At 66.0% G+C, this 57,671-nt stretch carries 41 protein-coding genes (2 of these 41 cut by a window edge); 21 read left to right on the top strand and 20 right to left on the bottom strand.

The window, feature by feature from the left end; genetic code table 11:
• From rsxC to AC1ZV1_RS07715, 6 genes are all read left to right on the top strand, one after another.
• On the top strand, positions 1–1,959 hold the 3' portion of the coding sequence (gene rsxC / locus AC1ZV1_RS07740) for an electron transport complex subunit RsxC (protein WP_484296189.1). It extends 351 nt beyond the left edge of the window; only the last 1,959 of its 2,310 coding nucleotides appear in the window; its start codon lies off the left edge, out of view; it ends in the stop codon at positions 1,957–1,959.
• Positions 1,959–2,999, top strand: coding sequence for an RnfABCDGE type electron transport complex subunit D (locus AC1ZV1_RS07735; RefSeq protein ID WP_484296188.1), 1,041 nt, complete (start codon positions 1,959–1,961; stop codon positions 2,997–2,999). The genes rsxC and AC1ZV1_RS07735 overlap by 1 nt, the downstream gene beginning before the upstream one ends.
• Positions 2,996–3,631, top strand: coding sequence for an electron transport complex subunit RsxG (rsxG, locus tag AC1ZV1_RS07730; RefSeq protein ID WP_484296187.1), 636 nt, complete (start codon positions 2,996–2,998; stop codon positions 3,629–3,631). Before AC1ZV1_RS07735 ends, rsxG begins: the two co-directional genes overlap by 4 nt.
• Positions 3,624–4,337, top strand: a complete 714-nt coding sequence (locus tag AC1ZV1_RS07725) for an electron transport complex subunit E (RefSeq protein WP_484296186.1) — start codon at positions 3,624–3,626, stop codon at positions 4,335–4,337. The genes rsxG and AC1ZV1_RS07725 overlap by 8 nt, the downstream gene beginning before the upstream one ends.
• The gene (nth, locus tag AC1ZV1_RS07720; RefSeq protein ID WP_484296185.1) at positions 4,334–4,972 is read left to right on the top strand and encodes an endonuclease III; all 639 of its coding nucleotides are present in this window, start codon (positions 4,334–4,336) and stop codon (positions 4,970–4,972) included. The genes AC1ZV1_RS07725 and nth overlap by 4 nt, the downstream gene beginning before the upstream one ends.
• A 107-nt stretch (positions 4,973–5,079) precedes the next feature.
• A complete protein-coding gene (locus AC1ZV1_RS07715; protein WP_484296184.1) occupies positions 5,080–5,262 on the top strand; it encodes a PA3496 family putative envelope integrity protein in 183 nt (60 codons plus the stop codon).
• A 76-nt stretch (positions 5,263–5,338) separates the two neighbouring features.
• Here AC1ZV1_RS07715 and ppnN read toward each other — a convergent pair whose 3' ends face one another.
• From ppnN to AC1ZV1_RS07675, 8 genes are all read right to left on the bottom strand, one after another.
• Positions 5,339–6,730 (bottom strand): nucleotide 5'-monophosphate nucleosidase PpnN, encoded by a 1,392-nt coding sequence (gene ppnN / locus AC1ZV1_RS07710; protein ID WP_484296183.1) that lies wholly within the window; start codon positions 6,728–6,730, stop codon positions 5,339–5,341.
• 306 nt (positions 6,731–7,036) lie between these two features.
• The gene (locus AC1ZV1_RS07705; protein WP_484296182.1) at positions 7,037–8,278 is read right to left on the bottom strand and encodes an HlyD family type I secretion periplasmic adaptor subunit; all 1,242 of its coding nucleotides are present in this window, start codon (positions 8,276–8,278) and stop codon (positions 7,037–7,039) included.
• Positions 8,275–10,383, bottom strand: coding sequence for a type I secretion system permease/ATPase (locus AC1ZV1_RS07700; protein WP_484296181.1), 2,109 nt, complete (start codon positions 10,381–10,383; stop codon positions 8,275–8,277). The genes AC1ZV1_RS07705 and AC1ZV1_RS07700 overlap by 4 nt, the downstream gene beginning before the upstream one ends.
• On the bottom strand, positions 10,380–11,801 hold the full coding sequence (locus AC1ZV1_RS07695) for a TolC family outer membrane protein (protein ID WP_138520727.1): 1,422 nt from the start codon (positions 11,799–11,801) through the stop codon (positions 10,380–10,382). Before AC1ZV1_RS07695 ends, AC1ZV1_RS07700 begins: the two co-directional genes overlap by 4 nt.
• A gap of 388 nt (positions 11,802–12,189) precedes the next feature.
• Entirely contained in the window at positions 12,190–26,754 is a 14,565-nt protein-coding gene (locus AC1ZV1_RS07690) for an Ig-like domain-containing protein (RefSeq protein WP_484296180.1), read from the bottom strand.
• A gap of 535 nt (positions 26,755–27,289) precedes the next feature.
• A complete protein-coding gene (gene gloA / locus AC1ZV1_RS07685) occupies positions 27,290–27,682 on the bottom strand; it encodes a lactoylglutathione lyase (protein ID WP_045209838.1) in 393 nt (130 codons plus the stop codon).
• Positions 27,683–27,777: 95 nt separating this feature from the next.
• Positions 27,778–28,995 (bottom strand): argininosuccinate synthase, encoded by a 1,218-nt coding sequence (locus AC1ZV1_RS07680; protein ID WP_484297523.1) that lies wholly within the window; start codon positions 28,993–28,995, stop codon positions 27,778–27,780.
• A gap of 132 nt (positions 28,996–29,127) precedes the next feature.
• The gene (locus AC1ZV1_RS07675; protein ID WP_484296179.1) at positions 29,128–30,138 is read right to left on the bottom strand and encodes a flagellar protein MotY; all 1,011 of its coding nucleotides are present in this window, start codon (positions 30,136–30,138) and stop codon (positions 29,128–29,130) included.
• Positions 30,139–30,276: 138 nt separating this feature from the next.
• Between AC1ZV1_RS07675 and pyrC the strand changes: the two genes are divergently transcribed.
• Both pyrC and rnt read left to right on the top strand, forming a co-directional pair.
• A complete protein-coding gene (gene pyrC / locus AC1ZV1_RS07670) occupies positions 30,277–31,323 on the top strand; it encodes a dihydroorotase (RefSeq protein ID WP_484296178.1) in 1,047 nt (348 codons plus the stop codon).
• Complete coding sequence (gene rnt, locus AC1ZV1_RS07665) at positions 31,320–32,000, top strand: ribonuclease T (protein WP_015476175.1); 681 nt, start codon at positions 31,320–31,322, stop codon at positions 31,998–32,000. Before pyrC ends, rnt begins: the two co-directional genes overlap by 4 nt.
• A 60-nt stretch (positions 32,001–32,060) precedes the next feature.
• Here rnt and AC1ZV1_RS07660 read toward each other — a convergent pair whose 3' ends face one another.
• A complete protein-coding gene (locus AC1ZV1_RS07660) occupies positions 32,061–32,663 on the bottom strand; it encodes a peroxiredoxin (RefSeq protein ID WP_484296177.1) in 603 nt (200 codons plus the stop codon).
• Positions 32,664–32,929: 266 nt separating this feature from the next.
• Between AC1ZV1_RS07660 and AC1ZV1_RS07655 the strand changes: the two genes are divergently transcribed.
• A complete protein-coding gene (locus AC1ZV1_RS07655; protein ID WP_484296176.1) occupies positions 32,930–33,145 on the top strand; it encodes a bacterioferritin-associated ferredoxin in 216 nt (71 codons plus the stop codon).
• 220 nt (positions 33,146–33,365) lie between these two features.
• Positions 33,366–33,842, top strand: a complete 477-nt coding sequence (gene bfrB / locus AC1ZV1_RS07650; RefSeq protein ID WP_017521012.1) for a bacterioferritin BfrB — start codon at positions 33,366–33,368, stop codon at positions 33,840–33,842.
• Positions 33,843–33,890: 48 nt separating this feature from the next.
• On the opposite strand, the gene AC1ZV1_RS07645 is transcribed toward bfrB, so the two are convergent.
• The 3 genes from AC1ZV1_RS07645 to AC1ZV1_RS07635 form a co-directional block, all read right to left on the bottom strand.
• A complete protein-coding gene (locus tag AC1ZV1_RS07645; RefSeq protein WP_484296175.1) occupies positions 33,891–35,054 on the bottom strand; it encodes an MFS transporter in 1,164 nt (387 codons plus the stop codon).
• Positions 35,055–35,116: 62 nt separating this feature from the next.
• On the bottom strand, positions 35,117–35,443 hold the full coding sequence (gene grxD, locus AC1ZV1_RS07640) for a Grx4 family monothiol glutaredoxin (protein ID WP_205339489.1): 327 nt from the start codon (positions 35,441–35,443) through the stop codon (positions 35,117–35,119).
• Between the two features lie 135 nt (positions 35,444–35,578).
• A complete protein-coding gene (locus tag AC1ZV1_RS07635; RefSeq protein ID WP_484296174.1) occupies positions 35,579–37,672 on the bottom strand; it encodes a molybdopterin oxidoreductase family protein in 2,094 nt (697 codons plus the stop codon).
• Between the two features lie 314 nt (positions 37,673–37,986).
• Here AC1ZV1_RS07635 and argF point away from each other — a divergent pair, with 314 nt between their 5' ends.
• A complete protein-coding gene (gene argF / locus AC1ZV1_RS07630; RefSeq protein WP_484296173.1) occupies positions 37,987–38,904 on the top strand; it encodes an ornithine carbamoyltransferase in 918 nt (305 codons plus the stop codon).
• 16 nt (positions 38,905–38,920) lie between these two features.
• Positions 38,921–39,982, top strand: coding sequence for an ABC transporter ATP-binding protein (locus tag AC1ZV1_RS07625; RefSeq protein WP_484296172.1), 1,062 nt, complete (start codon positions 38,921–38,923; stop codon positions 39,980–39,982).
• Here the strand turns inward: AC1ZV1_RS07625 and AC1ZV1_RS07620 are convergent.
• The 3 genes from AC1ZV1_RS07620 to ybaK all read right to left on the bottom strand — a co-directional run bounded on the left by AC1ZV1_RS07620 (position 39,979) and on the right by ybaK (position 42,368).
• Positions 39,979–40,923, bottom strand: a complete 945-nt coding sequence (locus tag AC1ZV1_RS07620; protein ID WP_484296171.1) for an electron transfer flavoprotein subunit alpha/FixB family protein — start codon at positions 40,921–40,923, stop codon at positions 39,979–39,981. The genes AC1ZV1_RS07625 and AC1ZV1_RS07620 overlap by 4 nt on opposite strands.
• 95 nt (positions 40,924–41,018) lie before the next feature.
• Entirely contained in the window at positions 41,019–41,804 is a 786-nt protein-coding gene (locus AC1ZV1_RS07615) for a PhzF family phenazine biosynthesis protein (protein WP_484296170.1), read from the bottom strand.
• A gap of 93 nt (positions 41,805–41,897) precedes the next feature.
• Complete coding sequence (ybaK, locus tag AC1ZV1_RS07610; protein WP_484296169.1) at positions 41,898–42,368, bottom strand: Cys-tRNA(Pro) deacylase; 471 nt, start codon at positions 42,366–42,368, stop codon at positions 41,898–41,900.
• Positions 42,369–42,539: 171 nt separating this feature from the next.
• On the opposite strand from ybaK, the gene glpK reads away from it, so the two are divergent.
• The 4 genes from glpK to AC1ZV1_RS07590 all read left to right on the top strand — a co-directional run bounded on the left by glpK (position 42,540) and on the right by AC1ZV1_RS07590 (position 47,017).
• A complete protein-coding gene (gene glpK / locus AC1ZV1_RS07605) occupies positions 42,540–44,054 on the top strand; it encodes a glycerol kinase GlpK (RefSeq protein WP_484296168.1) in 1,515 nt (504 codons plus the stop codon).
• 89 nt (positions 44,055–44,143) lie between these two features.
• Positions 44,144–44,899 (top strand): DeoR/GlpR family transcriptional regulator, encoded by a 756-nt coding sequence (locus AC1ZV1_RS07600; protein WP_484296167.1) that lies wholly within the window; start codon positions 44,144–44,146, stop codon positions 44,897–44,899.
• Positions 44,900–45,044: 145 nt separating this feature from the next.
• Positions 45,045–46,586, top strand: coding sequence for a glycerol-3-phosphate dehydrogenase (gene glpD / locus AC1ZV1_RS07595; RefSeq protein ID WP_484296166.1), 1,542 nt, complete (start codon positions 45,045–45,047; stop codon positions 46,584–46,586).
• Between the two features lie 104 nt (positions 46,587–46,690).
• Entirely contained in the window at positions 46,691–47,017 is a 327-nt protein-coding gene (locus tag AC1ZV1_RS07590; protein WP_484297522.1) for a GlpM family protein, read from the top strand.
• Between the two features lie 23 nt (positions 47,018–47,040).
• Here the strand turns inward: AC1ZV1_RS07590 and AC1ZV1_RS07585 are convergent, their stop codons facing one another.
• Positions 47,041–48,051, bottom strand: a complete 1,011-nt coding sequence (locus AC1ZV1_RS07585) for an alpha/beta fold hydrolase (RefSeq protein WP_484296165.1) — start codon at positions 48,049–48,051, stop codon at positions 47,041–47,043.
• A gap of 194 nt (positions 48,052–48,245) precedes the next feature.
• Here AC1ZV1_RS07585 and AC1ZV1_RS07580 point away from each other — a divergent pair, with 194 nt between their 5' ends.
• Together AC1ZV1_RS07580 and metR are read left to right on the top strand one after the other, a co-directional pair.
• Complete coding sequence (locus AC1ZV1_RS07580; protein WP_484296164.1) at positions 48,246–48,689, top strand: CopD family copper resistance protein; 444 nt, start codon at positions 48,246–48,248, stop codon at positions 48,687–48,689.
• A 100-nt stretch (positions 48,690–48,789) separates the two neighbouring features.
• A complete protein-coding gene (gene metR / locus AC1ZV1_RS07575; protein ID WP_484296163.1) occupies positions 48,790–49,710 on the top strand; it encodes a transcriptional regulator MetR in 921 nt (306 codons plus the stop codon).
• 137 nt (positions 49,711–49,847) lie between these two features.
• Here metR and AC1ZV1_RS07570 read toward each other — a convergent pair whose 3' ends face one another.
• From AC1ZV1_RS07570 to AC1ZV1_RS07560, 3 genes are all read right to left on the bottom strand, one after another.
• On the bottom strand, positions 49,848–50,492 hold the full coding sequence (locus tag AC1ZV1_RS07570) for a glutathione S-transferase family protein (protein ID WP_484296162.1): 645 nt from the start codon (positions 50,490–50,492) through the stop codon (positions 49,848–49,850).
• A 57-nt stretch (positions 50,493–50,549) separates the two neighbouring features.
• The gene (locus AC1ZV1_RS07565; RefSeq protein ID WP_484296161.1) at positions 50,550–51,872 is read right to left on the bottom strand and encodes an APC family permease; all 1,323 of its coding nucleotides are present in this window, start codon (positions 51,870–51,872) and stop codon (positions 50,550–50,552) included.
• 175 nt (positions 51,873–52,047) lie between these two features.
• Positions 52,048–52,869, bottom strand: coding sequence for a carbon-nitrogen hydrolase family protein (locus tag AC1ZV1_RS07560; RefSeq protein ID WP_484296160.1), 822 nt, complete (start codon positions 52,867–52,869; stop codon positions 52,048–52,050).
• 147 nt (positions 52,870–53,016) lie between these two features.
• Between AC1ZV1_RS07560 and AC1ZV1_RS07555 the strand changes: the two genes are divergently transcribed.
• From AC1ZV1_RS07555 to AC1ZV1_RS07545, 3 genes are all read left to right on the top strand, one after another.
• The gene (locus tag AC1ZV1_RS07555) at positions 53,017–53,796 is read left to right on the top strand and encodes a helix-turn-helix transcriptional regulator (RefSeq protein WP_484296159.1); all 780 of its coding nucleotides are present in this window, start codon (positions 53,017–53,019) and stop codon (positions 53,794–53,796) included.
• Between the two features lie 169 nt (positions 53,797–53,965).
• Complete coding sequence (locus AC1ZV1_RS07550; RefSeq protein ID WP_484296158.1) at positions 53,966–55,345, top strand: L-serine ammonia-lyase; 1,380 nt, start codon at positions 53,966–53,968, stop codon at positions 55,343–55,345.
• A gap of 298 nt (positions 55,346–55,643) precedes the next feature.
• Entirely contained in the window at positions 55,644–57,254 is a 1,611-nt protein-coding gene (locus tag AC1ZV1_RS07545; RefSeq protein ID WP_484296157.1) for an FMN-binding glutamate synthase family protein, read from the top strand.
• Positions 57,255–57,315: 61 nt separating this feature from the next.
• Here the strand turns inward: AC1ZV1_RS07545 and AC1ZV1_RS07540 are convergent, their stop codons facing one another.
• Positions 57,316–57,671, bottom strand: partial view of a hypothetical protein gene (locus AC1ZV1_RS07540; RefSeq protein WP_484297521.1) — the 3' portion only. Its footprint extends 49 nt past the window's final position; 356 of the gene's 405 nt are visible here — the last part of the coding sequence; its start codon lies beyond the right edge, outside the window; the stop codon is at positions 57,316–57,318.

The raw sequence follows: 57,671 nt of genomic DNA, 5'->3' as shown, positions 1-57,671 counted from the left end.
CCCGAGTATGCGTCCCTTTCCGGGGTCGAACTGCTGCAGCGCATTCGCCAGGCGGGCATCGCCGGGCTCGGCGGCGCCGGCTTCCCGACCGCCGCCAAGCTGGCCTCCCGCGCCCAGGACGATCTGCACACCCTGATCATCAATGGCGCCGAGTGCGAGCCCTATATCAGCGCCGACGACCTGCTGATGCGCGAGCGCGCGGTCGCGCTGGTGGACGGCATCGACGTGCTGATGCACATCCTCCAGCCAAAGCAGGTGCTGCTCGGCATCGAGGACGACAAGCCCGAGGCCATCGCCGCCGTGCAGATTGCCATCGGCGAACGGCCGATCCGCCTGCAACCGGTCCCGACCCGCTATCCCTCCGGCGGCGAGCGCCAGCTCATCCAGCTGCTCACCGGCCGCGAGGTGCCTGCCGGCGGGCTGCCGGCGGATATCGGCATGCTCTGTGTGAACGTCGGCACCGTCGTCGCCGTCGCCGACGCCGTGCTGCGCGGGCGGCCGCTGATCTCGCGCATCACCACCCTGACCGGCGCCGCCCTGGCGCATCCGTGCAACGTCGATGCACTGGTCGGCACGCCCGTGGCCGAGCTACTGGCGTTCGCTGGTCTCGACCACGCGAAGCTGGACCGACTGCTCCTCGGCGGCCCGCTGATGGGCGACAGCCTGGCCTCGCTGGACGTGCCGCTGATCAAGACGACCAACTGTCTGCTGGCTGCCACCGGCGAGGAACTTCCGCCCCCGCCGCCGGAGATGCCCTGCATTCGCTGTGGCGACTGCGCCCAGGCCTGCCCCGCCAGCCTGCTGCCTCAGCAGCTGTACTTCTTTGCCGAAGACCACGACCAGTTGATGGCGCACCACCTGTTCGACTGCATCGAATGTGGTGCCTGCGCCTACGTCTGCCCGTCGAGCATCCCGCTGGTGCAGTACTACCGGGCGTCCAAGGGCGAGATTCGCCAGCGGGAACAGCGCCAGCTGAAGGCCGAGCAGTCACGCCTGCGCTTCGAGCACCGCCAGGACCGCCTGCGCCGCGAAGAAGAGCAGCGCGCCGCCGACCGCCTGGCTCGCCAGGAGCGCGTCGCGCGCGCACAGGAAGAGCAACCCGACGCCGACGTGCCCGCCGCACCGGACGCGCACTCGGTGATCGAGCGAGTGAAGGCCGAGAAGGCCGTGGGCAACGCGTCGGACCGGCTCAAGCGCCTGAAGATCGAGGCAAGCATGGCCCAGGTCGCGCTGAAGAAGGCCGAGAAGCAACTGGCCGCTCACGACACTGACCAACTGCGCGCGCAGGTGGCCGAACTGCGCAGCGCCGCCGACGAGGCGAAAGCCGCGCTGGCGGCTGCCGACGCGCAAGGCGCCAGCCCGGCCTCGGCTCCCGTCTCGGACGAGGCGGCGCTGAAGAAAGCCCGGATCGACGCCGCCATGGCCCGCGCGCAGTTGAAGAAATCGGAGAAAGCCTTCGGCGAGTCCCCCACTGACGAGCAACACGCCACCCTCGCCTCCTTGCGTACAGACGTCGAACGCATCGAGCGCCAACTCAACGAACAGCAGGGGATCGCCATGCCGATCGAACCTAAAACCGAGCAGACCGTCGATGGCGTTCTGGCGCTGCGCCAGGCCAAGCTGGTCTATATCGCCCAGCGCGATGCCCTGCGTGCCGCCGAGCGCAAAGGCGCACCCGCCGAGGAGCTGAACGCGATCCGCCAGACGCTCGCCGCCGCGGAAGCCGCCCTGCACGCCGCCGAAGACGCCAGCGGCAAGGCGCCGCCGGACCTGGTGCGCACCGACAAACGTCCGATTACCAATGCCTTGCGCGCTGCCAAGACCGAATTGGCCTACGCCCGTGCCGACCTGAAAAAGCTCGAACGCGAGAGCGCCAGCGACGCTGCACTGAATGCCGCTCGCGAGCGCCTGCAAGCAGCCGAACGTGCTGTCGACGATGCCAGCGGTGAGGCGCCTTGATGAAGCTGCCACGCATCAGCTCGCCCCACGCCACAGGCGCCAACCGCACGCAGCGAGTCATGCTGACGCTGCTGGCCGCTTGCGCTCCGGGGGCGCTGGTACTGATCGGTCTGTACGGCATCGGCACGCTGTTCAACCTGCTCTGGTGCAGCCTGCTCGCCCTCTCCACCGAAGCGCTGATGCTCATGCTGCGCGACCGGCCAGTGACGTTCTTCCTCAAGGACGGCAGTGCACTGGTCACCGCCGTATTGCTCGCCCTGGCCCTGCCGCCCTACGCGCCCTGGTGGCTGAGCGCGGTGGCCACGGTGTTCGCACTGATCTTCGGCAAGCACCTGTACGGCGGTCTCGGACAGAACCCGTTCAACCCGGCAATGGTCGGCTACGCGGTGGTACTGGTGTCCTTCCCGCAGCAGATGAGCCAGTGGCCCGCGCCGGACAGCGCGCTCGGAATCGGCAACGGCCTGCGACAGATATTCGGCCTTGCCAGCCAGGGGCCGGACGCCTGGGTCGGCGCCACGGCGCTGGACGTAGTGCGCAACAACCACAGCCTGACCATGGAAGAATTGCTGGCGCAGTCACCTGCCTTCGGCAGTGTCGGCGGGCGCGGTGTCGAGTGGGTCAACCTGGCTTTCCTCGCCGGCGGGCTGTTCCTGCTCTGGCGCAAGCTGTTCACCTGGCACGCGCCGGTGGGCATGCTCGGTGGCCTGTTCGTCATCAGCCTGCTGTTCTGGAACGGCACCGGCTCGGACTCCCACGGCTCGCCGCTGCTGCACCTGTTCAGCGGCGCAACCATGCTCGGCGCCTTCTTCATCGTCACCGACCCGGTCTCCGGCGCCACCAGCAACCGCGGCCGGCTGCTGTTCGGCATCGGCGTCGGCATGCTCACCTACGTGATCCGCGCCTGGGGCGGCTACCCGGACGGCCTGGCCTTCGCCGTGTTGCTGATGAACCTCGCCGCGCCGACCCTCGACTACTTCACTCGTCCGCGTACCTATGGACACAAGAAGCCCGAACGCGGCTTCAAGGCTGGGGATCGATGAACCGCGAACTGCTCAAGAGCACCCTGGCGCTGGGCCTGGTCGCCCTGATCGTCTCGGGCGTGGTGGCGACGGTCCACCAGTTCACTGCCCAGCGCATCGACACGGCGCAACGCGAGGCGCACGGCCGCACGCTGCTGGAACTGCTTCCCAGGGACAGCTACGACAACCACCCGCTGGAGACCAGCGTCAGCACCTTCGATCCCAAACTGCTCGGCCGTGACGAGCCAGCACCCGCCTACGTTGCCCGGCTGCAGAGCCAAGCCACGGCGGTCGTGCTCCAGCCCGTGGCACGGGACGGCTATGGCGGTTCGATCCAGCTGCTGGTGGGCGTGACCGCGCAAGGCCGTCTGCTCGGCGTGCGGGTTGTGGCGCACCACGAGACACCCGGCCAGGGCGACCGCATCGAACTGGGCAAGAGCGACTGGCTGCACGGCTTCGACGGTCGCTCACTGAATGATCCAGCCGAGCCCGGCTGGAAGGTGAAGAAGGACGGCGGCCAGTTCGACCAGTTCGCCGGCGCCACCGTGACCCCGCGTGCGGTGGTCAAGGCCACGCACCTGGCGCTGCAGTACTTCGACGCGCACAAGGCGGAGCTGCTCGCCCCTGCGGCATCGGGAGACGAGCATGAGTAAACCCGGCTACCGCGAAATCGCCCTGCAGGGCCTATGGAAGAACAATCCCGGACTGGTCCAACTGCTCGGCCTGTGCCCGCTGCTGGGCACCAGCAGTTCCATGGTCAATGCGCTCGGCCTGGGGCTGGCAACGATCTTCGTGCTGGTCTGCTCCAGCATCAGCGTGGCGCTGATCCGCGGCACGCTGAGCGAGGCCGTGCGCCTGCCGGCCTTCCTGCTGATCATCGCGACGCTGACCACTTGCGTCGAACTGCTGATGCAGGCCTGGCGCTACGAGCTGTACGAGGTGCTGGGCATCTTCGTGCCACTGATCACCACCAACTGCGTGATCCTCGGCCGTGCGGAATCCTTCGCCGTGAACAACGGCGTGGCGCGCTCGGCGTTCGACGGGCTGATGATGGGGCTGGGTTTCGCCCTCGTCCTGCTGGCCATCGGCACCCTGCGCGAACTGCTCGGCCATGGCACCCTGCTGGCCGGCATGGACCTGTTGTTCGGCCCCGGCGCAGCCGGCTGGAAACTGCAGATTCCCGGCTACCAGGGCCTGCTGCTGGCGGTGTTGCCGCCCGGCGCCTTCCTGGTGCTGGGCCTTTTGCTTGCACTGAAGAACCGTATTGATGAAAGCCTGGCGGACCGCGCCAAGGCGCCAGCGGGCGACGCACCCGCTACCGAGCGCCAACGCGTCCGCGTGACCGGAGTGATCGAATGAATGCCGCCAAGCGCGCGGAGATATTCCGCCGACTCAAGGAAGACAATCCCAACCCCGAAACCGAGCTGGCCTACAGCACCCCCTTCGAGCTGCTGATCGCCGTGCTGCTTTCCGCCCAGGCCACCGACGTCGGGGTGAACAAGGCCACCGCCAAGCTCTACCCGATGGCCAATACCCCGGAGGCGATCTACGCGCTGGGGGTGGAAGGCCTGTCGGAGTACATCAAGACCATCGGCCTGTACAACAGCAAGGCGAAGAACACCATCGAAACCTGCCGCATCCTCATCGAGAAACACGGCGGCCAGGTGCCGGAGAACCGTGAAGACCTCGAAGCCTTGCCAGGCGTGGGCCGCAAGACCGCCAACGTGGTCCTCAACACGGCTTTCCGACAGCCGGCGATGGCGGTGGACACGCATATATTCCGAGTCTCCAACCGCACCAACATTGCGCCGGGACGTAATGTGCTGGAGGTGGAGCGCAAACTGCTCAAGTTCGTGCCCAAGGAATACCTGCTGGATGCGCACCACTGGCTGATCCTGCATGGCCGCTACGTCTGCAAGGCGCGCAAGCCACAGTGCGGCAGCTGCCGAATCGAAGACCTCTGCGAGTACAAGCACAAGACTTCGGACGATTGAGCGTTATGGGAAATTTCCTTCAGGCTGATTGAAAAAATCTTTTTTACCGCTTACGTCTTTGTCGCTATAAGGGGCGCCAACACACCCCGTGTTGTGGAGTGCACCGAATGGCAAACGACAAAGAAGACCTCGAACTCGAGGACGATGTCAGCACAGACGACAGCGATGAAGGCGCCGAATCGACGGCAGAGGTCGCCAAGACCAACCTGACCAAGCGCCGCATCATCGACAACTATCTGGAAGAGCGTCGCCTGCAACGCCAACTGTCCGACTACGATTTCGATCTGTAAGCCTTCTCCTAAGCAAAGTACCTGAATGAAAAAGCCCCGCAGACTGGCGGGGCTTTTGTTTTCTGCTTTTACGGGGTCACACCGCGATGCCGGTGCGCTGCACCACCCGATAGCACGGCTCGTACGCCGCACCACCCGGCAGCTTCATGCGGTGCTGCTCGACGAAGGACTGCAGCAGTGCATCCAGCGGCCGCATGATTGCCGCATCGCCGTGGATCTCGTACGGCCCGAACTCCTCGATCATGCGGATACCGCGGTCCTTCACGTTGCCGGCGACGATGCCGGAGAACGCCCGGCGCAGGTTCGCCGCCAGTTCGTGGGGCGGCACGTCGCGGCCCAGGTCCAGGCTGGCCATGTTCTCGTGGGTCGGCTCGAACGGGCGCTGGAAGCCCTCGTCGATCTTCAGCAGCCAGTTGAAGTGGTAGGCGTCGTTGCGCTCGCGGCGGAACTGCTTGACCCGCTTCAGGCCGGCGCTCATTTCCCGCGCCACTTCCGCCGGGTCGTCGATGATGATCCGGTAGCGCTGCTGCGCGGCCTCGCCCAGCGTCGCGCCGACGAAGGCGTGCAGCTGTTCGATGTAGGCCGCCGCGCTGCGCGGGCCGGTGAGCACCAGGGGGAACGGCATGTCCTGGTTTTCCGGGTGCATGAGGATGCCCAGCAGGTAGAGGAATTCCTCCGCCGTGCCGACCCCACCGGGGAACACGATGATGCCGTGGCCGACACGAACGAAGGCCTCCAGGCGCTTTTCGATGTCCGGCAGGATCACCAGTTCGTTGACGATGGGGTTCGGCGCCTCGGCAGCGATGATCCCCGGTTCGGTCAGGCCCAGGTAGCGGCCGTCGGTGATGCGCTGCTTGGCATGCCCGATGGTGGCGCCCTTCATCGGGCCCTTCATCACGCCCGGGCCGCAGCCGGTGCAGACGTCGAGGCTGCGCAGGCCCAGCTCGTGGCCGACCTTCTTGGTGTACTTGTACTCGTTGGTGCTGATGGAGTGGCCGCCCCAGCACACGACGATCTTCGGCTCCACGCCGGCGTGCAGGGCGCGGGCGTTGCGCAGCAGGTGGAAGACGTAGTCGGTGATGCCGGCCGAGCTGTCCAGGCCGAAGCGCCGGCTGTTCAGCGCGTTCTGGGTGTAGACGATGTCGCGCAGGGCGCTGAAGAGCATCTCGCGGGTGCTGGCGATCATCTCGCCATCGACGAAGGCGTCGGCCGGGGCGTTGAACAGTTCCAGGCGCACGCCGCGGTCCTGCTGGTGGATTTCCAGTTCGAAGTCGCGGTAGGCGTCGAGGATGTGCTTGGCGTTGTCGATCTGCGTGCCGGTGTTGAGGATGGCCAGGGCACACTGGCGGAAGAGTTTGTAGGTGCTGCCCGAGCCCGCTTCGCTGAGCTGGTGCACTTCACGCTGGGAGAGAGTTTCGAGGCTGCCCTTGGGGCTGACCGAGGCATTGTTTACCGGTCTTGGGGACATGCTGTATTCCTTGACGATGGAAGCCGGGCGCCGTGGCGCGGGGCGTTCCGATAAATCGATGCGGCCGTCCATTCGGCCGTCATTGCCGGGGGCGTCACGGCGGGGATTCTCCAGCCCGCAGCGCGCTCCTTCTGACTCTGACAAGCGAATGGCGGAAACTGCTTCCGCAATCGACGCGTCCGACGTCGATGCCCCTTGAGTATGAACGCTGTGGTGACTTTCTGATGACAGCCTGAAAAGAAAAACCCCGCCAGGTTGGCGGGGCTTCCGGGCCATCAATGATGGCTTATTGATGGCACCGGAGACTCAGCGCTCGCGCAGTGCCTCGCGCGCCTTGTTCAGCGGCTTCAACAGGTAGTCCAGGATGGTCTTGTTACCGGTGTGGATATCCACCGTGGCGATCATCCCCGGGACGATGTCGAAGCGCTTGCCGTCCTTGTTGGTCAGGTGATCGACGTCGGTGCGGATGAATACCCGGTAATAGAAGACCTCACGCTTTACCTCGTCCTGGATGGTGTCGGGAGAGATGGTAGTGACCTTGCCGTGCAGGCCACCGTAGATCGAATAGTCGTAGGCGGTGATTTTCACCGTGGCGTCCAGTCCGGGACGGATGAAGGCGACGTCGCGCGGTGAGATATGCGCCTCGACCAGCAGCTTCTCATCGACCGGGACGATCTCCATCAGCTTGCCGTCTTGCGGCACGACGCCGCCGACCGTGGTGACCGCGATGTCCTTGACAATGCCGCGCACCGGGGAGGTGAAAGTGGTGCGGTGCAGAGCGTCCGAGCGGCCCCGGGTGACCGAACTTTGTGCCTCGATCTCGGCATTGGCCCTGGCCAGGTCCTCACGGGCCTTGACCACGTACTGGGTCTGCAGCTCGGTGGCCTTGCGCTCGAGCTCGTTGGCCTGGCGCCGCAGGCGCAGCACTTCCACGTCGCTGGCGGCACCACGTGCGACCAGCGGCTGGGTCATCGCCAACTCACGGCGTACCAGGCCGAGAGCGTCATTAATACCCGCCAGGTTCTTCGCCAGGCTGTCCTTGCGCGAGTGGTAAAGCGCCGTCTCGCTGCTGACCAGGTCGGGGAAGGCCTGGACATCGTCGGGGAAACTCAGCGGTGAGCCGTTGACCTCGGCGTACAGCCGCGCGGCCTCGGCCTTGGCGGCGCGCATGCGCGAGGCGCTCTCCTCCACTGCCGATTCGCTGCGGGTGCGGTCGAGCTGGGCAAGGACCTGGCCGGCTTCGACCAGATCGCCCTCGTGGACATTGAGCGAGACGAGGATGCCGCCCTCGAGGGACTGGATGATCTGTTCGCGCGAGGATGGGACCACCTTCCCGCTGCCGGTGGAGACTTCGTCCAGGGAGAACAGGCTGGCCCACGCGGCGAAGGCGGCGAGCATGGCTGCGATCAGCCACACCACCAGACTGGAGCGCGGCAGTGGCGGCTCTGCCGGGGCGCCGCGCTGGTGCGCGCGAGGGGTGGAAACCGTGCTCTGCGGGACAGCCGGCGGAATATCCGCCCTGGCTACAGGGAGCTTGAGATCGGTCATTGGGTCAGCTCCTTGAGGACTTTGTCCTTGGGCCCGTCGAGCACGATGCGACCGTTATCGATGAGGATGATCCGATCGACCCATTTCAGGACAGGCATGCGGTGGGTGGCGACGATCAGAGTGCGCGGCGCCATCCATGGGCCCATGGCGTCGATCACCTGGCGCTCGGTCATCTCGTCGAAGTTGGCGGTCGGTTCATCAAGCAGCACGATGGACGGATTGCGGATCAGCGTGCGGGCCAGCAGTAGCGTCTGACGCTGGCCGCCTGACAGGCCCTGACCGCCTTCAAGGATCACCTCGTCGAGGCCGTCGGGCAGCGCCTGCACGAAGGACAGCGCCCCGGACAGGGACAGCGCCTGGGTGACCATGGCGTCGCTGGCCATCGGCGCGCCGAGCAGGATGTTCTCGCGGATGGTGCCGTAGAACAGCCTCGAGCTCTGCGGCAGCATGGCCATGTCGCGGCGGACGTCGGCAGTGTCGATCATCGCCAGGTCCAGGCCATCCAGCGAGACGCGACCTTCCTGCGGGCTGTGCATGCCCGAAAGCAGGTTGAGCAGGGTCGACTTGCCGGAGCCGATGCGGCCGAGGATGGCGATCTTCTCACCGGCGCGGATCTGCAGCTGCGGCACCATTAGCGCCGGGCGCTTGTCGTTGTCGCCGTAGCGGAAGCTCACACCGTCGAGCTGGTAATTGCCGTTGAGTGCCGCGCGGTGAACCCGGCGGGCACGTTCGGGTTGGTCCACCGGGCGGCTCATCAGTTCGTCCAGGCCCTTGCGGGCGACCTTGGCCGTCTGCCAGCGGGAGAACACCGAGGCCATCTGCGCCAGCGGCGAAATCATCCGCGAGGCGAGGATCGACGAGGCAACCAGGGCGCCGGTGGTCATATCGCCCTGCATCACCAGGTAGCTGCCCAGGGCCAGCACCAGGGCATAGACGATGCCCTGGACTTCCTGGGTCCAGCTCATCAGCAGGCTGGTGAGGAAGCGCTGGCGCATGCTGATGCCGGCGGACACATCGTTGACGTTGTTCCACTGGTTCTGGAAGCGCGCCTCGGCGCGCAGCAGCTTGATGTCCTCGATACCCTGAACCGCCTCCACCAGCATGGCGTTGCGCAGCGCCGATTCGCGCATGCCTTCGTTGGACAGGCGCTCCAGCGGCTTCTGAATCAGCAGCCCGGGGATCACCAGCAGTGGAATGGTGCCCAGGGCGACGAACATCAGCGGCCCACCGACCATCCACAGCACCACCAGGAACAGCAGGAAGAACGGCAGGTCGGCCAGTGCCCCGACGGTGGTCGAGGTGAACAGGTCGCGTACCTGATCGATCTCGCGCAACTGAGAGATGAAGGTACCGGTGGAGCGCGCGCGTGCCGAGTTGCGCAGGCGCAGCGCGCGGCCGAAGACCACGTCGGAGATGCGCAGGTCGGCGCGCTTGCCGACTGTGTCGGAGATATGGGTGCGCGAGACGCGCAGGCAGAACTCGAAGAAGATCGCCAGCATCACCCCGCCGAACAGCACCCAGAGGGTTGCCTCAGAGTTGGCCGGGACCACCCGGTCGTATACCTGCATGGAGAAGATCACCCCGGCCAGGGCCAGGACGTTGGCCACCAGCGAGGCGAGCATGACGTCGCCGTAGCGCTTCCAGTCGCGCAGGGCGATGCTCCAGAACCAGTTGCGCCGGTACGGGCGGATGTACTGGTCGACGCGCGCGTCGGGCACCGCCACCTGCGGCCGGAGGATCGCCACACGGCGCACCCGCTGGCGGAACTCGTCCACGCCGATGCGGGTTTCCAGGCCCTTGTCGCCACTGAACAATACGCCGAGGTTGCCCTCGCCGTCGATGGTCTGCACGACGCAGACGCTGCCGTCGTCGAACTCCGCTACCAGTGGCAGGCGCCAGGCGTCGAGCAGCTCGACCGAGAGTTTGCCGAAGCGCAGGGCGAGCCCCAGGCTCTTGGCCATGTGCAACAGCATCAGGTCGGCGGAAGCGCCCTGCTCCCAGGCCAGGGCGACGCGCGCGCCCTCCTCGGAGACACCGATGCCGTAGTGGCGGGCGACGGCGAGCATCGCATCCAGCCAGCGTGCGGATTGCGGAGCGAGGCTCATGGCAGCACCTCCATACCCTGAACGGTGGTGTAGTTCAGGCCATAGAACTCACGACCACGGCCCTGGGCGTCGACCAGGCCGACCTGGCCCAGCCAGAGGTCATGGCGCACCATTTCCTCGTCGGAGAGTGCCTGGTAGTACTCCTGCTCGGTGTTGAGCAGGTCAAGAATCGAGCGGGTGCCGAGCTTGTACTGCTCGCGGTACAGCTCGCGGGATTCGTCGAGGTTGCGCTTGCGGCTGCCGAGCACACCCAGGCGCGCGCGGTTGCCGATGATCTGTTCGCGCATGTTGCGCATCTGGTCGCTGGCCGACAGGCGCGCGTCTTCAATGCGTTGCCGCGCCGCTTCCAGGGCATTGGTGGCGGCGCGCACCTGGGCACGCAGGCCGCCGCCCTGGTAAAGCGTCGAGGTGAAGTTGAGGCTGATGCTGTTGTCGCTGCCGTGACGCTCATAGGTACTGGGGTTGTCGCCGCTCAGCGCCTTGGTGCTGGCGGCCTCGATACTCACAGTGGGCATGCGGTCGGCCTTGGCGACCCGCAACTGCGCCTCGGCGGTCTGGCGCTCGGCTTCGGCGGCCAGGACATCGGGCAGTATGCTGGTATCCAGGCGCCGCGCCAGGTCGACGCGGGCGGCCTGGTCGTCGGAGAGCGCGGCGATATCGCCGGAAACCGGGCCACCGACCAGGGTGCGCAGACGCTCCTGCGCCTGGTGGTACTGCGAGCGGATCTGCAACTGGCTGGCACGCGCCGCATCGACCCGGGCCAGTGCCTGGATTGGGTCGGAACGGCTGGTGACGCCAGCTCCAGCGCGGTCCTGAGTCATGGCATAGACACGCTCCATGGCACTCACTTGCTCATCGGCGATGCGCCCGAGCAGGCGGTAGCGGTGCAGGTCGATAGTCGCCTCGGCGGTCTGCCGGGAAATCAGGTCGATCTGTTTGAGGACCAGCGCCTGCTGCCGGCGCGATTGTGCCTCGGCACTATCGACGCTGCCGGCAACCTTGCCGAAGTCGTAGAGCAGTTGCGAGACCGACAGCGAGGCAGTCTGGCTGGTGCCGTTCTGGGTGGTATCACCTCGCCCCAGGCCCATTTTCACCTGGGGGTAATAGCCGGAGCGCGCCATGGCGATGCCGTCGCCCTGTTGTGCCAGGGTGGCGATGGCGTCGGCGATGGAAGGGTGGCGGTTGACGGCCATCTGTACGGCCTGGTTGAGGTCCAGCAGGCGCCGCGCCGCCGGCGCGTCGAGCTCCGGAGTCTGGCGCTGGCCACCGGTGCGTTCGATCAGTTGGCTGGGCGCCAGACTGCGCTGTTCGGGGCTGCTGGCACCGAACCAGCCATCATCGAGGACACTGGCGAGCGTTGCGGTGGAGAAACCGGCCAGGCAGAGCCAGGCCAGGGGTCCGAATTTCCAGGCGTTCACCGAGGGCCTCCCGGAGGCAATAGAGGCGCGCCGGAACGGTACTCCGTACACGTATTCGGGAAACTCATCCTGGAGTACCGGCGCGCGTTGGATACGCGACGTTCGTCTGCAGCACCCACAGAGGGCGTGGAGAGAAGGGCCCGCCAGCAGCCGCCGATGAAGGCTGAACTGGGAGCGCCCGCTGTAGAAGGAGGCCGCTCAGAACGGCCTGTTGCGAATCGTCCGGGCCATTATCCGAAGCCTGCGTCCTGGCAAGAATGAGACGTTTCCTAAACGACAAACGCCCAACCACCGGGAAGCGACGAGCGCTCCGGAGGTCAGGCAGAAGAGCCACGGCCTGTGACAAAGCCGAAGGGCGCCGGCCACGCAGCGCCCCTCGCCCCGGTCGTCAGACCACGTTGATGCCGTGCTGGATCAGCAGGTCCGCATTGGTGTTGCTCCCCATGCTCGCGTTGTGCCAAATGTCGTAATCGACGCCGTTCACGTTCTTGCTGCCGCTGACTTCCCAGCCGCCGGAACCGACCGTTTCGGCCAGGTCCACGGTGGAACTGCCATCGCCCTTGATCATCAGGTTGGGCACCTCGGCGCTGGTGGTGTCGACCTGCTTGAGCACGTCCGCCAGGCGCAGCGAGAGGGTATTGTTGCCGCTGCCTTCCTGGCTGCTGCCCAGGTCGAAGATCTCGAAGCCCTTGACCCGCGTGCCGTAGCTGGTGAGATCCAGCTGCAGGCCGGAGGCCTCGAACCTCAGGGTATCGATGCCCAGGCCACCGTCGACCCGGGTGAACGTCGTCCCGACCAGACCGATGGTGTCGTTGCCGGCACCGCCCATGGCCACGTCATGCTGCACGCTGGTATCGGTGGTACCAGTGGTGTCGGTCCCGATGCCGTGGATGATGTCGTTGCCCTGACCACCGCTGATGATGTCCACCCCGTTGTTGATGGCAGACGCTCCTGGGCTGGTGGTGCCAGCCCAGATTTCGTCGTCACCGACGGTGTAGCTGTGGGTCAGCAGCGCGATGGAACCGCTGTAGATGTTGTAGCCACCGGCGTTGGTAGCTCCGGTGTCGCTCTGCCAGACGCCGTAGCCATAATCGGCGATGCCGTCGCCATTCCAGTCGCCCATGGCCAGGCCAGTACCGGCATAGTCATTGGCGTTGACCCCGGTGTACTTCACCGCCAGCCCGGCCGCGACCAGCGCGTCCAGGTCGGTATTGGCGTCGAAGCTGCCGTCGGCGCGACCGTACACCAGGTACACCGCGCCACGGTTGGTGACGCCGTTGTCGTAGCCGGGCATGCCGATCAGGAAGTCGTCGATGCCGTCGCCATTGACGTCACCGCCAGAGCTGACGGCATAGCCAAGCTGGCCGTCCGCGGTGGTCGTCGAGCCGCTGATAGAGGTGCCGTTGCTGCTGCTGGAGATGATGAAACCATCGGTACCATTCAGGTTGCCCAGCTTGATGTCGGCCCAGGCTACTCCGCTTTCCTTGCCATAGATCACGTAGACCCGGCCCGGCGCAGTGGTGTCGGAAGCCGAATCGCCCCAGCCCGGCGAGCCGATGGCGAAGTCTTCGATGCCGTCGCCGTTGATATCACCGATGTTCTGGATAGAGGAGAATTCGGCGTACCACTGGCCGGCGTTCTGCGCTGTTCCACCCTGGTCATAGGTCGCCCCGCCGAGCCACTCACCGGTTTCCGAACCCACCAGGCGCACGCCCTGATCAGGCGTCAGGTTGGCCAAGTTGTAGCTGTTGCCCAGGCCATTGGCGCTACCCCAGATCAGGTAGGCGGTGCCGCTGTTGGACACCGTACTGCCGCTCAGCCCGTTGCCGCGCGGAGCAGTGACGATGTAGTCGGCGTAGCCATCGCCGTTGACGTCGCCGATGACCTTGATCACCGAACCGAGGTCGGAATCGGCGTCGGGCGCATAGGTTGTGCGCACGTTGGTCTGGTTCTCCACGCGTGAGCCCAGAGTGGACGAGGTGGCACCGGTGGCGTAGTAGAGGCCACCCGGATCGGTGTCGCTGGCGTAGTTGCGCAGCAGCAGGTTGCTCCACGCAGAGCTGCCCGCGTCGCCAGCGTGACCATAGAGCACTACGTACATGCCGTTGCCGCCGTTACCGTCGGCCGAGCCGATGATCAGGTCGGCGTAGCCGTCACCATTGATGTCGCCACCGCTGATGCTGTTGGCCGGCCACCCACCGGTGTTGTTGTTCTTGATCACAAAGCCATTGGCGGTGGCACCGTTCTCCAGGCTCTGCAGATCAAGGGTGCTGAGGGTGTTGCCCTCGCGACCGAAGATCACATAGGCGCGGTCGTTCAACGTACCGGTGATGGCAAAGTCGTCATAGCCGTCGCCGTTGATGTCGCCGAGGTTGGTGACCAACTGCCCCTGGATTCCGACATCGCCACCGGTGCCGGTGACACCACTCTGCTTGATGCGGAAGCCCTGGTCTGGCGTCAGATTGTCGATATTGCTTAACGACGGCAGACCGTTGGCGCTGCCGTAGAGCACATAGATATCCGACTGGTAGGCCGCGGTGGAGCCATAGATGTCATGCGGCGCGGAGACCACGAAGTCCTCGTAGCCGTCGCCGTTGAAGTCACCGATGGACGACATCGACAGGCCGAGGCCGTCGGCGGTCTGGGTGCTGGAAGCCACCGACGGCGTGCCGGCCACGTCAATGACCAGCCTGGCATCGGCATTGTTGTCGAGCAGGCCGACCTGCGAGCGGTTACCCGCCTCGTCCACCAGCACCGCCTTCAGGTTGTAGCTGCCATCGAACATCGACGGCAGCGTCACGTTGAAGGTGCCGCCGGTACCGTTCATCGTCAGCGTCAGGTCCTGGGCGTAGATGACATCGCCCTCGCCATAGACGCCGTCGCCGTTCTTGTCGTCGAACAGCATCACGGTGATCTTGCCCGCCGCGGCAGCCGCAGCGTCCGCTGCGGAGAGACCGGCGACGGTGCCGGTGAAGCTCGGCGTCATCACGCTGGTCTTGTTGTCGGTGGTGCTGCTGCCGTTGTCGCTGGCAGTATCCAGGTCGAGCACGAAGCTGGTGAAGGTCGGCGCCTGGGTATCGATGCTCAGGTCGTGCTGGGCGCTCTGGCCGATGTTACCGGCGTCGTCCACCACCCGCACAACCACGGTGTAGCTACCGTCGGCGATCACCTTGCCGGTGTTGTCGAAGCGCCAGTCGGTGCCGTTGACCTCGGCACGCTGCCAGGTCTGGCCGCCATCCAGGCTGATTTCCACGCCTTCGCCGTCGCCGAGCGCAACGCCCAGCTTGCCGGAGAACACCAAGGTGTTGTCGTTGGTGATGAAGTCATTGCCCTGGGCGCCGTTGTCATCGCTGATGGCGTCGAGGGTAATGGTCTTGTCGGCGCTCGGTCCGTCGGTATCGATCTGCACGTTATGGCTGGCGCTGTTGCCGACGTTGCCGGCATCGTCGACCACCCGTACCTGCACGTCGTACACCGCGTCACCCAGTACCTTGCCGGTATTGTCGAAGCTCCAGTCGGTGCCGTTGACCTCGACGCGCTGCCAGGTCTGGCCACCATCGAGGCTGATTTCCACACCCTCGTCGGCCGCCAGGTTCTGGCTCAGTTGGCCGTGGAACAACAGCGTGTCGTCGTTGGTGACGAAGTCGTCGCCGAGGTAGCCGTTGTCGTCGCTGATGCCATCGAAGGTGATGGTGAGGCTGGCGGACGGTCCCTGGGTATCGATCTGCACTGCCTGACTGTCGGCCAGGCTGACGTTGCCTTCGCTGCCGACCACGCGGGCCATGAACACATAGTCGCCATCGCCCATCGTGGTGCCGCTGTTGTCGAAGACGTAGGTACCGTTGCCCTGGTCGACGGCGTCGTGCCAGTTCTGGCCGCCATCGATGGAGATCTGCACCTTGTCGCCAGCGTTGAGCTGGCCGTCCACGGTGGCGCTGACTACCAGGGTGTTGTCGTTGGTGATGAAGTCGCCGCTGTTCAGGCCGTTGTCTTCGGAGATGCCGCTGACAGTCGCCAGCGCGTAGTGCGCACTGCCGCTGACGCTGCTGTTATGGGCGGCGTCAGTGGTCACGGCGCTGACCTCACCGCTGCCCTGGGCTCCAACGCTGGTGACGCTGTAGGTGCCCGCAGCGCTGGCGGTGACGATCTGCTGCGTACCATCAGGGAAGGTCACGGTGACGCTGCTGCCGGCTTCGGCGTTGCCGCTGACCACCAAGGTGCCGTCGGCATTGGCGTTGACCAGCACGCTGGGCGCCAGCGGCGCGGTGCTGTCGGCGTAGTCCGCGGAGGCGGATGCGCCGGTGTTGCCGGCCGCGTCGGTGGCAGCGGCGCTGACTTCGCCAGTGCTCTGCGGGATGTGGGTAGTAACGCTGTAATTGCCGTCGGAACCGGCAATAGCCGTACCGGTAGTGCCGCTGGGGAAGGTCACGGTGACGGTACTGCCCGCCTCTGCCACCCCCGTCACCGTCAGGCCACCATCGGCGTTGACTGTGATGTTCACGCTCGGCGCACCCGGTGCGGTGGTGTCGGTGAATTCGGCCGTCGCTGCCGGGCCGGCGTTACCCGCCAGGTCGGTAGCGCTGGCGCTGACTTCGCCGCTGGGCTGGCCAACCGGCGAGGTGACGCTGAAGCGACCATCGGTCCCGGCAGTCACCGATCCGCTGGTGCCATCCGGATAGGTCACGGTGACGCTGCTGCCTGCTTCGGCGCTGCCGCTGACGGTAACGCTGCCATCGGTATTGTTCACCAGCGGATCGAGTACCGGCGCTTGCGGCAGGCTGGTATCCGTGTAGGTAGCGGTGGTGGCCGAGCCGTTGTTGCCGGCGGCGTCGGTTGCCAGTGCACTGACTTCACCCGTGGTCTGCGGCACGTGGGTGGTGACGCTGTAGCTGCCGTCGGTGCCGGCGACTGCCGTGCCGGTAGTCCCATCCGGGAAGGTCACGGTGACGGTACTGCCCGCCTCTGCCGTACCCGTTACGGTCAGGCCGCCATCGACGTTCGCCGTGACATTGACGCTCGGAGCATCCGGCGCTGTGGTGTCGGTGAAGGTGGCGCTGGCCGACGGACCATCGTTGCCGGCGGCATCGCTGGCGCTGGCACTGACCTCACCGCTGGGCTGGCCGACCGGCGAGGTGACGCTGAAGCGACCATCGGAACCGGCAGTGACCGATCCGCTGGTGCCATCCGGGTAGGTGACGATGACGCTGCTACCCGCTTCGGCAGTGCCGCTGACGGTGACGCTGCCATCGGCATTGTTCACCAGCGGATCGAGTACCGGCGCCAGGGGCGCGGTGTTGTCGGTATAGGTCTCGGCTGTCGACGCACCGGTATTGCCGGCGGCATCGGCGGCCGATGCGCTGACCTCTCCACTGGTCTGCGGAACCGTGGTGGTCACGCTGTAGCTGCCGTCGGAACCGGCGGTTGCGGTGCCGGTGCTGCCATCCGGGAAGGTTACGGTGACGGTGCTGCCCGCCTCCGCCGCACCACTCACGGTCAGGCCGCCATCGGCATTGGCCGTGACGTTCACGCTCGGCGCCAGCGGCGCACCAGTGTCAGTGTAGTCCGCGGTGGCCGCGTCACCGGTATTGCCGGCGGCATCGGTGGCCGTCGCGCTGACTTCACCGCTGGTTTGCGGAACCGTCGTGGCGACGCTGTAGCTGCCATCGGTGCCGGCAGTCGCGGTGCCGCTGCTGCCATCCGGGAAGGTCACGGTGACGGTGCTGCCCGCCTCCGCCGTACCCGTCACGGTCAGGCTGCCATCGACGTTGGCGCTGACATTCACGCTCGGCGCCTGCGGGGCGCCGGTATCGGTGTAGTCCACCGTGGCGGCGTCGCCGATATTGCCGGCCGCATCGGTCGCGGTCGCACTGACTTCACCGCTGGTTTGCGGAACCGTCGTGGTAACGCTGTAGCTGCCATCGGAACCGGCGGTTGCGGTGCCGCTGGTGCCATCCGGGAAGGTCACGGTGACGGTGCTGCCTGCTTCCGCCGTGCCCGTCACGGTCAGGCCGCCATCGGCGTTGGCACTGACGTTCACGCTCGGCGACTGCGGCGCACCGGTGTCGGTGTAGTCCACCGTAGCGGCGTCCCCGGTATTGCCGGCGCGGTCGGTCGCCATGGCGCTGACTTCACCCGTGGTCTGCGGCACTGTGGTGGTGACGCTATAGGCACCGTCGCTGCCTGCGGTCGTGGTGGTGGTGTTGCCATCCGGGAAGGTCACGGTGACGGTGCTGCCCGCCTCCGCACTACCGCTGACGGTCAGGCCGCCGTCGGCATTGGCGCTGACGTTGACGCTCGGCGCGTCCGGTGCGGTGGTGTCGGCGAACTCGCCGGTGGCCGACGGGCCGGTATTGCCGGCCTCGTCGGTGGCCTTGGCGGTCACGTCGCCGGTGGGCTGCCCCGCCGGCGAGGTGATGCTGAAGGCGCCATCGCTGCCCGCGACCACGGAGCCGGTCGTGCCGTCCGGGAAGGTCACAGTCACGGTGCTGCCCGCTTCGGCGCTGCCGGTCAGGGTGACGCTGCCATCGTCGTTGGTTACCAGCGGATCCAGTTCCGGTGCCAGGGGCGCGGTGCTGTCGGTGTAGGACTCGACCGTCGAGGCGCCGGCATTGCCAGCGGCATCAGTGGCGCTTGCGCTGACGTCGCCGCTGGTTTGCGGGACGTGAGTGATGACGCTGTAGCTGCCATCGGTGCCCGCGGTCGCCGTGCCGGTGCTGCCATCCGGGAAGGTCACGGTGACGGTGCTACCCGCCTCTGCCGTGCCCGTCACGGTCAGGCCGCCGTCGGCATTGGCGCTGACATTCAGGCTCGGTGCCAGCGGCGCGGCGCTGTCGGTGTAGTCCACGGTGGCGGCGGCGCCGGTGTTGCCGGCGGCATCGGTGGCGCTGGCGCTGACTTCACCGGTGGTTTGCGGAGTCGTGGTGGTGACGCTGTAGCTGCCGTCGCTGCCGACCGTGGCCGTCGCGGTGCTGCCATCGGGGAAGGTCACGGTCACGCTGCTGCCCGGTTCGGCGCTGCCGGCAACCGTCAGGCCGCCGTCGGCATTCGCCGTCACGTTCACATTCGGTGCTTGCGGGCCCTGGGTGTCGGTATAGCTCTCTACCGTGGGCGCGCCGGCATTGCCTGCGGCATCGGTGGCGCTGGCGCTGACGTCGCCGCTGGTCTGCGGCACGTGGGTGGTGACTTCGTAGAGGCCGTCGCTGTCAGCGGTCACCGAGGCAGTCGAGCCGTCCGGGAAGGTCACGGTGACGGTGCTACCCGCCTCCGCGCTGCCGCTGACGGTCAAGCCGCCGTCGTCGTTAGCGCTGGCCGTCACGCTCGGCGATTGCGGAGCGGCAGTGTCGGTGTAGCCCACAGTGGTGCTGTCGCCCACGTTGCCAGCCGCGTCACTGGCGCTGGCGGTCACGTCGCCGCTGGTCTGCGGCACGTTGGTGGTGATGCTAAAGCTGCCATCGCTGCCCGCCGTGACGGTGTCGGTGGAACCATCGGGGAAGGTCACGGTAACGGTCGAGCCCGCTTCGGCACTGCCGGTTACCGTCAGGCCACCGTCGATATTGGCGGTGACGTTGACGCTCGGCGCTTCCGGCGCAGTGGTGTCGGCATATTCCTCGGTCACCGAAGCGCCGGTGTTACCCGCTACGTCGGTGGCGTTGACACTGATTTCGCCGGTGGGCTGATCTTCCGGCGAGGTGATCGACCAGGAGCCGTCCTCCCCCGCTACCACGGAACCGGTGGTGCCGTCCGGGTAGGTCACGGTGACGGTGCTGCCCGGCTCCGCGCTGCCGCCCACAGTAATGCTGCCGTCTTCGTTGGTGACGACAGGATCGAGGACCGGCGCTTGCGGCGCAGTGCTGTCGGTGTAGGTCTGGGTAGTGGCATCTCCCGTGTTGCCTGCTGTGTCGGTGGCGGTCGCGCTGACCTCACCGCTGGTCTGCGGCACCTGGGTGGTGATGCTGTAGCTGCCATCGCCACCCGCCGTGGCGGTCGCGGTGCTGCCGTCCGGGAAGGTCACGGTGACGGTGCTACCCGCCTCCGCACTGCCGCTGACGGTCAAGCCACCGTCGGCATTGGCCGTGACGGTGACGCTCGGCGCGTCCGGTGCGGTGGTATCGGCAAACTCGCCGGTGACCGATGGGCCGGTGTTGCCCGCTTCGTCGGTGGCCTTGGCGGTGACGTCGCCACTGGGCTGGCCGGCGGGGGACGTGAGGGTGAAGCTGCCATCTTCACCGGCTACTACGCTGCCGGTGGTTCCGTCCGGGTAGGTAACGGTAACCGTACTGCCCGGCTCGGCCGAGCCGCCGATGGTGACACTGCCATCCTCGTTGGTCACCAGCGGGTCGAGGAGCGGCGCCAGCGGAGCGGTGCTGTCGGTGTAGCTCTGCGCAGTGGCGTCGCCCGTATTGCCGGCGGCGTCGGTGGCGGTCGCACTGACCTCACCGGTAGTCTGCGGAACCGTGGTGGTCACGCTGTAGCGGCCATCGGAACCCGCAGTCGCGGTGCCAGTGCTGCCATCCGGGAAGGTCACGGTGACGGTGCTGCCCGCCTCGGCACTGCCGCTGACGGTCAAGCCGCCATCGGCGTTCGCCGTGACAGTCACGCTCGGGGCGTCCGGCGCGGTGGTGTCGGTGTAGCTCTCGGTCACCGAGTCGCCGATGTTGCCGGCTTCATCGGTGGCATTGACGCTGATTTCACCGGTGGGCTGGTTCTCCGGCGAGGTGATGCTGAAGCTGCCGTCCTCGCCCGCAACGACACTGCCGGTGCTGCCGTCGGGATAGGTCACGTTGACCGTGCTACCCGGCTCTGCCGAACCACCGAGGGTGATGCTGCCGTCTTCGTTGGTGACGATCGGATCAAGTACCGGCGCTTGCGGCGCCGTGCTGTCGGTGTAGTTCTGAGTCGTGGCATCGCCGGTGTTGCCAGCGGCGTCAGTCGCAGTGGCGCTGACCTCGCCGCTGGTCTGCGGCACATGGGTGGTGACGCTGTAGCTGCCATCGGAGCCGGCGGTTGCCGTACCGGTGGCCCCATCCGGGAAGGTCACCGTCACGCTGCTGCCGGCTTCCGCCGTGCCGGTCACGGTCAGGCCGCCGTCGGCATTGGCCGTGACATTCACGCTCGGTGCATCCGGCGCGGTAGCGTCGGCATAGCTCTTGGTCGCCGAGGGGCCGGTATTTCCGGCCTCGTCGGTAGCATTGACGCTGACTTCGCCGCTGGGTTGGTTCTCCGGCGAGGTGGTCGACCAGGAGCCATCTTCACCTGCCACCACGGAGCCGGTGCTGCCGTCGGGATAGGTGACGGTCACCGTGCTGCCCGGCTCTGCCGAGCCGCCGAGGGTGATGCTGCCGTCCTCATTGGTCACGATCGGATCAAGTACCGGCGCTTGCGGCGCGGTGCTGTCGGTGTAGGTCTGGGAAGTGGCATCACCAGTATTGCCGGCGACGTCGGTCGCGGTCGCGCTGACCTCGCCGGTGGTCTGTGGTACGTGGGTGGTGACGCTGTACTCGCCGTTCCCTGCCGCCGTGGCGGTGGTGCTGGAACCATCCGGGAAGGTCACGGTGACGGTGCTGCCCGCCTCGGCACTGCCGCTGACGGTCAAGCCGCCATCGGCGTTCGCCGTGACAGTCACGCTTGGGGCGTCCGGCGCGGTGGTGTCGGTGTAGCTCTCGGTCACCGAGTCGCCGATGTTGCCGGCTTCATCGGTGGCATTGACGCTGATTTCACCGGTGGGCTGGTTCTCCGGCGAGGTGATGCTGAAGCTGCCGTCCTCGCCCGCAACGACACTGCCGGTGCTGCCATCGGGATAGGTCACGTTGACCGTGCTACCCGGCTCTGCCGAACCACCGAGGGTGATGCTGCCGTCTTCGTTGGTGACGATCGGATCAAGTACCGGCGCTTGCGGCGCCGTGCTGTCGGTGTAGTTCTGAGTCGTGGCATCGCCGGTGTTGCCAGCGGCGTCAGTCGCAGTGGCGCTGACCTCGCCGCTGGTCTGCGGCACATGGGTGGTGACGCTGTAGCTGCCATCGGAGCCGGCGGTTGCCGTACCGGTGGCCCCATCCGGGAAGGTCACCGTCACGCTGCTGCCGGCTTCCGCCGTGCCGGTCACGGTCAGGCCGCCGTCGGCATTGGCCGTGACATTCACGCTCGGTGCATCCGGCGCGGTAGCGTCGGCATAGCTCTCGGTCGCCGAGGGGCCGGTATTTCCGGCCTCGTCGGTAGCATTGACGCTGACTTCGCCGCTGGGTTGGTTCTCCGGCGAGGTGGTCGACCAGGAGCCATCTTCACCTGCCACCACGGAGCCGGTGCTGCCGTCGGGATAGGTGACGGTCACCGTGCTGCCCGGCTCTGCCGAGCCGCCGAGGGTGATGCTGCCGTCCTCATTGGTCACGATCGGATCAAGTACCGGCGCTTGCGGCGCGGTGCTGTCGGTGTAGGTCTGGGAAGTGGCATCACCAGTATTGCCGGCGACGTCGGTCGCGGTCGCGCTGACCTCGCCGGTGGTCTGTGGTACGTGGGTGGTGACGCTGTACTCGCCGTTCCCTGCCGCCGTGGCGGTGGTGCTGGAACCATCCGGGAAGGTCACGGTGACGGTGCTGCCCGCCTCGGCAATACCGCTGACGGTCAGGCCGCCATCGGCATTGGCGGTGACGGTGACGCTCGGCGCCTCCGGCGCGGTGGTGTCGGCAAATTCGCCAGTGGCGGACGGGCCGGTGTTGCCAGCCTCATCGGTGGCGCTGGCCGTCACATCGCCGCTGGGTTGGCCAGCCGGGGACGTGAGGGTGAAGCTGCCGTCCTCGTCGGCCACCACGGCCCCTGTGCTGCCATCGGGATAGGTCACGTTGACCGTGCTACCCGGCTCGGCCGAACCGCTGACCGTGATGCTGCCGTCGGCATTGCTCTGCAGCGGGTCCAGGGCCGGTGCTTGCGGCGCGGTGTCGTCGACATAGGCGAGGGAGGCCGAGTCGCCGGTATTGCCGGCTGCGTCGGTGGCGGTGGCGCTGACCTCACCACTGGTTTGCGGGACGTGGGTAGTAACTTCGTAGTGACCATCGCTGCCCGCAGTGGCAGTGGCGGTCGAGCCGTCCGGGAAGGTCACGGTGACGGTGCTGCCCACCTCCGCCGTGCCGCTCACGCTCAGGCCGCCATCGGCGTTGGCCGTGACGTTGACACTTGGGGCCTCTGGTGCGGTGGTATCGGCGTAGTTCTCGGTCACCGAAGCACCGGTATTGCCGGCTTCGTCGGTGGCATTGACGCTGATCTCGCCGGTGGGTTGGTTCTCCGGCGAGGTGAGGGTGAAGCTGCCGTCCCCACCGGCTACCACGGAACCGGTGCTTCCGTCCGGGTAGGTCACAGTGACGGTGCTGCCCGGTTCGGCGCTGCCGCCGACAGTGATGCTGCCGTCTTCGTTGGTGACGATCGGGTCGAGCACAGGCGCTTGCGGTGCGGTGCCGTCGGTGTAGGTGACGCTGGTCGAGTCACCGCTATTGCCGGCGGCGTCGGTCGCACTGGCGCTGACATCACCGCTGGTCTGCGGCACATTCGTGGTGACGCTGTAGCTGCCATCGATACCGGCGGTTACCGTGTCGGTGCTGCCATCGGGGAAGGTCACGGTAACGGTGCTGCTCGCTTCCGCCGTACCCGTCACGGTCAGGCCGCCATCGGCATTGGCGGTGACGGTGACGCTCGGCGCTTCCGGCGCAGTGGTGTCGGTGAAGCTTTCGCTGACCGACGGGCCGGTGTTGCCGGCCTCATCGGTGGCATTGACGCTGATTTCGCCGGTGGGCTGGTTTTCCGGCGAGGTGATCGACCAGGAGCCGTCTTCACCGACGACTACGTTGCCAGTACTGCCATCCGGGTAGGTCACGGTGACGATGCTGCCCGGTTCGGCGCTGCCGCCGACGGTGATGCTGCCGTCCTCGTTGGTGACGATCGGGTCCAGAACCGGCGCCTCTGGAGCCGTGCTGTCGGTGTAGCTCTGGGTCGTGGCATTGCCGGTGTTGCCGGCGGCGTCGGAGGCGGTGGCGCTGACCTCACCGCTGGTCTGCGGCACGTTCGTGGTGACGCTGTAGCTGCCATCGCCACCCGCCGTGGCAGTGCCGGTGGAGCCATCCGGGAAGGCCACGGTCACGGTGGTGCCCGGCTCGGCGCTGCCGCTCACGGTCAGGCCGCCATCGGTATTGGCCGCGACATTCACGCTCGGGGCGTCCGGCGCGGTGGTGTCGGTGTAATTCTCGGTCACCGAAGCGCCGGTATTGCCGGCCTCGTCGGTGGCGTTGACGCTGATCTCGCCGCTGGGCTGGTTCTCCGGCGAGGTGAGGCTGAAGCTGCCGTCTTCGCCCGCCACCACGGAACCTGTGCTGCCATCCGGGTAGGTGACGGTGACGGTGCTGCCTGGCTCGGCGCTGCCGCCGATTGTGATGCTGCCGTTTTCGTTGGTGACGACGGGATCGAGTACCGGAGCTTCGGGAGCAGAGCTGTCGGTATAGGCGAAGGTGGTCGAGTCGCCGGTGTTACCGGCTGCGTCGGTCGCGGCGGCGCTGACCTCACCGCTGGTCTGCGGTACGTGGGTGGTGATTTCGTAGCTGCCGTCGCTGCCGGCGGTGGCCGTGGCCGTCGAGCCATCCGGGAAAGTCACGGTAACGGTCGAGCCCGCTTCGGCACTGCCGGTTACGGTCAGGCCACCGTCGATATTGGCGGTGACGTTGACGCTCGGCGCTTCCGGCGCAGTGGTGTCGGCATAGTCCTCGGTCACCGAAGCGCCGGTATTACCCGCCTCGTCGGTGGCGTTGACACTGATTTCGCCGGTGGGCTGATCTTCCGGCGAGGTGATCGACCAGGAGCCGTCTTCACCGACGACTACGTGGTCGGTGCTGCCATCCGGGTAAGTGACGGTCACCGTGCTGCCTGGCTCGGCGCTGCCGCCAACGGTAATGCTTCCGTCTTCGTTGGTAACGACAGGATCAAGTACCGGAGCTTCGGGAGCAGTGCTGTCGGTATAGGCGAAGGTGGTCGAGTCGCCGGTGTTACCGGCTGCGTCGGTCGCGGCGGCGCTGACCTCACCGCTGGTCTGCGGTACGTGGGTGGTGATTGCGTAGCTGCCGTCGCTGCCGGCGGTGGCCATGGCGGTCGAGCCATCCGGGAAGGTCACAGTGACGGTCGAGCCCGCTTCGGCGCTGCCGGTGACAGTCAGGCCGCCATCGGCGTTGGCGATGACGTTGACGCTCGGCGCTTCCGGCGCGGTGGTATCGGTATAGCTCTCGGTCGCCGAGGCGCCGGTATTGCCGGCTTCGTCGGTGGCGTTGACGCTGATTTCGCCAGTGGGCTGGTTCTCGGGCGAGGTGAAGGTGAATCGGCCATCGTCACCCACGACCACGGAGCCGGTGGAGCCATCCGGATAGGTCACGGTGACGGTGCTGCCCGGCTCGGCGCTGCCGCCAACGCTAATGCTGCCATCTTCGTTGGTGATGATCGGCCCCAGCACGGGCGCATCGGGCGCGGTGCTGTCAGCGAAGTTGTCGGTAGCGGCCGGGCCGGTGTTGCCGTCCAGGTCGGTCGCAGCCGCGCTGACCTCACCGTTGGGCTGCGGACTGACGGAGGTCACCGCGAAGGCGCCGTTCGCATCGGCGACCGTGGTACCGGTAGAGCCGTCCGGGAAGGTCACGGTGACGGTGCAGCCGGGCTCGGCGTTGCCGCAGACGGTGACGGAACCATCTTCCAGGGCAATCAGCGGATCGAGCAGCGGCGCATCCGGCGGGGTGCTATCGACATATGCCAGGTTGCCGGGCTCGCCGGTGTTGCCGTAGACGTCGGTAGCGGTGGCGCTGACTTCGCCACTGGCCTGGGGCACATGGGTAGTGATGCTGTACTGGCCGTTGTCGTCAGCCATGACATTACCCACCGAGCCGTCCGGGAAGGTGACGGTGACGATGCTGCCGGCTTCGGCACTGCCACTGATGGTGAGGCCGCCATCGGTGTTCTCGGTGACACTGATGCTCGGCGCGGCCGGCGGTGTGGTATCGACATAGGGCAACTGGGTACCGGGGCTGGTGTTTCCGGCGTCGTCGGTGGCACTGGCGGTCAGTTCGCCCGAGGGCTGGTCGGGCGGAGAGGTCAGGCTGTAGCCGCCATCTTCGCCGACGACGACACTGCCGGTGCTGCCATCCGGGTAAGTCACGGTCACGGTGCTACCCGGCTCGGCGTTACCGCTGACAGTCACGCTGCCATCGGCGTTGGTAGCGACCTCGATGCTGGGTGCGCTCGGCGCAGTGGTGTCGGTGTAGTCGACATGGGCGTCGCTGCTGTTGCCCTTGCCATCTTCGACGTGAATGTCCACGCCGCCGCTGGTCTGCGGCGAAGAGGTGGAAGCCTGGTAGCGACCGTTGGCATCGGCCACCACGGTCGTGCTGGAACCGTCTGGGAAGGTCACGGTAACGCTGGCGCCAGGGCTGGTGGTGCCACTGACGACAAGGCCGCCCGCCTCGCCTGCCTGCAGTTCGGCAGTAGGAGCCTTGAGCCCGCTGCTGCCGTGATGACCGCCGCCGCCACTATTGGACGCCGCAACACCGCCTGCGACAAGGGCCAGGCCGCCCAGCACCCAGGGCAGCGCCCCCTGATCGCCACCTTCTGCTACCAACAGAGATTCCACCGAGTCGACTTCGTTGTAACTGGCGAAGACCGAGCCTTCGTCGTTCACCTCGGCAACCCAGTAATGTCCGTCACCGCTGTCGAGTACCAGATCGCTGTTCGGCTCGCCGGCTGCCCCGAAGAACCCGTGGATGACGATGGTCTCGCCGTCCAGGGTCTTGATCACCAAGGCATTGCCTTCGCGGGTGATGCTGAGGACCTGCTCCTTGCTCAAGGCCAGCTTCACGACTGAGGGCGCGCGGAGGGTCAGGTCAGCCTGGTTGATCTGGGTGGCCGCGTGGGTCGCCTTATCGATTACAACGATTGTTTTAGCCATGGTGGGCCTCGGAACTCGGCAGTCAGGGGAACGCTGCGGCAGGGCCTTCGCCATTCCCGGTCACAAGGGCGGCCGCAAGCCGACAGGCTTGCGGACCTTCTTCAACCACGGGGTTCGTTGACTCATCTCTGCGACCGGCAAGCGCTGGCCAGCTGATCGGGGGAGGCGTGGGTGCTATTGGCGTTGAGTCGAGGGGCCGATGGGACTTTCCGTAGTCCGCGCTAATGAGCGCGCGTCACGAAGGCTCCCGTGGATACTCCCGGCAGTATCCTTAGCGTCATTTCCTACAGACATCAGATGATTCCTAATCCCCCATCCGCTCGGCGCTTACGTCGAAATGATGCTCCACCGCGTCTGGCTCGCTTGTTTCGCACAACAGGCAGGGATGGGTGCATACGCAACGAGATTGGCGGGAGCCATTTCAGGACGGGAACCAGGCACGAACCTTCACCACGCCAGCTATCGCCTGAGTAGCGGTGGCCAGGCCGGAAAAAGAAAACCCCGCAGCGAGGCGGGGTTTTTGCAGAGCGACAAGTCAGTCCTTGCGCTGCGGCGACAGCAGTTCGATCTTGTAGCCATCCGGGTCCTCGACGAAGGCAAGGATGCTGGTGCCGTGCTTCATCGGGCCCGGCTCGCGGGTGATCTTGCCGCCACGGGAGCGGATGTCCTCGCAGGCCTTGTAGACGTCGGCCACTTCCAGGGCAATGTGGCCGTAACCGGTGCCCAGCTCGTACTGGTCCACGCCCCAGTTGTAGGTCAGCTCGATGACGCTGTTGTCGTCCTCGTTGCCGTAGCCCACGAATGCCAGGGTGAACTGGCCGTCCGGATAATCCTTGCGACGCAGCAGGGTCATGCCCAGGACTTCGGTGTAGAAGGCGATGGATTTGTCCATGTCGCCGACGCGCAGCATGGTGTGCAGCAGTCTCATCGATTCTTTCCTCATCAGGTGCCCGGTCAGCGGGCTTATAAACACAAACCCCGGCTCGTGGCCGGGGTTTGCTTGTCACGGGAGACGCAAGCTTATCAGAACAGCTTGCGGCCCTTGTTCGCGGCGATACGCATGCGCAGCGCGTTGAGCTTGATGAAACCAGCGGCATCGGCCTGGTTGTAGGCGCCGCCGTCTTCCTCGAAGGTCGCGATGTTGGCATCGAACAGCGAGTCGTCGGACTTGCGGCCGACCACGATGACGTTGCCCTTGTACAGTTTCAGGCGCACGACGCCATTCACGTGCTCCTGGGAGGCATCGATCATCTGCTGGAGCATCTCGCGCTCCGGGCTCCACCAGTAGCCGGTGTAGATCAGCTTGGCGTAGCGCGGCATCAGCTCGTCCTTCAGGTGAGCGACTTCGCGGTCCAGGGTGATCGACTCGATGGCGCGGTGAGCCTTGAGCATGATGGTGCCGCCGGGGGTCTCGTAGCAGCCGCGGGACTTCATGCCGACGTAACGGTTCTCGACGATGTCCAGACGGCCGATACCATTGGCGCCGCCGATGCGGTTCAGCTCGGTCAGCACCTCGGCGGGGGTCATGTCCTTACCGTCGATGGCGACGATGTCGCCCTTGCGGTAGGTCAGCTCGATGTAAGTCGCTACGTCAGGGGCCTTCTCCGGGGAGACGGTCCACTTCCACATGTCCTCTTCGTGCTCGGTCCAGGTGTCTTCCAGCACGCCACCTTCATAGGAGATGTGCAGCAGGTTGGCATCCATGGAGTAGGGCGATTTCTTCTTGCCGTGGCGCTCGATCGGGATGTTGTGGGCTTCGGCGTAATCCATCAGCTTCTCGCGGGACAGCAGGTCCCACTCGCGCCAGGGAGCAATCACCTTCACGCCCGGCTTGAGTGCGTAGGCGCCCAGCTCGAAACGCACCTGGTCATTGCCCTTGCCGGTAGCACCGTGGGAAATGGCGTCAGCGCCGGTGGCGTTGGCGATCTCGATCAGGCGCTTGGCGATCAGCGGACGGGCGATGGAAGTACCCAGCAGGTACTCGCCTTCGTAGACGGTGTTGGCACGGAACATTGGATAGACGAAGTCGCGGACGAACTCTTCTCGCAGGTCCTCGATGAAGACCTCTTTCACGCCCATCTGCTTGGCCTTGGCGCGGGCCGGCTCGACCTCCTCGCCCTGACCCAGGTCGGCGGTGAAGGTCACCACTTCACAGTTATAGGTATCCTGCAGCCACTTCAGAATTACGGAGGTGTCCAGGCCACCGGAATACGCCAGGACTACCTTCTTCACGTCCGCCATGCCACTCAACTCCACGGGGGTTGTCACGAAAGGGGTCGATTCTACTGTCCGCTCGGAATAATTTACAGAGGGGCGACAGCTTTTGACGACAAAGCGACAAATACTATCGTCGGTGCGACCCGACGCCGCGGCTTAGCCCTTGGGCGCCGAGGGCGGCGTGGCAGGCGGCTGGGCAGCATTGACAGCAGGCGCGACCGGGGCGCCCTGCGCAGGTGCGCCAGCGGCAGCAGCCGGCGCGGTGGGAGCCCCTGCGGCGGGGGCTGGCGGGGCTTCGGCGGGCGCCTGCTCGACCACTGCCTCGCGGGACAGGTTCACCGTCACCCGGCGGTTCTTTGCGCGATTGGCAGCGGAATTGTTCTTCACCAGCGGGTAGCGCTCGCCATAGAAGCGCACGGTAATCTGCGATTCCGGCACCCCATTCGCCTTGAGGTACTCCATGACGGCAATGGCACGACGACGCGAGGCCTCGCGGTTGGCCAGGCGGTTGCCGCTGTTGTCGGAGTGGCCATCGAGCTCGATGCGGTTCACCGTCGGATCAGCCTTCATGTATTGCAGGATGATGTCCAGCTTGGCACGCCCCAGCGGATCGACCTCGGTACCGCCATCCGGGAAACCGACCTGGCTCTGACGCACCTGATCGAAGTTGACCGGGAGCATCTTCGTCGAACAGTCCTGGAACTTCGTATAGCCATCGGCGAAACGCGTCGGCAGCAAGCGCACCAGCAGATTCTCGCCGGTACGGGTGCGATGGCGCACTTCCGGCGTACGGCCTTCCAGCAGCCCGCCAAGCAAGCGCCCGGCCTGTTGCTGGGTGCTGTTGAACGGCACCTCGCCGGAACCCACGGCCACCGAGCCCAGGTTCAGGTCGCCCTGCCCCGGTCGCCACGGTGGCGCGGCCGCCAGCAGGGTTGCCGATCCGGTGCCCAGCCAGCCCTGCTGGGACTTGAGGCGGAAAGTGGGCTGCTCGCCAGCACGCCAGACGAACTCACCCAGGCCGAAACCGGCCACGTTCTGCGACAGCCGGCACTCGAACTGATCGCCTGCCACCGTCCATTGCGCGCTTTCCAGGCGCGTCTGGAAGGTCAGCCCCCAGGCCGGGAGGCTGGCGCAGAGAGCGAGCAGGAGAAGAGAAGGCTGGCGCACGATGGCTTCCATACAGATAAAGAGGCGTCCCAGATTCTATCGGTCAGCCTCGGCGAAACTTGATAGCGAGTGCCGGCGGCGGCCTTTTCCGGTAGCATTTCCCCCTCTTCCCGCTGCAACCGCACCCCTGGAATCCGCATGTCCGACCGCCTGACACTCCTGCGCCCCGACGACTGGCACATCCACCTGCGCGACGGCGCCGCACTCGCGCAAACCGTCGGCGACGCCGCCCGCACCTTCGGCCGCGCCATCATCATGCCGAACCTGGTCCCGCCGGTACGCAACGCCGCCGAAGCCGACGCCTACCGCCAGCGCATCCTGGCGGCCCGTCCGGCCGGCAGCCGCTTCGAGCCGCTGATGGTGCTGTACCTCACCGACCGCACCAGCGTCGAGGAAGTCCGCACCGCCAAGGCCTCCGGTTTCGTGCACGCCGCCAAGCTGTACCCGGCTGGCGCCACCACCAACTCCGACTCCGGCGTCACCAGCGTCGACAACATCTTCCACGTGCTCGAAGCCATGGCCGAGGTCGGCCTGCCGCTGCTGGTGCATGGCGAGGTCACCCGCGCCGAGGTCGACGTGTTCGACCGCGAGAAGCGCTTCATCGACGAGCACCTGACCCGGGTGGTCGAGCGTTTCCCGACGCTCAAGGTGGTCTTCGAGCACATCACCACTGGCGATGCCGCCGCCTTCGTCAAGGCCGCCCCGGCCAATGTCGGCGCGACCATCACCGCGCACCACCTGCTGTATAACCGCAACCACATGCTGGTTGGCGGCATTCGCCCGCACTTCTATTGCCTGCCGATCCTCAAGCGCAACACCCACCAGGAAGCCCTGCTGGATGCGGCCACCAGCGGCAGTCCGAAGTTCTTCCTCGGCACCGACTCGGCGCCCCACGCGCGCCACGCCAAGGAAGCCGCCTGCGGTTGCGCCGGCTGCTACACCGCCTACGCCGCCATCGAGCTGTACGCCGAAGCCTTCGAACAGCGCAACGCGCTGGACAAGCTGGAGGCCTTTGCCAGCTTCCACGGCCCGGACTTCTATGGCCTGCCACGCAACAGCGACCGCATCACCCTGGTTCGTGAGGAGTGGGAAGCCCCGGCGGCCCTGCCGTTCGGTGACTTCGACGTCGTCCCCCTGCGTGCTGGCGAGAAACTGCGCTGGCGCCTGCTGGAGGCCGTGGCATGAGTGACGAGAACGAAATCTTCGAAGAGGAGCTCGACGGCTCCTTCCCGCCCGGCCCGCGCCACCCGATGGCGCGCCGCTTCCGCGGCTACCTGCCGGTCGTGGTGGACGTCGAGACCGGCGGCTTCAATGCCGGCACCGACGCCCTGCTGGAGATCGCCGCCGTTACCATCGGCATGGACGAGAGCGGCTACCTGTTCCCCGAGCACACCTACTTCTTCCGTGTGGAGCCCTTCGAAGGCGCCAACATCGAGCAGGCGGCGCTGGAGTTCACCGGCATCAAGCTGGACCACCCGCTGCGCATGGCCGTGCCGGAAGAGCAGGCGCTGACCGAAATCTTCCGTGGCGTGCGCAAGTCGCTGAAGTCCAACGGCTGCAAACGGGCGATCCTGGTCGGCCACAACAGCAGCTTCGACCTGGGCTTTCTCAATGCCGCCGTCAACCGCAGCGGCGTGAAGCGCAACCCGTTCCACCCGTTCTCCAGCTTCGACACCGCCACCCTCGCCGGTCTCGCCTACGGCCAGACCGTCCTGGCCAAGGCCTGCCAGACCGCCGGCATCGAGTTCGACAACCGCGAGGCGCACTCGGCGCGTTACGACACCGAGAAGACTGCCGAACTGTTCTGCGGCATCGTCAACCGCTGGAAGGAATTCGGCGGCTGGATGGAAGACGATCACTGATCGCACCTTTCTGAATGAAAAAGCCCCGCAATCGCGGGGCTTTTTCATGTTTCAGCAGCCTTACAGCTTGCCGGCATTCTCGGCCAGGTAGGCAGCAACGCCCTCAGGCGAGGCGGTCATGCCCTTGTCGCCCTTCTTCCAGTTGGCCGGGCAGACTTCGCCGTGCTCCTCGGTGAACTGCAGGGCGTCGACCAGTCGCAGCAGCTCGTCCATGTTGCGGCCCAGCGGCAGGTCGTTGACGATCTGCGAACGCACCACACCGCTCTGGTCGATCAGGAAGGCGCCACGGAACGCCACGCCCCCTTCGGACTCGACGTCATAGGCCTTCGCGATCTCGTGGGTGATGTCGGCAGCCAGGGTGTACTTGACCGGACCGATGCCGCCCTTGTCCACCGGAGTGTTGCGCCAGGCGTTGTGGGTGAAGTGGGAGTCAATGGAGACACCGATCACTTCGACGTTGCGCGCCTGGAAGTCCGGAATGCGGTGATCCAGGGCGATCAACTCGGAGGGGCAGACGAAGGTGAAGTCCAGCGGGTAGAAGAACACCAGGCCGTACTTGCCCTTGATGGCTTCGGACAGCACGAAGCTGTCGACGATCTCGCCGGTGCCCAGCACGGCGGCCACGTTGAAATCGGGAGCTTTCTTACCTACGAGTACGCTCATTCCTTGTCTCCTGTCATGGTGAGGCGCTTGAGAGCGAAAAACCGCGACCCGGTCGAAACTGCCGGGCTTGAGGGGCTGCCGCTCCAGTGGGTCCGCCATCATACACCCGGCGCTTCACGCCTTCACCCACGCGACCCCGCCGCCAATCTTCCGGGCCCGACAACCATTTATCGGGATGCCGGGAGAAGACTCCGGCAAATTTTGACAATCATTCTCATTATTATTAGTATCGCTTCCAACAACCCCACAGCGACTGTAGTGCAACCATGTACGTCTGCCTCTGCAACGGTGTTACCGATACCCAGATCCGCGACGCGATCTACGACGGCGCCTGCAACTATCGCCAAGTGCGTGAATGCACCGGCGTCGGTACCCAGTGTGGCAAATGCGCCTGCCTCGCCAAGCAGGTGGTTCGCGAAACCCTCGGCGAGCTGCAGAGCGTCCAGGCAATGAACTACAACCTGGCCTACGCGGCGGGTTGAAAAAAAAGACCGCTGATCAATTCAGCTGAAATTCCAAAGAAACCGGGCCCTGGCCCGGTTTTTTTATGCCCGCAATTCAGTGGTTTAGCGCCAAATTGCGGAATGAAAACATTCGCATTCATATTCCTTTTTATAACAAATTCAAGGACTTATGTTTGACAGATGGTTATAAGGACGCGAGAATTTCAATCTCTCCCACTCCACACGGCAGGACCCCGGCATGAAAGGCGACAAGAAAGTCATCCAGCATCTGAACAAGATCCTCGGCAACGAGCTGATCGCCATCAACCAGTACTTCCTGCACTCGCGCATGTGGAACGACTGGGGCCTGAAGCGCCTCGGCGCGCACGAGTATCACGAGTCCATCGATGAGATGAAGCACGCCGACAAGCTCATCGAACGCATCCTGTTCCTCGAAGGCCTGCCCAACCTGCAGGATCTGGGCAAGCTGCTGATCGGCGAGAACACTCAGGAAATGCTGCAGTGCGACCTGAACCTGGAACTCAAGGCCTGCAAGGACCTGCGCGACGCCATCGTGCATTGCGAGAGCGTGCATGACTACGTCAGCCGCGACCTGCTCAAGGACATCCTCGAGTCCGAGGAAGAGCACATCGACTATCTGGAAACCCAGTTGGGCCTGATCCAGAAGGTCGGCTTGGAGAACTACCTGCAGTCGCACATGCACGAAGACGACTGATCAGGAAAAAGGCACCGGCGCTGTTGTGGACGCCGGTGCCCTCCCCTCCTAGGCGTTCGCCTTCGGCGGACGGCGTACCAGTGACGCCTTGAGCACCAGCCCGGCGCACAGCACCACCACCACCAGCAGCGACAGACGCAAGCCCACGTGCTCGGCGAGGAAGCCGATCAGCGGCGGCCCCAGCAGCAAGCCCCCATAGCCGAACGACGCCACCGCCGCCACGCCGCGCGAAGGCTCGACGCCCGGCCGGTTGCCCGCCGCGCCGATCAGGATCGGCACCACCACCGACAGTCCCGCGCCCACCAGGGCGAAGCCGGCAATCGCACCGGCAACCCACGGGCTGAACAGCGCCAGCAGCATGCCCGCAATCGCCAGCAGCGCCAGGTTGCGCACCAGCGCCTCGTCGGCGAAGCGCACCCGCAGTCGGTCACCGAACAGACGGCCCAGCACCATGGTCGCGGAGAATGCTGCAAAGCCGAGTGCCGCCAGACGTTCGGACGCGCCCAATACCTGGTGCAGCAGCAAGGCACCCCAGTCGGCGACCGCCCCTTCGGATACGAACGCGCAGAGCGTCAGCAGCCCAAGACCGATCAGCGCCGGTGGCGGCAGGCGCCAGCCACGTTGGGCTGGCGCCTCCTCCTCCATGGGTTCCGGACGCCCCTCGAACAGATGGCGGGCGAACAACGGCAGGATCGCCACGGCGACCAGTGCCAGCAGGCTGAAGTGCCAGACCGGCGCCAGGTCGGCAAAGGCTGCCGCACCGATGGCACCGACCAGACCACCCAGGCTGTACATGCCGTGGAGGCTGGAGATGCATGGGCGACCAAGGCGCCGCTCGACTTCCACCGCCTGCGTGTTCATCGCCACGTCCATGGTCGCGAAGGTCAGGCCGACGGCGAGGAAGCCCGTCGCCAGGACCCAGACGTCCTGCGCCAGCCCCAGCAACGGAAAGGTCGCCATCAGCGCCAGCCCCGAAACCACGGTGATTGCCCGACTGCCGTAACGCCGCACCAGCGCACCGGCGAAGGCGAACGCCAGCAGCGCGCCGAAGCCCGCGCCCAGCAGCGCCTGGCCCAGTTGCTGCTCGTCCACCCCAGTCATGCTCTTGAGGGCGGGCACCCGCCCCATCACGCTGCCATGAACCATCCCGCCCATGGCAAAACAGTATCCGCACGCCCAGCGCGCGGCGTTGGCCCGCGTCTGTTCAGTCATGTTTATTTCTTCCCAAAAACAAAGCCCCGCCGAAGCGGGGCTTTGTGCGAAGCACGAAAGACTCAGGCGTCGGCCTTGCCAACGGCAGCCTTGATCAACGGCTGCAGCTCACCCTTCTCGAACATTTCGGCCAGGATGTCGCTACCGCCGACCAGCTCGCCGCCGACCCACAGCTGCGGGAAGGTCGGCCAGTTGGCGTACTTGGGCAGATTGGCGCGGATTTCCGGGTTCTGCAGGATGTCGACATAGGCGAATTTTTCGCCACAAGCCATCAGGACCTGGGCGGCGCGGGACGAGAAGCCGCACTGGGGAGCGTTCGGCGAACCCTTCATGTACAGCAGTACAGGGTTGTTGGCGATCTGCTCTTTGATGGTATCGATGATATCCATGAACTTCCTCGGCTGAACTATCAGATACTGATCCGGCAGCTGCCTCCTCGGATAGCGCTGGCCGGCACGGTATCGCGCATTGTACTGCAAAGCCGAGCGCTACGCTCGGCTTTGCAGGTGCCGCGCGACAGCCTGTCAGGCCGCCTCGACTTCCACTGGCACGCCGTTGAGCGCGGTATTGCCGGAAAGCGCATCCAGATGACGCTCATCGGTCAGATCGTTGGCGCTGGCGCCGCCCTGCTCCCGCGCAATCGACAGTTGCACGCCCGGTCGTCCGTGGCCCCAACCGTGGGGCAGGCTGACCACCCCGGCCATGACGTCGTCGCTGGCAGCCACCTCGATCTCGATGCTGCCGACCCGCGAGCGCACCCGTACCTTCTGCCCGTCCACCAGGCCGCGCGAGGCCAGGTCCTGCGGGTGCATCAGCAACTGATGGCGCGGTTTGCCCTTCACCAGGCGGTGATAGTTGTGCATCCAGGAGTTGTTGCTGCGTACGTGGCGCCGACCGATCAGTAGCAGTTGATCAACAGCCGGCGACTGGGTGTCTGCGAAGCGGCGCAGATCATTGAGGAAGATGCCAGGCGCCGCCTCGATGCAACGACTGGCCGTTTTCAGGCGCGGCGCCAGGTTCGGTTGCAGCGGCCCCAGATCCAGCCCGTGCGGATGTTCGCGCAGCCGTGCCAGGTTCAGCTTGTGCTCGCTGGCATCGCCATAGGGGCCGAAACGCAGGCCCATCTCGATCATCTGCTCCGGCGCCATCGTCGGCTTGAGCTCGGCACCCAGACGCGTGGCGTAGGCCTTGGCCAGACCGACGAAGATTTCCCAGTCGTGCAGCGCACCGTCGGGCTTGCGCAGGATCGCCTCGTTGAAGCGCGTGACATTGCGCACTGCGAAGACGTTGAAGGTGGTGTCGTAGTGATCATGCTCCAGCGGCGCGGTGGGCGGCAGGATCAGGTCGGCGTAGCGAGTCGTCTCGTTGATGTACAGGTCGACGCTGAGCATGAACTCCAGGCCGTCCAGCGCCTGTTCCAGGCGACGGCCATTGGGAGTGGACAGCACCGGGTTGCCGGCCACCGTCACCAGCGCACGCACCTGCCCTTCCCCTTCGGTGAGCATCTCCTCGGCCAGCGCCGCCACCGGTAGTTCGCCGCCGTATTCCGGCAGGCCGGACACGCGGCTCTGCCAGCGATTGAAGGCGCCGCCGGCAGTGGTCGCCACCAGGTCGACCGCTGGCGTGGTGCACAGCGCGCCGCCGACACGGTCGAGGTTGCCGGTGACCAGGTTGATCAGTTGCACCAGCCATTGGCACAGGCTGCCGAAAACCTGGGTGGAAACGCCCATGCGCCCGTAGCAGACGGCCATGTCTGCGGCGGCGAATGCTCGCGCCAACTGGCGGATGTCGTCGACCGGCACGCCGCAGCGCCTGGCCATGGCGTCGACCTTGAACGGCGCCAGCGCTTCGCGCACCGTTTCCAGGCCATTCACCGGCAGGGAAGTCTCGCGGGTCAGCCCTTCGCTGAACAGTGTGTCGAGGATGCCCAGCAGCAACGCCGCGTCCTCGCCAGGGCGGACGAACAGGTGCTGGTCGGCGATCGCCGCCGTCTCGGTACGGCGCGGGTCGACCACCACCAGCTTGCCGCCGCGGGCCTTGATGGCTTTCAGACGTTTTTCCACATCCGGCACGGTCATGATGCTGCCGTTGGAGGCCAGCGGGTTGCCGCCCAGGATCAGCATGAAGTCGGTGTGGTCGATGTCGGGGATCGGGATCAGCAGGCCGTGGCCGAACATCTGCTGGCTGACCAGGTGGTGAGGCAGCTGGTCCACCGAGGTCGCCGAATAGCGGTTGCGGGTCTTCAGCTGGCCAAGGAAGTAATTGCTGTGGGTCATCAACCCGTAGTTGTGCACGCTGGGGTTGCCCTGATACACCGCCACCGCGTTGCTGCCATGACGCTCGCGGATCTCCGCCAGCCGCGTGGCGACCAGTTCGAAGGCTTCGTCCCAGCTGATCGGCTGCCACTCGTTGCCAACGCGGCGCACCGGCTGGCGCAACCGATCCGGATCGTTCTGGATGTCCTGCAGGGCCACTGCCTTGGGGCAGATGTGGCCGCGGCTGAAGCTGTCCTGGGCATCGCCCTTGATCGAGAGGATGCGCTCGTCCTCGGTCTCGATGGTCAGGCCACAGATGGCCTCGCACAGGTGGCACGCACGGTGGTGGAGGGTCTTGCTCATGGCTCGCCTCGTTATTGTTGTCGCCGGCACCTCATGGGACCGGTCGCGGGGTCGAAAGCACTATGAATCCGGGCCGCGAGGAGCACCACCAGCTTCCGTCGGGTGAATCGTGCGGCATCAGGAACGACCATGGAGAAGCCCCGCTCGACGGGCCCTCCGGGCGAAACTTGCGTAGATCCGTCATTTCCTTATAGGATCGCGCCTTCCCCCATTTTCCGCTCCATGCGGTCCCGCCGCAGGTTCAGCCCGTTTTTTCTCACGAAAGCCGGTCGGTACCTCGGCCTGATTCTGAGAATAAGTAGTAGGTACGAACCATGAGCGCACGTCACTTCCTCTCGATGCTGGATTACACGACCGAAGAACTGCTCGGTCTGATCCGCCGCGCCACCGAGCTGAAGGACCTGCGAAACCGAGGCGTGCTCTACGAACCCCTGAAGAACCGAGTGCTGGGCATGATCTTCGAGAAGGCCTCGACCCGCACACGGATCTCCTTCGAGGCCGGCATGATCCAGCTCGGCGGCCAGGCCATCTTTCTCTCCCCGCGCGACACCCAGCTGGGTCGCGGCGAGCCGATCGCCGATGCTGCACGGGTGATGTCGCGGATGGTCGATGCCGTGATGATTCGCACCTTCGCCCACAGCAACCTGATCGAATTCGCCGAGAACTCCCGCGTGCCGGTGATCAACGGCCTGTCGGACGACCTGCACCCCTGCCAGTTGCTGGCGGACATGCAGACCTTCCACGAACACCGTGGCAGCATCGCCGGCAAGACCGTGGCCTGGATCGGTGACGGCAACAACATGTGCAACAGCTACATCGAGGCGGCGATCCGCTTCGACTTCCAGCTGAATGTGGCCTGCCCGGAAGGCTATGAGCCGAACGCCGCCCTGCTGGAGCTGGCCGGCGAACGCGTGAAGATCTTCCGCGATCCGCGCGACGCAGTCGCCGGCGCGCACCTGGTGAGCACCGACGTCTGGGCCTCCATGGGCCAGGAAGACGAAGCGGCCGCGCGCCTGCGCCTGTTCCAGCCATATCAGGTAACAGGTGCGCTGCTCGACGGCGCGGCGGCGGAGGTACTATTCATGCACTGCCTGCCGGCCCACCGCGGCGAAGAGATCAGCGAAGACCTGCTGGACGACGCGCGCTCCGTGGCCTGGGACCAGGCGGAAAACCGTCTCCACGCCCAGAAGGCGCTGCTCGAACTGCTGGTCGAGCACGCCCACTACGCCTGAATCCGTTCCGAGTCCGATGACCCAACCGCTGCTGCTCACCCTCGACGATCTTTCCTGTGGCTATGAACAGCAGCGTGTGGTGCAAGGCGTCAGCCTGCACCTGAACGCCGGCGACATTGGCTGCCTGCTCGGCCCCTCGGGCTGTGGCAAGACCACCACCCTGCGCGCCATCGCCGGTTTCGAGCCAGTACAGGGCGGCCGCATCGAACTGGCCGGCGAGGTGATTTCCCGCCCCGGCTTCACCCTGTCGCCGGAGAAGCGCCGGATTGGCATGGTGTTTCAGGACTACGCGCTGTTCCCGCACCTGTCGGTGGCGGACAACATCGCCTTCGGCATCCGCAAGCACCCCGAGCGCGAGCGCATCGTCGGTGAACTGCTGGAACTGGTGAAGCTCGACGGCCTCGGCCAGCGCTTCCCCCACGAACTCTCCGGCGGCCAGCAACAACGCGTGGCCCTCGCCCGCGCGCTGGCGCCGCAGCCGCAACTGCTGTTGCTCGACGAACCCTTCTCCAACCTCGACGTGGAACTGCGCCGCCAGCTCAGCCATGAGGTGCGCGATATCCTCAAGGCGCGCGGCACCAGTGCGATCCTGGTCACCCACGATCAGGAAGAAGCCTTCGCCGTCAGCGACCACGTCGGCGTGTTCCGCCACGGCGTGCTGGAGCAGTGGGACACCCCGTTCAACCTCTACCACGAGCCGCAGACACCCTTCGTCGCCAGCTTCGTCGGCCAGGGCTATTTCATTCGCGGACAGATGTGCGGCAACGATGCGGTGCAGACCGAACTGGGCCTGCTGCGCGGCAACCGTGCCTACCGCCTGCCGGATGGCAGCGCGGTGGATGTGCTGCTGCGCCCGGACGACCTGGTGCCGGCCGCCGATGGTGCACTGAAGGCACGGATTGTCGGCAAGTCGTTCCTCGGCGCGGCGACGCTGTATCGCCTGCAACTGCCCACCGGAACCCAGCTGGAATCACTCTTCCCCAGCCACGCCGACCATCAGCCCGGCGACGAAGTGGCCATCGGCGTCGCCGCCGAGCACCTGGTGCTGTTTCCGGCCCAGGGCAGCGTGGCGCTCTAGGCGAGCGCCTTCTCCAACTCCGGCAGCAATTCGAACAGGTCGCCCTGCAGACCGTAGTCGGCGATCTCGAAGATCGGCGCATCCGGGTCCAGGTTGATCGCGGCAATGACCTTCGCGTCCTTCATACCTGCCACATGCTGCACGGCGCCGGAGATGCCCACCGCCAGGTAAAGCTCCGGCGCGACGATACGTCCGGACTGGCCGATCTGCAGTTCCGCCGGCGCGAAGCCCGCATCAACTGCCGCCAGAGAAGCACCCACGGCGCCATGCAGGCGATCCGCCAGGGGATAGAGCGCCGCGAAGCCTTCCTCGGTCTGCAGGCCACGCCCGCCGGCGACAATTACCTTCGCCGACTCCAGCGCCGGACGTTCGAAATCCGGGCGTTCCTCGCCCAGCCAGGACGCAAGCGCGAGGTCGCCGGCCCCGCTGCGTCTTTCAAGCTCGGCATTGCCGCCTTTCGAGGAAACCGGGTCGAAGGCCGTTGGCCGAATCCCCAGCACTTTCAACGGTCCTTCGCAGCGCACCGTGGCGATGGCGTTACCGGCATAGATCGGACGCTGGATGGTCTCGCCGTCGATCACCGCGATGACATCCGATACCGCATCGACGTCCAGCAGCGCAGCAATACGCGGCAGGCAATCGCGGCCCATCGCGGTGGCGGGCGCGAGAACATGGCTGTAGCGGGACGCCAGTTGCACAACCAGCGCGGAGAGATTTTCCGCCAGCAGATGGTCGTAGACAGGATCGTCAACCAACACGACACGGGCGACACACTCGATGTGGCGCGCCTGCTCGGCCAACAGGGCCAGGCCGCTGCCGGCCAGCAGCAGATGCACCTCGCCGCCCACCTGACGGGCGGCAGTCAGCGCGTTCAGGGTCGCGGGAGCTAGGACGGCGGAGCCGTCGTTGCGTTGATAGTCAGCGATGAGCAGAAGGGTCACGGGCCTGCCTCCCAAGCGGCGAACCGCGCCAGGAGCGCGCGGTTTTCAGTGAAGGCCAGACTACCCCGGAGAGGCGAAATCCCCCCGGCCACAGATCAACCAACCAGCAGATGGCCGCTGGCTACCAGCCGTGCATGCCCGGCGATGCTGACGCGGTCGCCTTCCAGGCGGCACCACAGCTCACCGCCGCGCTCGGAGCACTGAAAGGCGCGCATCTGCAGCTTGTTCAGGCGACCTGACCAGTAAGGGATCAGGCTGCAGTGGGCGGCGCCGGTCACCGGGTCCTCGTTGAGGCCGATGGCCGGGGCGAAGAAGCGCGAGACGAAGTCGTAGTGATCGCTGCGTGCGGTGACGATCACGCCCAGGTAGGGCAAACGCGCCAGGGCGGCGAAGTCCGGCTTGCAGTCGCGCACGGCCTGCTCGGACTCCAGCAGCGCCAGCAGGTGCGAGGCGTTGCTCAGGGCGTCCACCAGCTCCACGCCCAATGCGCTGGCAAGTTCGACGGTGGCGCCGATCGCGCTCGGCGGCTGAGCCGGGAAATTCAGCGCCAGCCGGCCTTCCTCGCGGGTCACGCTCAGCCGGCCAGACAGCGAATTAAGCTCCAGCAGCTCGCCCGGCTCCTCGAACAAATTGAACAGCACATGGGCGCTGGCCAGGGTGGCGTGGCCGCACAGCGGTACCTCGGCGGTCGGGGTGAACCAGCGGATGCGCCAGCCCTCGGGCTCCTTCACCAGGAAGGCGGTCTCCGACAGGTTGTGCTCGGCGGCGATCTTCTGCATCAGCGCGTCGCTCAGCCAGGCGTCGAGGCGATAAACCATGGCAGGGTTGCCGGCGAAGGGACGGTCGGTGAAGGCATCCACCTGATGGAAGTCGAGCAGCATGGCGATCTCCTTGTAAGTAATGACCGAGCATGACAGAAGCCGACGGACGGCGAACCGTACAGTAAGGACCACACAGTCCCGGGGATCGACCGCTCAGGGACGGCCGATGGGCGCAAACGTCGCGGAAGTCAGGCCGGCCAGGGTCTCGGCGCTCAGTTCCACTTCCAGGCCGCGCCGGCCGGCGCTGACGTGAATGGTCGGAAAGCCTTGGGCGGTTTCGTCGATGAAGGTGCGCAGGCGCTTCTTCTGCCCCAGTGGGCTGATGCCGCCCACCAGGTAGCCAGTGGCGCGCTGCGCGGCGTTGGGATCGGCCATGTCGGCCTTCTTCACGCCGGCCGCGTGGGCCAGCGCCTTGAGATCCAGGGTGCCCACCACCGGCACCACCGCCACCAGCAGTTCGCCCTTCTCGCTGGCCGCCAGCAACGTCTTGAATACCCGCGCCGGATCGAGGTTGAGCTTCTCGGCGGCCTCCAGGCCATAGGATGGCGCCTTGGGATCGTGCTCGTAGCTCAACACATGGTGTTCGGCGCGGTTCTTCTTCAGCAGGTCGATGGCGGGGGTCATGATCGGCGGGCGTCTCGCAGGCGGTTTTCCAGCGCATAACAGTAAGCCAAGGTGTGGCGCACTGCACGGTGTTCGCTTCACCGACGCGGATGAATCCCGTATGTTCACCGCCAATCCCCACCCGGACCTGCCGCCGGGGTTGCCGAACGGAATCCGCACAAGGCCGCCGCCATGACGAACCTTACGAACAAGAAGTACGTCGTCGCCCTCGACCAGGGCACGACCAGCTCGCGCGCCATCATCTTCGACCACGATGCCAACGTGGTCAGCACCGCCCAGCGCGAGTTCGCGCAGATCTACCCGCAGCCGGGCTGGGTCGAGCATGACCCGATGGAAATCTGGGCGACCCAGAGCTCGACCCTGGTGGAAGCACTCGCCCAGGCCAACATCAGCGTCGCCGACGTAGCGGCCATCGGCATCACCAACCAGCGCGAAACCACCCTGGTGTGGGACAAGGCCAGCGGCCGGCCGATCCACAACGCCATCGTCTGGCAATGCCGACGCAGCGCGGCGATCTGCGAGCAGCTCAAACGCGACGGCCTGGAGCAGCACATCCGCGACACCACCGGGCTGGTCATCGACCCCTACTTCTCCGGCACCAAGCTCAAGTGGATCCTCGACAACGTCGAAGGCGCCCGCGAACGTGCGCAGCGCGGCGAGCTGCTGTTCGGTACGGTCGACAGCTGGCTGATCTGGAAGCTCACCGAAGGCGAGGTGCATGTCACCGACTACACCAACGCCTCGCGCACCCTGATGTTCGATATCCACACGCGTGACTGGGACGAGCGCCTGCTCGCCGCGCTGGATGTACCGCGCGCGATGCTGCCGCAGGTTCGCCCGTCCTCCGAGGTGTACGGCCACGCCAAGGTCGGCGGCCTCGGCGTACACCGCACGCCGATTGCCGGGATCGCCGGCGACCAGCAGGCGGCGCTGTTCGGCCAGATGTGCGTGGAACCGGGCCAGGCGAAGAATACCTACGGCACCGGCTGCTTCCTGCTGATGAATACCGGTGCCAAGGCGGTGAAGTCCACCCACGGCCTGCTCACCACCATCGCCTGCGGCCCGCGCGGCGACGTGGCCTATGCGCTGGAAGGCGCGGTGTTCAACGGCGGCTCCACCGTGCAGTGGCTGCGCGACGAGCTGAAGGTGATCAACGACGCCCACGATTCCGAGTACTTCGCTACCAAGGTCAAGGACAGCAACGGCGTCTACCTGGTCCCCGCCTTCACCGGCCTCGGCGCGCCCTACTGGGACCCGTACGCCCGCGGCGCGCTGTTCGGCCTGACCCGCGGGGTGAAGGCCGACCACCTGATCCGCGCCACGCTGGAATCCATCGCCTACCAGACCCGCGACGTACTCGACGCCATGCAGCAGGACGCCGGCGAGCCGCTGCGCGCCCTGCGCGTGGACGGCGGCGCGGTGGCCAACAACTTCCTCATGCAATTCCAGGCCGACATCCTCGGCACCCCGGTGGAACGCCCGCAGATGCGCGAGACGACCGCCCTCGGCGCCGCCGTGCTGGCGGGCCTCGCCTGCGGCTTCTGGGGCAGCCTGGCCGAACTGAAGAACAAGGCGGTCATCGAGCGGGTGTTCCAGCCGGCCTGCGACGAGGGCGAACGCACGCGCCTCTATGCGGGATGGCAGAAAGCCGTGGAGCGCACGCGCGGCTGGGCGGCCGAAGACTGATACCGCTCCTGCCGGGACTGCCGCGCATGACAGCAAGGCCCCCGCTGCGGCATCCTTGCCTTCCCGGCCCGTCCGCACGAGCACCGCGCATGAACCTGCCACCCCGACAGCAAAGCATCCTCGACCTGGTCCGCGAGCGCGGCTACCTGAGCATCGAGGAACTCGCCCAGCAGTTCGCCGTGACCCCGCAGACCATTCGCCGCGACATCAACCAGCTCGCCGAACAGAACCTGCTCCGCCGCTACCACGGCGGCGCGGCCTGGGACTCGAGCATCGAGAACACCGCCTACAACACCCGCGCCGACCAGATGCGCGACGAGAAACAGCGCATCGCCGATGCCATCGCCGCGCACATCCCGGACAACGCCTCGCTGTTCATCAACATCGGCACCACCACCGAGGCCATCGCCCGCGCCCTGCTCGGCCACCGGAACCTCAAGGTCATCACCAACAACCTGCATGTCGCCAGCATCCTCGCGGGCAAGGATGACTTCGAAGTGCTGATCGCCGGCGGCACCGTACGCGGCGATGGTGGCGTGGTAGGGCAGGCGGCGGTGGACTTCATCGAGCAGTTCCGCGTCGACTTCGCCGTCGTCGGCATCAGCGGCATCGACGAGGACGGCAGCCTGCTGGACTTCGACTACCAGGAAGTCCGCGTCTCCCGAGCGATCATCGACAATGCCCGGCAGGTGTTCCTCGCCGCCGACTCCAGCAAGTTCGGACGCAACGCCGTGGTCCGCCTGGGGCCGATCTCCCTGGTCAGCCGGGTATTCACCGACTGCCCGCCGCCCGCCGCCGTGGCGCGCCTGATGCAACAGCACAAGGTCCAGCTCGACCTGGTCTGAGCCCGCTCGAACCCTTCATTTCCGAACATTCAGACGAATGTCCGCGCGAATTCGCGCCCAGGGGTGGTCATATTTCGTTCACTGAACTAGGATATTTTCGAAAACGAACATCAAAAGATTCACTTTCAATACCCAAGGCGGCCCCATGAACCCAACCAGCAAGCGCAATGCGCCCCTGGCCGAAGTCTATGACCTGGCCGTCGTCGGTGGCGGCATCAATGGTGCGGGGATCGCGGCGGACGCCGCCGGGCGCGGGCTGTCGGTGTTCCTTTGCGAACAGCATGATCTCGCTGCCCATACCTCCTCCGCCAGCAGCAAGCTGATCCATGGCGGCCTGCGCTACCTCGAGCATTACGAATTCCGCCTGGTCCGCGAAGCCCTGGCCGAGCGTGAAGTGCTGCTGGCCAAGGCCCCGCACATCGTCCACCCGCTGCGTTTCGTGCTGCCGCACCGCCCGCACCTGCGGCCCGCCTGGATGATCCGTGCCGGGCTGTTCCTCTACGACCACCTGGGCAAGCGCGAGAAGCTGCCGGCCTCGCGCGGCGTGCGCTTCACCCCGGATAGCCCGCTGAAGGCCGAGATCACCCGCGGCTTCGAATACTCCGACTGCTCGGTGGACGACGCCCGCCTGGTGGTGCTCAACGCCATGGCCGCCCGCGAGAACGGCGCCCATGTGCATCCGCGCACCCGCTGCGTCAGTGCCCGGCGCAGCAAGGGCCTGTGGCACCTGCACCTGGAGCGCCGAGACGGCAGCCTGTACTCGGTGCGCGCACGCGCGCTGGTCAATGCCGCCGGTCCCTGGGTCGACCGTTTCCTGCGCGACGAACTGCGCCAGAAGCCGCCCTACGGCATCCGCCTGATCCAGGGCAGCCACCTGATCGTGCCGCGCCTGTACGAAGGCGAGCACGCCTACATCCTGCAGAACGAGGACCGGCGCATCGTCTTCGCCATTCCCTACCTGCGCCAGTTCACCCTGATCGGCACCACCGACCGCGAGTATCACGGCGACCCCACATCGATCAGCATCAGCGAAGAAGAGACAGACTACCTGCTCGACGTGGCCAACGCCCACTTCAAGCGCCAGCTGGGCCGCCAGGACATCCTGCGCAGCTTCTCCGGCGTGCGCCCGCTGTGCGACGACGAGTCCGACGATCCGTCGGCCGTCACCCGTGACTACACCCTGGCGCTGGACAACACGCCTGGCGAAGCGCCGCTGCTGTCGGTCTTCGGCGGCAAGCTGACTACGTACCGCAAGCTCGCCGAGGCCGCATTGGAGCAGCTGGCGCCGCACTTCGCTGGCGTGATGAAAGCGAGCTGGACCGCCAGTGCCCCGCTGCCCGGCGGCGAAGCCATGACCACCGTGGAAGACCTGGCCATCCAGCTCATGGAGCGTCTGCGCCAGCTCGACCCGGCCCTCGCCCGCCGTTGGGCCAGCACCTACGGCAGCCGCATCTGGAAGCTGCTCGACGGCGCGCACAACCTCAGCGAACTGGGCGAACACCTTGGCGCGGGGCTCTATGCACGGGAGGTGGACTACCTGGTCCACGAGGAATGGGCGCGCGACGCCGACGACATCCTCTGGCGCCGCACCAAGCTCGGCCTGTTCCTCAACGCCCGGCAGCGGGAGCGCCTGGAGCAGCTTCTGCGCAGCGAAAGCCCGCTGGAACCGAGTACGCAGGTCGCCTGAACGTCGAATTGGAGTGGGCAGCCAGTCTCGCGGATAATCCACCGACACTCCCCCCGACGCCGACGCCCCGGTGGCGTCGCTGCATAGAGAACGACGTGGACCTGATCCTCAAGGCAATCATCGGCGCCGGCGTGGTACTGATCCTCGCTGCGCTGTCGAAGACGCGCAATTACTACATCGCCGGCCTGGTGCCGCTGTTCCCCACCTTCGCCCTGATCGCCCACTACATCGTCGGCAAGAGCCGTTCGCTGGACGACCTGAAGACCACCATCCTGTTCGGCATGTGGTCGATCATCCCCTACTTCGTCTACCTCGCCGCGCTCTACCTGATGGTGGATCGGATGCGCCTGGAGCTGTCGCTGGCGATGGCCGCGCTGGCCTGGCTGGTGGCCGCGTCGCTATTGGTATTCATCTGGGTGCGACTGCACTGACGCCCGGCAGCTGACGCCTCGGCTCAGAGCTGGGCGACGTGCCCGCCGCTCTGGTGCTCGCGCAGATAGGGCAGCACCGCGCCCAGCAAGGGCTCCTTGAAGTCTTCCTGAAAACGATGCGCCATGCCGGGAATCAGCTTGAGCACCGAACCACGGATGTGCGCCGCCACATGCACACCGTGCATCACCGGCAACAGCGGATCGGCGGTGCCGTGGACCACCAGGGTCGGCACGTTCAGGCGGTTGAGCAGCTCCACGCGGCTCGGCTCGGCGAGGATCGCCAGCATCTGCCGCTGCACGCCTTCGGGGTTGAAGGCGCGGTCGTAGGAGCGCGCCGCCTGCTGCAGCAGTTGCTGGCGGTCGTCGCGCACTTCCGGGCTGCCCAGGGCAGCCAGCAGGTCTGCCTGCTGCTCGATGGCCTGTTCGCGGCTGGCCGCTTCACGCCGGGCGAGCAGGCGCAGCAGTGATTCGCTGGGCGCCGGCAGGCCTTCGGCACCCGAGCTGGTCATCACCAGGGTCAGGCTGATCACACGATCCGGCGCGAGATCAGCCACGTGCTGGGCGATCATCCCGCCCATGCTCGCGCCCAGTACGTGGGCGCGTTCGACATGCAGGGCATCCAGCAGGTGCAGCGCGTCGCCGGCCATGTCGGTCAGGCTGTAGGGCGCGCTCACGGGCAGGCCCAGGCGATAGCGAATCACTTCGTAGGTCAGATTGCCGCTGGGCGTCGGAATCCGCCAGGACGACAGGCCGACATCGCGATTGTCGTAGCGGATCACTCGGAAGCCCTGCTGGCAGAGCGCCTCGACCACTTCGTCCGGCCAATGGATCAGTTGGCCGCCCAGGCCCATGACCAGCAGCAGCGTCGGATCCTGTGGGCGGCCGATGCTCTGGTAGGCCAGGCGCACATCGCCCAGGTCGACCATTTCGGTCGGCACCCGCGCGTCGCAACGATCAGCGGCAACGGCCCGATCGGCAACAGAGAGAGAGGACAGGCCGCAGAAAAGTACGGCTGCCAGCAGAAAAGCACGCATGAATGAAAATCCGGAACGCAAAACCCCAGTTGAGCGCGATTCTGATGAATTTCCGTCGCTCGCTCTGCCACAGGTCCGTGACAGTTTGATGAAAGGCGCTGAGCGGTCACCGACGGCCCGTCCCCTGATCCGGATCAAAGGAGGTGGCCCCCCGCACTGGCGAAGATAGGTAACCCCCGCTCGGACGTTTCGCCATGGCCTACCCCATCCTGCTGGTGCTGCACCTGTTCGCCGCGATCCTGTTCGTCGGTACGGTGTTCTTCGAAGTGCTGATCCTGGAAAGCGTCCACCGCCACGTGCCGGCGCGAGCGATGAGAGTGGTCGAAGGCGCGCTGGGGCGCCGGCTGCGCCGGGTGATGCCGTGGGTGATCCTGACCTTGTTCGGCAGCGGCCTGGGCATGCTGCACCTGCGCTACGCACCGCTGCTGGCCGATCCGCTGGCATCGCCCTTCGCCACCCTGCTCAGCCTGAAGCTGCTGCTGGCCGCCAGCGTATTAGGTCATTTCATCTTCGCCCTGTACTCCTTCCGCATGGGACGCATGAGCGGCCAGCGCTCACGGCGCATTCACTACAGCGTATTCGCCCATGTGGTGCTGATCGTCCTGCTGGCCAAGGGCATGTTCTATCTCAACTGGTGACGGCGTGCTGGTGAAGCGCCAGCAGGCGGCTTATCATGAGGCCAGCTCATTTGATCGACCGTTTCATCAAGATTTCCTCATACTGAGGCGAGGCTGCGCCATGCTTGAACTCCGTCACCTGAAAACCCTGCATGCCCTGCGCGAAGCCGACAGCCTGGTGGAGGCCGCCGAGCGCCTGCACCTGACGCAGTCCGCCCTGTCCCACCAGTTCAAAGAGCTGGAAGAACGCCTCGGCCTGTCCCTGTTCATCCGCAAGACCAAACCGGTGCGCTTCACCAGCGCCGGCCTGCGCCTGCTGCAACTGGCCGACTCCGTGCTGCCGCAACTGCGCGGTGCCGAGCGCGACCTGGCGCGCCTGGCCGGCGGCACCGCCGGGCGCCTGCACATGGCCATCGAATGCCATAGCTGCTTCCAGTGGCTGATGCCGACCATCGACCAGTTCCGCGACGCCTGGCCGGAAGTGGAGCTGGACCTGGCCTCCGGCTTCTCCTTCGCCCCGCTGCCTGCGCTGGCTCGCGGCGACCTGGACCTGGTGGTGACGTCCGACCCGGTGGACATCGCCGGCATCACCTACGTACCGCTGTTCACCTACGAGGCGCTGCTGGCGGTGGACAACCACCACGCGCTGGCCGGCAAGTCCTACATCGTTCCGGAAGACCTGGCGAACCTGACGCTGATCACCTACCCCATCGAGCGGGATCGCCTGGATATCTTCACCCGCTTTCTCGAGCCCGCCGACGTGGAACCCGAACAGGTACGCACCTCGGAGCTGACGGTGATGATGATGCAGCTGGTGGCCTCTGGACGCGGCGTCTGCAGCCTGCCCAACTGGGCGCTGCACGAATACAGCTCGCGGGGCTACGTGACCGCCAAGCGCCTCGGAGAGAAAGGCCTGTACTGCACCCTGTTCGCGGCCATCCGCGCCGACATGCTGGACGCGCCGTTCATGCGCGATTTCCTGCTGACGGCGAAGGACACCTCGTTCGCCACCCTGGAAGGCGTGAGCGCGGCGAAGAACTGAAGCCGACAGCACCTCCCCGCCGTGCCCCGGGCATGAAAAAGGCCTTTCCACATGGAAAGGCCCTGGAGGAGAGGAACCAGGAAGCAGCTCGCGCTTCCCGGCGTTTCCTCATCGTGCTGCCTATCCCTGCGCAGCAGTCAGCCCGGTTTGCTCTCCGCCGCCTTGGCGTGCGCTTCCGCCCACTGCACGTCGCGCTCCCACACCCGCTTGAAAGCCGGGCGCGAGGTCACCAGCTCCACGTAGCGCTCGAACACCGGTAGCTTGGGGACTACACCAAAACCGATGGTCCAGCGCAGGGCGGCGCCCCACAGCACGTCGGCGGCGGTCATGCGGCTGCCCAGCAGGTAAGGCCCGGTTTCCAACTGGTCGGCAATGGCGCGCATCACGCTGTCGTAATCGCCGTAGGGGCTCATGGCCTGCGGAGCGGCATCGCGCTTCAAGGCACGGTCGACAATGGCTGGCTCGAAGCTTGACCCATAGAACACCAGCCAGCGCAGGTAGGGGCCACGCAGCGGATCGTCAAGGGCGGGAGCGAGGTTCGCTCGGGGAAAGAGGTCGGCGAGATAGATGAAGATGGCGCCCTGCTCGGTGACCAGCGATTCGCCGATACGGACCGCCGGGACCTTGCCCAGTGGGTTGAGCGCCAGGTAGGCCGGCTTGCGCTGCTCGCCGGCCTTCATGTTGATCAGTTCGAGGTCGTACTCGGCGCCCAGTTCTTCCAGCAGCACCAGGGTGCCGCTGGAACGTGTCTGGGGCGAATGGTAGAGGGTGAGGCGGGGCATGGCGGGATCTCCTCGGGCATCACGGCTCGGAGTCCCCAGCATAGCCCCGCACGGGGCTCACGCCTCCTCGAAATGCATCTCCGGCGGCTGCTGGCGGAAGCCGCCGGTGATCACCGCGAGGTAGATCACGCCGAGCACCAGCCAGGTGGCGCCAAGCCAGATGGCCAGGTGGTCGAGGCTGACCATCAGCCATAGGTCGGCGAGCAGGCCGATCAGCGGGAACAGCAGGAACAGCACCAGTTCGCGCAAGCCGCGACGCTCGGCGTTCAGGTAGTAGTGGAAGATCACCGACAGATTCACCAGGCTGAAGGCCAGGAAAGCGCCGAAGTTGATGAACGAGGTGGAGGTGGTGACGTCCATGTGCAGCGCCAGCAGGGCCACCACGCCGCACAGCACGATGCTGTTCACCGGGGTCTCGAAGCGCTTGCTGATGCGCCCGAAGAACGGGCGTGGCAGCACGCCGTCGCGGCCCATGGCGAACAGCAGGCGCGAGGCGCTGGCCTGGGCCGACAGGCCGGAGGTGAACTGGCCGACGATCAGGCCGATCAGGAAGAAGCTGACGAACAGGTCGCCACCGATGTTGCGGGCAATTTCGTAGGCGGCTGAATCGGCGTTCTGGAACTCCACCGACGGGTGCGCCAGCTGTACGAAGTAGCTGGCGGCGATGAAGATGCCGCCGCCAATCAGAGTGATCAGCAGGATGGCGCGCGGAATGGTCTTGCGGGGCTCATGGGTTTCTTCCGTCAGGGTGCTGACCGCGTCGAAGCCCAGGAACGAATAGCAGGCGATGGCCGCGCCGCCCATGATCAGTGGCAGCTGGGTGCCTTCCCTGAGGAAGGGCTCCAGGGTCCACAGCGGACGGCTGCCATCCCCCATGATGTAGTGGATGGCCAGGCCGACGAAGGCGATCAGCACGAGGAACTGCACCACCATCAGCACGCCGTTGATGTTCTTCGCCAGGCGCAGGCCGACCACGTTGATCGCGGTGGTCACGCCGATGAACGCCAGCACCCACAGGGCCTGGGGCACGGCCGGAAAGGCGGAGTGCAGGTAGGCCGCGCCGATCAGCCAGATGGCCATGGGCAGGAACAGGTAGTCCAGCAGCACCGCCCAGCCGGCGAGGAAGCCCAGCTTCGGGCTGATCGACTTGCGCACGTAGGTGTAGGCCGAGCCGGCCACCGGAAACGCAGCAGCCATGCGCCCGTAGCTGAGGGCGGTGAAGAGCATGGCCACGGAGGCGACGAGGTAGGCCGAGGGCACTACGCCGCGGGTGACGTCGGCGAGGATACCGAAGGTGCCAAGGACGATGATCGGGGTCATGTAGGCGATGCCGAACAGCACCACCGAACCCAGCGACAGGGTTCGTTTCAATCGAGCCATTACTGCTTACTCCGCGTTGTGTTTGTTATGGCAGTGCAAAGTTGCTGGCCTGCGCTCACCCGCAGGCCCCGCGGGCGCTCGGGTCGCCCGTCGAGTGTGGAATAGCGCTGTGTCGGCGCGGCCCTGCGCCCCGGTCCCGTCTGCTCTGAAAAACAGCCGGGGCCGGATGGGAAACTCAGGCGGGAATGATCAGCTCGTGCAGGCCATCCGCGTGCTCGCGCATCTCGCCGGGCAGCACGAAGCGACGCTCGGCCAGGTAGCTGTAGTCGCGACGCGATTGCGCCAGGCGCTCGACGTCCAGCTCGACGATCTGCCGGCACTCTTCGCGGCCGGCTTCGACGATCAGTTGACCGTAGGGGTCGACCACGGCGCTGCCGCCGGCGAACACTAGGCCGTCGTCACCCTCACCAACGCGGTTGACCATCACGGCGTAGGCCTGGTTTTCCATGGCGCGGCCCATGATGGCGGTACGATGGGTCGGTCCGTAGGGGTCCATGTTGCCGTTGGTCACGATGATCAGCTCGGCGCCAAGCTGGCCCAGGGCACGGGCGGACTCGGGGAACTCGATGTCGAAGCAGATCACGATGCCGACGCGGATGCCGTTCCACAGGCAGGTGGCGTAGCGGTCGCCGGGGGTGAAGATGCCGCGGTCCGACGCCCACAGGTGCGTCTTGCGGTACTTCATGGCGATGCCTTCGGGGGTGATCAGCAGCGTGGTGTTGTAGAAGCGGCCATCGTCAGAGGCTTCGGCGAAACCCACGGCGACAGAGATGTTCTTCTCCCGCGCGGCCTGCTGCACGGCCTGCACGCTGGGGCCATCCACCGGCTCGGCGATGGCGGCGATGTTCTGCTCGGTGGGGAAGCCGGTCAGCTGGGTCTCGGGGAACACCACCAGTTGGGTGTCGTCGGCGCAGGCATGGATGGCCTCCAGGGTGCGGGCCAGGTTCCAGGCCACGTCGCCATCACGGCCGGCGAGTTGGACGAGTTCTACTTTCATGGGGCTTCCTCGGGTTCTTGTCTTTGCGGTGACCGTGCGCTGTCGGTCAGAATGCGCACCGCGCCGGCTCAAGGCATCCACCGAGTATGCCGGGCGTGCCATCACGGGGTAATTACGCCCGCGTGGTAACCCATCGGGGGTAGAGTCATGAGCCTTTCCCTTCAGGATATCGCCTGGCACCGCTCGGTCGGGCAACTGATCGAGGCGCTGGACAAGCCGGCCTTCTGGACGTCGCTGGTGCGCCTGCTGGGCCAGTATGTTCCCTTCGACAGCTGGGTCGTGCTGCTTTTCAGCGACGGTCGCCCGCAAGTATTCGCCGAATGCCCGGGCGAGGATGGCGGCCCCGATCCGCTGTTCCAGGACTACCTCAAGGGCCTCTACCTGCTCGACCCCTTCTATATCGCCAGCCGCGAGGCGCCCGACAGCGGGCTGTTCCGCCTGGACGACGTGGCGCCGGAGATGTTCGAGCAGACCGACTACTACCAGCGCTACTTCAGCCTCAACGTGGTCGCTGACGAAGTGCAGATCAACGTGCAGCTCGACGGCGAGCGCACCCTCTGCTGCTCGCTGGGCAGCAGGGGCCGCTTCACCCCGGAGCAGATCGCCCTGCTCGCGTTGGTGCAGCCCTGGGTTGCCGGCCTGATGCGCCAGCGCATGACCTTCGAGCGCGAAGTGCAGGAAGCCCCCCCGCCACCACGCTGGCAGAACCGCCTGGAATCCACCGCCCAGCAGATGGAAACTCCACTCACCGCCCGCGAACTGGAGGTCGGCCGATTGATGCTCAGCGGCTGCTCCAGCAAGGAAATCGCGCGCAAGCTGGCGATTTCCGCCGAAACGGTGAAGGTGCACCGCAAGCACATGTATTCCAAGCTGGGGATCAAGTCGCAGTCGGAACTGTTCTCGCTGTTCCTGCAGGCGCAGGGATAACGGCCCTCGGGTTGATATATCGAGGATGAATCCGCTCCTTCGAGAGCCCATCTGAACTCCCCGCAGGAGCGGACCAGGCCCGCGAACGGCGCCCTCGTGACCAGCCGCCGAGCGGTCGGTGAGCATCGGCGCCGTAGCGGGTCCATGCTTGAGGACAGGAGGAATCCCCATGAGCCTCAGTGTCTTCGATATGTTCAAGCCCGGCGTCGGGCCGTCCAGCTCTCATACCGTGGGGCCGATGCGCGCTACCCGCGAGTTCGTCGACCGCCTGCATGACACCGACCTGCTGCCGCGCACCGTCGCCGTGGAAGTGCATCTCTACGGTTCCCTCAGCGCCACCGGCAAGGGCCACGCCACCGACCGCGCCTGCCTGATCGGCCTGCTCGGCATCGACCCGGCAGAAGCCGACCCCGCCGCGCTCGCCCCGCAGGTGGACGACATCCTGCTGCGCCACCGCCTGCGCCTGGGCGGCGCGCGGGAGATCGACTTCGACCCGGCGCGCCAGCTGGTCTTCCACGACGACAGCCTGCCCGCCCATCCCAATGGCCTGCACCTGAAGGCACGGGACGAGAACGGCGACCTGCTGGCCGAGCGTGTCTGCTACTCGGTCGGCGGCGGTTTCGTGGTGGACGCGGCGGACTTCAACACCGACCGCGCGTTGCAGGGCAATCCCATGCCCTACCCCTTCCACAGCGCCGAGGAACTGCTGCGCCTGTGCCACGAGCACGGCTTCCGGCGCATCAGCGACCTGATGTGGGCCAACGAGCGCGCGCTGCGCAATGACGAGGAAATCCACGCCGGCCTTGCGCATATCTGGGATGAAATGCAGGCCTGCGTGAACCGCGGCCTGGAAACCGAAGGCACGCTGCCCGGCGGACTCAAGGTGCGGCGTCGCGCGCCCATGCTGTTCCGCCGGCTGAACGAGGCGGACAGCGGCAATCTCATCGCCACCACCCTGGGCGCCCTGGACTGGGTGGACCTCTGGGCGCTGGCGGTGAACGAGGAGAACGCCGCCGGCGGCCGCGTGGTGACCGCGCCCACCAACGGCGCCGCCGGCATCGTCCCGGCGGTCCTGCACTACTACGCGCGCTACGACAGCAACGCCAACGCCGACGGCATCGAGCGCTACCTGCTGACCGCCGCTGCCATCGGCATCCTGTGCAAGCTCAACGCCTCCATCTCCGGCGCCGAAGTCGGCTGCCAGGGTGAGGTGGGCTCGGCCTGCGCCATGGCTGCCGGCGGGCTGGCAGAAGTCCTCGGTGGCAGCCTGGAACAGGTGGAGAACGCTGCCGAGATCGGCCTGGAGCACAATCTCGGCCTGACCTGCGACCCGGTGGCCGGGCTGGTCCAGGTGCCCTGTATAGAGCGCAATGCCATGGCCTCGCTCAAGGCCATCAACGCCGCCCAGCTCGCCCTGCGTGGCGACGGACAACACCTGGTCAGCCTCGACAGGGCCATCGACACCCTGCGCGACACTGGCCGCGACATGATGGACAAGTACAAGGAGACGGCGAAGGGCGGGCTGGCGGTCAACGTGATTGCCTGCTGAGCGGAAGGACTCGATTCAGGAGCGGGCCATGCGCGCGATCGCGGGCATGGCCCGCTCCTACAGGGAACCCTTTCTTGCAGCCCCCGAAACAGCCTTTCTCAGCCCCGGAGAAAATCGTTAGCTAGCTTTCTTTTTCCACCACTTCGGGCTACCGTCGATGCCCGCCAGACCTAGAAAGACTTCCGAAAGTCCGCTGCATTGACCTTTGCCCAGGCACGTTCGCGCGATGCCTGCCATGCTCTGTGGCGGCCCTTTTGGCCAACCTGACCGTGATCAAAGCCCGACGACTGGAGATTCCATGAACCTGTCGCTGCTCAGCCGCTATGCCTTTTTCGCCGCCTGCGTCCTGTTCACCGTGCTCAGCCTGCCCTTCCTCGGGCATGACTGGGTGTGGCCCTTCACCCTGACCACCCTCGCCCTGAGCGTGCTCGGGGTCTTCGACCTGCTGCAGGAACGCCATGCGGTGCGGCGCAACTACCCGGTCCTGGGCAACATCCGCTACCTGGTGGAAGCCATCCGCCCGGAAATCCGCCAATACCTGCTCGAAGGCGACCAGGAGGCCCTGCCCTTCTCCCGCGCCCAGCGCGCCCTGGTGTATTCGCGGGCAAAGAACGAGACCGCCGACAAACCCTTCGGCACCCTGATCGATGTCTACCAGTCGGGCTTCGAATTCATCGCCCACTCGATCCGCCCTGCGCCGGTGGCCGACCCGTGCACCTTCCGTGTCACCGTCGGCGGGCCGGCGTGCAAGCAGCCCTATTCCATCTCGGTGTTCAACATCTCGGCGATGAGCTTCGGCTCGCTCAGCGCCAACGCCATCCGCGCGCTGAACAAGGGCGCCAAGCTCGGCGGCTTCATCCATGACACCGGCGAGGGCAGCATCAGTCCCTACCACCGCGAGTACGGCGGCGACCTGACCTGGGAGCTGGGCAGCGGCTACTTCGGCTGCCGCAACGACGACGGCACCTTCAGCCCCGAGCGCTTCGCCAAGCAGGCAGTCGATCCGCAGGTGAAGATGATCGAGATCAAGCTCAGCCAGGGCGCCAAGCCCGGCCACGGCGGCATCCTGCCCAAGCACAAGGTGACCCCGGAAATCGCCGCCACCCGTGGCGTGCCCATGGGCCAGGACTGCATTTCGCCCTCCTCCCACAGCGCCTTCGACTCGCCCCACGGCCTGCTGAACTTCATCGTCCAGCTGCGCGAACTCTCCGGCGGCAAGCCGGTGGGCTTCAAGCTGTGCATCGGCCACCCGTGGGAGTTCATGGGCATCGCCAAGGCCATGCACGAGACCGGCATCCTCCCCGACTTCATCGTCGTCGACGGCAAGGAAGGCGGCACCGGTGCCGCGCCGCTGGAGTTCACCGACCACATGGGCCTACCGATGCGCGAAGGCCTGCTGTTCGTGCATAACACCCTGGTCGGCCTGAACCTGCGCGACAAGATTCGCATCGGCGCCAGCGGCAAGATCGTCAGCGCCTTCGATATTGCCAGCGTGCTGGCCATGGGCGCCGACTGGGCCAACTCGGCACGCGGTTTCATGTTCGCCATTGGCTGCATCCAGTCGCAGTCCTGCCACACCAACAAATGCCCCACCGGCGTCGCCACCCAGGACCCGCTACGCCAGCGCGCCCTGGTCGTGCCGGACAAGGCCGAGCGCGTCTACCACTTCCACCGCAACACGCTCAAGGGCCTGGCCGAGATGATCGCCGCCGCCGGCATCCAGCATCCGTCGCAACTGGAGGCCAAGCACCTGGTGCGCCGCGTCTCGGCCACCGAGATCCGCCTGTTCTCGCACCTGCACTACTTCCTCAAGCCTGGCGAGCTGCTCTCCGGGAACATCGAGGGCGAGTTCTACGAGCGCATCTGGCGCATGGCGCGCAGCGACAGCTTCGAGGCTGCCGCCGGCTGATCCGGCGAAGCACGGGAGCGCCTGCAACGGGCGCTCCCTTGCAAATCGCACTGCCCCGCCGCTACCCCAACCGGCCCCACACCTGCATCAACCCCACCAGGTGCACGAGTGCAAAGCCCAGGCAGATCGCCGAACTGATATGGATGAAGCGCTGACTGCGCCCCGTGTCTTTCAGGATGAACGGGCCGGCCAAGCCGCGCAGCAGGTAGACCAGCGAGACCGCGACCAAGGCAGGACGCAGCAGCGGAAGCGGGGCCAGCACTCCGGCCCCGGACAGCGCATAGGCGGCCCAGGCGAAGAGCACGAAGGCGATGCCGACGGTGATCAGCGCCGGGTAGGCACGCCCGGCTTCGGCGGCACGGGCGAGCTTTTCGCCGGCGCCGAACAGGCGATACCAGCGTGGCCCCACCAGCACCA

The sequence above is a fragment of the Pseudomonas sp. BB438 genome, from assembly GCF_057180225.1.
The sequence above is the reverse complement of the archived record's forward strand: the minus strand, read 5'-3'. Positions and strand labels throughout refer to the sequence as shown.

Bases quoted from the DNA above. Each gene is read 5' to 3' on its own strand.
- grxD (WP_205339489.1), bottom strand. From the start codon at position 35,443: ATGGATATCATCGATACCATCAAAGAGCAGATCGCCAACAACCCTGTA.
- glpD (WP_484296166.1), top strand. From the start codon at position 45,045: ATGAACCCAACCAGCAAGCGCAATGCGCCCCTGGCCGAAGTCTATGAC.
- AC1ZV1_RS07705 (WP_484296182.1), bottom strand. From the start codon at position 8,278: ATGACCGATCTCAAGCTCCCTGTAGCCAGGGCGGATATTCCGCCGGCT.
- AC1ZV1_RS07545 (WP_484296157.1), top strand. From the start codon at position 55,644: ATGAACCTGTCGCTGCTCAGCCGCTATGCCTTTTTCGCCGCCTGCGTC.
- bfrB (WP_017521012.1), top strand. From the start codon at position 33,366: ATGAAAGGCGACAAGAAAGTCATCCAGCATCTGAACAAGATCCTCGGC.
- ybaK (WP_484296169.1), bottom strand. From the start codon at position 42,368: ATGACCCCCGCCATCGACCTGCTGAAGAAGAACCGCGCCGAACACCAT.
- AC1ZV1_RS07690 (WP_484296180.1), bottom strand. From the start codon at position 26,754: ATGGCTAAAACAATCGTTGTAATCGATAAGGCGACCCACGCGGCCACC.
- AC1ZV1_RS07550 (WP_484296158.1), top strand. From the start codon at position 53,966: ATGAGCCTCAGTGTCTTCGATATGTTCAAGCCCGGCGTCGGGCCGTCC.
- AC1ZV1_RS07555 (WP_484296159.1), top strand. From the start codon at position 53,017: ATGAGCCTTTCCCTTCAGGATATCGCCTGGCACCGCTCGGTCGGGCAA.
- AC1ZV1_RS07570 (WP_484296162.1), bottom strand. From the start codon at position 50,492: ATGCCCCGCCTCACCCTCTACCATTCGCCCCAGACACGTTCCAGCGGC.
- metR (WP_484296163.1), top strand. From the start codon at position 48,790: ATGCTTGAACTCCGTCACCTGAAAACCCTGCATGCCCTGCGCGAAGCC.
- pyrC (WP_484296178.1), top strand. From the start codon at position 30,277: ATGTCCGACCGCCTGACACTCCTGCGCCCCGACGACTGGCACATCCAC.
- AC1ZV1_RS07725 (WP_484296186.1), top strand. From the start codon at position 3,624: ATGAGTAAACCCGGCTACCGCGAAATCGCCCTGCAGGGCCTATGGAAG.
- AC1ZV1_RS07735 (WP_484296188.1), top strand. From the start codon at position 1,959: ATGAAGCTGCCACGCATCAGCTCGCCCCACGCCACAGGCGCCAACCGC.
- nth (WP_484296185.1), top strand. From the start codon at position 4,334: ATGAATGCCGCCAAGCGCGCGGAGATATTCCGCCGACTCAAGGAAGAC.
- AC1ZV1_RS07600 (WP_484296167.1), top strand. From the start codon at position 44,144: ATGAACCTGCCACCCCGACAGCAAAGCATCCTCGACCTGGTCCGCGAG.
- rnt (WP_015476175.1), top strand. From the start codon at position 31,320: ATGAGTGACGAGAACGAAATCTTCGAAGAGGAGCTCGACGGCTCCTTC.
- AC1ZV1_RS07645 (WP_484296175.1), bottom strand. From the start codon at position 35,054: ATGACTGAACAGACGCGGGCCAACGCCGCGCGCTGGGCGTGCGGATAC.
- argF (WP_484296173.1), top strand. From the start codon at position 37,987: ATGAGCGCACGTCACTTCCTCTCGATGCTGGATTACACGACCGAAGAA.
- AC1ZV1_RS07560 (WP_484296160.1), bottom strand. From the start codon at position 52,869: ATGAAAGTAGAACTCGTCCAACTCGCCGGCCGTGATGGCGACGTGGCC.
- AC1ZV1_RS07700 (WP_484296181.1), bottom strand. From the start codon at position 10,383: ATGAGCCTCGCTCCGCAATCCGCACGCTGGCTGGATGCGATGCTCGCC.
- AC1ZV1_RS07585 (WP_484296165.1), bottom strand. From the start codon at position 48,051: ATGCGTGCTTTTCTGCTGGCAGCCGTACTTTTCTGCGGCCTGTCCTCT.
- gloA (WP_045209838.1), bottom strand. From the start codon at position 27,682: ATGAGACTGCTGCACACCATGCTGCGCGTCGGCGACATGGACAAATCC.
- AC1ZV1_RS07680 (WP_484297523.1), bottom strand. From the start codon at position 28,995: ATGGCGGACGTGAAGAAGGTAGTCCTGGCGTATTCCGGTGGCCTGGAC.
- rsxG (WP_484296187.1), top strand. From the start codon at position 2,996: ATGAACCGCGAACTGCTCAAGAGCACCCTGGCGCTGGGCCTGGTCGCC.
- AC1ZV1_RS07715 (WP_484296184.1), top strand. From the start codon at position 5,080: ATGGCAAACGACAAAGAAGACCTCGAACTCGAGGACGATGTCAGCACA.
- ppnN (WP_484296183.1), bottom strand. From the start codon at position 6,730: ATGTCCCCAAGACCGGTAAACAATGCCTCGGTCAGCCCCAAGGGCAGC.
- AC1ZV1_RS07580 (WP_484296164.1), top strand. From the start codon at position 48,246: ATGGCCTACCCCATCCTGCTGGTGCTGCACCTGTTCGCCGCGATCCTG.
- AC1ZV1_RS07565 (WP_484296161.1), bottom strand. From the start codon at position 51,872: ATGGCTCGATTGAAACGAACCCTGTCGCTGGGTTCGGTGGTGCTGTTC.
- AC1ZV1_RS07635 (WP_484296174.1), bottom strand. From the start codon at position 37,672: ATGAGCAAGACCCTCCACCACCGTGCGTGCCACCTGTGCGAGGCCATC.
- AC1ZV1_RS07625 (WP_484296172.1), top strand. From the start codon at position 38,921: ATGACCCAACCGCTGCTGCTCACCCTCGACGATCTTTCCTGTGGCTAT.
- AC1ZV1_RS07660 (WP_484296177.1), bottom strand. From the start codon at position 32,663: ATGAGCGTACTCGTAGGTAAGAAAGCTCCCGATTTCAACGTGGCCGCC.
- glpK (WP_484296168.1), top strand. From the start codon at position 42,540: ATGACGAACCTTACGAACAAGAAGTACGTCGTCGCCCTCGACCAGGGC.
- AC1ZV1_RS07655 (WP_484296176.1), top strand. From the start codon at position 32,930: ATGTACGTCTGCCTCTGCAACGGTGTTACCGATACCCAGATCCGCGAC.
- AC1ZV1_RS07615 (WP_484296170.1), bottom strand. From the start codon at position 41,804: ATGCTGCTCGACTTCCATCAGGTGGATGCCTTCACCGACCGTCCCTTC.